Source organism: Cupriavidus sp. GW823-FHT06D04, assembly GCF_058795055.1.
Map to the genome: position 1 here is coordinate 1 of NZ_JBXAHL010000013.1, position 55,312 is coordinate 55,312.

General features: G+C 67.4%; 49 protein-coding genes (1 of these 49 cut by a window edge). 20 read left to right on the forward strand and 29 right to left on the reverse strand.

What is annotated here, in order from left to right; genetic code table 11:
* A partial coding sequence (locus tag AC1Q7H_RS17550; protein ID WP_492381506.1) for a hypothetical protein occupies positions 1-448 on the reverse strand: 448 nt, incomplete at its 3' end.
* Between the two features lie 134 nt (positions 449-582).
* Positions 583-1,044: a type II 3-dehydroquinate dehydratase gene (aroQ, locus tag AC1Q7H_RS17555; protein WP_153953383.1), complete on the reverse strand. Its 462-nt coding sequence runs from the start codon at positions 1,042-1,044 to the stop codon at positions 583-585.
* A gap of 84 nt (positions 1,045-1,128) precedes the next feature.
* Here aroQ and AC1Q7H_RS17560 point away from each other — a divergent pair, with 84 nt between their 5' ends.
* Entirely contained in the window at positions 1,129-2,076 is a 948-nt protein-coding gene (locus AC1Q7H_RS17560) for a LysR family transcriptional regulator (RefSeq protein ID WP_153953384.1), read from the forward strand.
* On the opposite strand, the gene AC1Q7H_RS17565 is transcribed toward AC1Q7H_RS17560, so the two are convergent.
* Positions 2,073-2,840, reverse strand: a complete 768-nt coding sequence (locus AC1Q7H_RS17565) for an IclR family transcriptional regulator domain-containing protein (RefSeq protein ID WP_153953385.1) — start codon at positions 2,838-2,840, stop codon at positions 2,073-2,075. The genes AC1Q7H_RS17560 and AC1Q7H_RS17565 overlap by 4 nt on opposite strands.
* 133 nt (positions 2,841-2,973) lie before the next feature.
* On the opposite strand from AC1Q7H_RS17565, the gene AC1Q7H_RS17570 reads away from it, so the two are divergent.
* Both AC1Q7H_RS17570 and AC1Q7H_RS17575 read left to right on the forward strand, forming a co-directional pair.
* Positions 2,974-4,842, forward strand: coding sequence for a bifunctional sugar phosphate isomerase/epimerase/4-hydroxyphenylpyruvate dioxygenase family protein (locus AC1Q7H_RS17570; protein WP_013953459.1), 1,869 nt, complete (start codon positions 2,974-2,976; stop codon positions 4,840-4,842).
* 45 nt (positions 4,843-4,887) lie between these two features.
* Entirely contained in the window at positions 4,888-5,712 is an 825-nt protein-coding gene (locus tag AC1Q7H_RS17575) for a 3-oxoadipate:acetyl-CoA acetyltransferase (RefSeq protein ID WP_013953458.1), read from the forward strand.
* A gap of 17 nt (positions 5,713-5,729) precedes the next feature.
* Here the strand turns inward: AC1Q7H_RS17575 and AC1Q7H_RS17580 are convergent, their stop codons facing one another.
* From AC1Q7H_RS17580 to AC1Q7H_RS17605, 6 genes are all read right to left on the reverse strand, one after another.
* Positions 5,730-6,620: a DMT family transporter gene (locus tag AC1Q7H_RS17580; RefSeq protein WP_492381507.1), complete on the reverse strand. Its 891-nt coding sequence runs from the start codon at positions 6,618-6,620 to the stop codon at positions 5,730-5,732.
* A gap of 200 nt (positions 6,621-6,820) precedes the next feature.
* Positions 6,821-8,002, reverse strand: coding sequence for a c-type cytochrome (locus AC1Q7H_RS17585; RefSeq protein ID WP_153953387.1), 1,182 nt, complete (start codon positions 8,000-8,002; stop codon positions 6,821-6,823).
* Positions 8,003-8,033: 31 nt separating this feature from the next.
* Positions 8,034-8,858: an ABC transporter ATP-binding protein gene (locus AC1Q7H_RS17590; protein WP_153953388.1), complete on the reverse strand. Its 825-nt coding sequence runs from the start codon at positions 8,856-8,858 to the stop codon at positions 8,034-8,036.
* Positions 8,852-9,910 (reverse strand): ABC transporter permease, encoded by a 1,059-nt coding sequence (locus AC1Q7H_RS17595; protein ID WP_492381508.1) that lies wholly within the window; start codon positions 9,908-9,910, stop codon positions 8,852-8,854. Before AC1Q7H_RS17595 ends, AC1Q7H_RS17590 begins: the two co-directional genes overlap by 7 nt.
* 4 nt (positions 9,911-9,914) lie before the next feature.
* Positions 9,915-10,931 carry an ABC transporter substrate-binding protein gene (locus tag AC1Q7H_RS17600; RefSeq protein ID WP_013953453.1) on the reverse strand — a complete coding sequence of 339 codons (1,017 nt, stop codon included), beginning with the start codon at positions 10,929-10,931 and terminating at the stop codon, positions 9,915-9,917.
* A 41-nt stretch (positions 10,932-10,972) separates the two neighbouring features.
* Positions 10,973-12,070, reverse strand: coding sequence for an LLM class flavin-dependent oxidoreductase (locus tag AC1Q7H_RS17605; RefSeq protein ID WP_013953452.1), 1,098 nt, complete (start codon positions 12,068-12,070; stop codon positions 10,973-10,975).
* Between the two features lie 217 nt (positions 12,071-12,287).
* Between AC1Q7H_RS17605 and AC1Q7H_RS17610 the strand changes: the two genes are divergently transcribed.
* The 3 genes from AC1Q7H_RS17610 (at position 12,288) to AC1Q7H_RS17620 (ending at position 15,849) form a co-directional block, all read left to right on the forward strand.
* A complete protein-coding gene (locus tag AC1Q7H_RS17610; RefSeq protein ID WP_492381509.1) occupies positions 12,288-13,499 on the forward strand; it encodes an acyl-CoA dehydrogenase family protein in 1,212 nt (403 codons plus the stop codon).
* Between the two features lie 113 nt (positions 13,500-13,612).
* Entirely contained in the window at positions 13,613-14,230 is a 618-nt protein-coding gene (locus AC1Q7H_RS17615; RefSeq protein ID WP_013953450.1) for a cysteine dioxygenase family protein, read from the forward strand.
* Positions 14,227-15,849, forward strand: a complete 1,623-nt coding sequence (locus tag AC1Q7H_RS17620; protein ID WP_013953449.1) for a rhodanese-related sulfurtransferase — start codon at positions 14,227-14,229, stop codon at positions 15,847-15,849. The genes AC1Q7H_RS17615 and AC1Q7H_RS17620 overlap by 4 nt, the downstream gene beginning before the upstream one ends.
* Before the next feature lie 70 nt (positions 15,850-15,919).
* Here AC1Q7H_RS17620 and AC1Q7H_RS17625 read toward each other — a convergent pair whose 3' ends face one another.
* Together AC1Q7H_RS17625 and AC1Q7H_RS17630 are read right to left on the reverse strand one after the other, a co-directional pair.
* Positions 15,920-16,279, reverse strand: a complete 360-nt coding sequence (locus AC1Q7H_RS17625) for a type II toxin-antitoxin system PemK/MazF family toxin (RefSeq protein WP_013953448.1) — start codon at positions 16,277-16,279, stop codon at positions 15,920-15,922.
* Positions 16,272-16,502 carry a hypothetical protein gene (locus tag AC1Q7H_RS17630; RefSeq protein ID WP_013953447.1) on the reverse strand — a complete coding sequence of 77 codons (231 nt, stop codon included), beginning with the start codon at positions 16,500-16,502 and terminating at the stop codon, positions 16,272-16,274. Before AC1Q7H_RS17630 ends, AC1Q7H_RS17625 begins: the two co-directional genes overlap by 8 nt.
* A 323-nt stretch (positions 16,503-16,825) precedes the next feature.
* Between AC1Q7H_RS17630 and AC1Q7H_RS17635 the strand changes: the two genes are divergently transcribed.
* The 4 genes from AC1Q7H_RS17635 (at position 16,826) to AC1Q7H_RS17650 (ending at position 23,187) form a co-directional block, all read left to right on the forward strand.
* Entirely contained in the window at positions 16,826-17,230 is a 405-nt protein-coding gene (locus AC1Q7H_RS17635) for a hypothetical protein (RefSeq protein WP_041228682.1), read from the forward strand.
* A gap of 216 nt (positions 17,231-17,446) precedes the next feature.
* Positions 17,447-18,901 carry a TolC family protein gene (locus AC1Q7H_RS17640; protein ID WP_013953445.1) on the forward strand — a complete coding sequence of 485 codons (1,455 nt, stop codon included), beginning with the start codon at positions 17,447-17,449 and terminating at the stop codon, positions 18,899-18,901.
* 2 nt (positions 18,902-18,903) lie between these two features.
* Positions 18,904-20,064, forward strand: coding sequence for an efflux RND transporter periplasmic adaptor subunit (locus tag AC1Q7H_RS17645; RefSeq protein WP_013953444.1), 1,161 nt, complete (start codon positions 18,904-18,906; stop codon positions 20,062-20,064).
* A gap of 6 nt (positions 20,065-20,070) precedes the next feature.
* Positions 20,071-23,187 carry an efflux RND transporter permease subunit gene (locus AC1Q7H_RS17650; protein ID WP_013953443.1) on the forward strand — a complete coding sequence of 1,039 codons (3,117 nt, stop codon included), beginning with the start codon at positions 20,071-20,073 and terminating at the stop codon, positions 23,185-23,187.
* A gap of 175 nt (positions 23,188-23,362) precedes the next feature.
* On the opposite strand, the gene AC1Q7H_RS17655 is transcribed toward AC1Q7H_RS17650, so the two are convergent.
* Together AC1Q7H_RS17655 and AC1Q7H_RS17660 are read right to left on the reverse strand one after the other, a co-directional pair.
* Complete coding sequence (locus AC1Q7H_RS17655) at positions 23,363-23,728, reverse strand: hypothetical protein (protein WP_013953442.1); 366 nt, start codon at positions 23,726-23,728, stop codon at positions 23,363-23,365.
* 121 nt (positions 23,729-23,849) lie between these two features.
* The gene (locus tag AC1Q7H_RS17660; protein WP_211981863.1) at positions 23,850-26,315 is read right to left on the reverse strand and encodes a DUF3772 domain-containing protein; all 2,466 of its coding nucleotides are present in this window, start codon (positions 26,313-26,315) and stop codon (positions 23,850-23,852) included.
* 478 nt (positions 26,316-26,793) lie between these two features.
* On the opposite strand from AC1Q7H_RS17660, the gene AC1Q7H_RS17665 reads away from it, so the two are divergent.
* Positions 26,794-27,462: an alpha/beta hydrolase gene (locus tag AC1Q7H_RS17665; RefSeq protein WP_013953440.1), complete on the forward strand. Its 669-nt coding sequence runs from the start codon at positions 26,794-26,796 to the stop codon at positions 27,460-27,462.
* Between the two features lie 18 nt (positions 27,463-27,480).
* Here AC1Q7H_RS17665 and AC1Q7H_RS17670 read toward each other — a convergent pair whose 3' ends face one another.
* The 3 genes from AC1Q7H_RS17670 to AC1Q7H_RS17680 all read right to left on the reverse strand — a co-directional run bounded on the left by AC1Q7H_RS17670 (position 27,481) and on the right by AC1Q7H_RS17680 (position 31,388).
* Positions 27,481-28,206 carry a GntR family transcriptional regulator gene (locus AC1Q7H_RS17670; protein WP_211981861.1) on the reverse strand — a complete coding sequence of 242 codons (726 nt, stop codon included), beginning with the start codon at positions 28,204-28,206 and terminating at the stop codon, positions 27,481-27,483.
* A 68-nt stretch (positions 28,207-28,274) separates the two neighbouring features.
* The gene (locus AC1Q7H_RS17675; protein WP_211981858.1) at positions 28,275-29,603 is read right to left on the reverse strand and encodes an MFS transporter; all 1,329 of its coding nucleotides are present in this window, start codon (positions 29,601-29,603) and stop codon (positions 28,275-28,277) included.
* Between the two features lie 129 nt (positions 29,604-29,732).
* Positions 29,733-31,388 (reverse strand): GMC family oxidoreductase, encoded by a 1,656-nt coding sequence (locus AC1Q7H_RS17680; protein WP_013953437.1) that lies wholly within the window; start codon positions 31,386-31,388, stop codon positions 29,733-29,735.
* 130 nt (positions 31,389-31,518) lie between these two features.
* Here AC1Q7H_RS17680 and AC1Q7H_RS17685 point away from each other — a divergent pair, with 130 nt between their 5' ends.
* Positions 31,519-32,343, forward strand: a complete 825-nt coding sequence (locus AC1Q7H_RS17685; RefSeq protein ID WP_013953436.1) for an IclR family transcriptional regulator — start codon at positions 31,519-31,521, stop codon at positions 32,341-32,343.
* An 18-nt stretch (positions 32,344-32,361) separates the two neighbouring features.
* On the opposite strand, the gene AC1Q7H_RS17690 is transcribed toward AC1Q7H_RS17685, so the two are convergent.
* Entirely contained in the window at positions 32,362-33,405 is a 1,044-nt protein-coding gene (locus tag AC1Q7H_RS17690) for a LysR family transcriptional regulator (protein ID WP_228772328.1), read from the reverse strand.
* Positions 33,406-33,540: 135 nt separating this feature from the next.
* Here AC1Q7H_RS17690 and AC1Q7H_RS17695 point away from each other — a divergent pair, with 135 nt between their 5' ends.
* The 3 genes from AC1Q7H_RS17695 to AC1Q7H_RS17705 are packed head-to-tail and all read left to right on the forward strand — an operon-like array spanning position 33,541 to position 37,081.
* Entirely contained in the window at positions 33,541-34,530 is a 990-nt protein-coding gene (locus tag AC1Q7H_RS17695) for a Bug family tripartite tricarboxylate transporter substrate binding protein (protein WP_153953402.1), read from the forward strand.
* A 26-nt stretch (positions 34,531-34,556) separates the two neighbouring features.
* Entirely contained in the window at positions 34,557-36,056 is a 1,500-nt protein-coding gene (locus AC1Q7H_RS17700; RefSeq protein WP_013953433.1) for a M81 family metallopeptidase, read from the forward strand.
* Positions 36,057-36,088: 32 nt separating this feature from the next.
* Positions 36,089-37,081 carry a tripartite tricarboxylate transporter substrate-binding protein gene (locus tag AC1Q7H_RS17705; RefSeq protein WP_153953403.1) on the forward strand — a complete coding sequence of 331 codons (993 nt, stop codon included), beginning with the start codon at positions 36,089-36,091 and terminating at the stop codon, positions 37,079-37,081.
* Positions 37,082-37,122: 41 nt separating this feature from the next.
* On the opposite strand, the gene AC1Q7H_RS17710 is transcribed toward AC1Q7H_RS17705, so the two are convergent.
* Genes AC1Q7H_RS17710 through AC1Q7H_RS17745 form a run of 8 tightly spaced genes read right to left on the reverse strand, consistent with a single transcriptional unit; the run spans position 37,123 to position 46,158 of the window.
* Entirely contained in the window at positions 37,123-37,761 is a 639-nt protein-coding gene (locus AC1Q7H_RS17710) for a uracil-DNA glycosylase family protein (protein WP_492381510.1), read from the reverse strand.
* 3 nt (positions 37,762-37,764) lie between these two features.
* Positions 37,765-38,589, reverse strand: coding sequence for an IclR family transcriptional regulator (locus AC1Q7H_RS17715; protein ID WP_010810310.1), 825 nt, complete (start codon positions 38,587-38,589; stop codon positions 37,765-37,767).
* Positions 38,590-38,626: 37 nt separating this feature from the next.
* Positions 38,627-39,784 (reverse strand): alpha-hydroxy acid oxidase, encoded by a 1,158-nt coding sequence (locus AC1Q7H_RS17720; RefSeq protein ID WP_492381511.1) that lies wholly within the window; start codon positions 39,782-39,784, stop codon positions 38,627-38,629.
* Between the two features lie 13 nt (positions 39,785-39,797).
* Positions 39,798-40,712, reverse strand: coding sequence for a 4-hydroxy-tetrahydrodipicolinate synthase (gene dapA, locus AC1Q7H_RS17725; RefSeq protein WP_013953429.1), 915 nt, complete (start codon positions 40,710-40,712; stop codon positions 39,798-39,800).
* 11 nt (positions 40,713-40,723) lie between these two features.
* A complete protein-coding gene (locus tag AC1Q7H_RS17730) occupies positions 40,724-42,493 on the reverse strand; it encodes an ABC transporter permease subunit (protein WP_013953428.1) in 1,770 nt (589 codons plus the stop codon).
* Positions 42,490-43,581 (reverse strand): ABC transporter ATP-binding protein, encoded by a 1,092-nt coding sequence (locus AC1Q7H_RS17735; protein WP_058696498.1) that lies wholly within the window; start codon positions 43,579-43,581, stop codon positions 42,490-42,492. Before AC1Q7H_RS17735 ends, AC1Q7H_RS17730 begins: the two co-directional genes overlap by 4 nt.
* Before the next feature lie 38 nt (positions 43,582-43,619).
* Positions 43,620-44,705 carry an ABC transporter substrate-binding protein gene (locus tag AC1Q7H_RS17740; RefSeq protein WP_492381512.1) on the reverse strand — a complete coding sequence of 362 codons (1,086 nt, stop codon included), beginning with the start codon at positions 44,703-44,705 and terminating at the stop codon, positions 43,620-43,622.
* A 19-nt stretch (positions 44,706-44,724) separates the two neighbouring features.
* Complete coding sequence (locus AC1Q7H_RS17745) at positions 44,725-46,158, reverse strand: FAD-binding oxidoreductase (RefSeq protein ID WP_013953425.1); 1,434 nt, start codon at positions 46,156-46,158, stop codon at positions 44,725-44,727.
* 225 nt (positions 46,159-46,383) lie between these two features.
* On the opposite strand from AC1Q7H_RS17745, the gene AC1Q7H_RS17750 reads away from it, so the two are divergent.
* A complete protein-coding gene (locus AC1Q7H_RS17750) occupies positions 46,384-47,577 on the forward strand; it encodes an acyl-CoA dehydrogenase family protein (RefSeq protein WP_492381513.1) in 1,194 nt (397 codons plus the stop codon).
* Positions 47,578-47,618: 41 nt separating this feature from the next.
* Positions 47,619-48,437 (forward strand): IclR family transcriptional regulator, encoded by an 819-nt coding sequence (locus AC1Q7H_RS17755; protein WP_013953423.1) that lies wholly within the window; start codon positions 47,619-47,621, stop codon positions 48,435-48,437.
* A 17-nt stretch (positions 48,438-48,454) separates the two neighbouring features.
* Here the strand turns inward: AC1Q7H_RS17755 and AC1Q7H_RS17760 are convergent, their stop codons facing one another.
* From AC1Q7H_RS17760 to AC1Q7H_RS17770, 3 genes are read right to left on the reverse strand one after another with little or no spacing between them, the layout of a single operon-like run.
* Positions 48,455-48,805 carry an AtuA-related protein gene (locus tag AC1Q7H_RS17760; protein WP_013953422.1) on the reverse strand — a complete coding sequence of 117 codons (351 nt, stop codon included), beginning with the start codon at positions 48,803-48,805 and terminating at the stop codon, positions 48,455-48,457.
* Positions 48,806-48,814: 9 nt separating this feature from the next.
* A complete protein-coding gene (locus AC1Q7H_RS17765; RefSeq protein WP_211981851.1) occupies positions 48,815-50,170 on the reverse strand; it encodes an acyclic terpene utilization AtuA family protein in 1,356 nt (451 codons plus the stop codon).
* A gap of 38 nt (positions 50,171-50,208) precedes the next feature.
* Complete coding sequence (locus tag AC1Q7H_RS17770; RefSeq protein ID WP_211981850.1) at positions 50,209-51,204, reverse strand: Bug family tripartite tricarboxylate transporter substrate binding protein; 996 nt, start codon at positions 51,202-51,204, stop codon at positions 50,209-50,211.
* Positions 51,205-51,687: 483 nt separating this feature from the next.
* On the opposite strand from AC1Q7H_RS17770, the gene AC1Q7H_RS17775 reads away from it, so the two are divergent.
* Together AC1Q7H_RS17775 and AC1Q7H_RS17780 are read left to right on the forward strand one after the other, a co-directional pair.
* Positions 51,688-52,692, forward strand: a complete 1,005-nt coding sequence (locus tag AC1Q7H_RS17775) for a tripartite tricarboxylate transporter substrate-binding protein (RefSeq protein WP_013953419.1) — start codon at positions 51,688-51,690, stop codon at positions 52,690-52,692.
* Positions 52,693-52,965: 273 nt separating this feature from the next.
* Positions 52,966-53,931, forward strand: a complete 966-nt coding sequence (locus AC1Q7H_RS17780) for a Bug family tripartite tricarboxylate transporter substrate binding protein (protein ID WP_013953418.1) — start codon at positions 52,966-52,968, stop codon at positions 53,929-53,931.
* A gap of 18 nt (positions 53,932-53,949) precedes the next feature.
* On the opposite strand, the gene AC1Q7H_RS17785 is transcribed toward AC1Q7H_RS17780, so the two are convergent.
* A complete protein-coding gene (locus AC1Q7H_RS17785) occupies positions 53,950-54,879 on the reverse strand; it encodes a LysR family transcriptional regulator (RefSeq protein ID WP_013953417.1) in 930 nt (309 codons plus the stop codon).
* Positions 54,880-55,014: 135 nt separating this feature from the next.
* On the opposite strand from AC1Q7H_RS17785, the gene AC1Q7H_RS17790 reads away from it, so the two are divergent.
* On the forward strand, positions 55,015-55,312 hold the 5' portion of the coding sequence (locus AC1Q7H_RS17790) for a thiamine pyrophosphate-binding protein (protein WP_211981849.1). 236 nt of this gene lie beyond the right edge of the window; 298 of the gene's 534 nt are visible here — the first part of the coding sequence; its start codon is at positions 55,015-55,017; its stop codon lies beyond the right edge, outside the window.

A 55,312-nucleotide genomic window follows, 5' to 3' on the forward strand; every position in this document is an offset into this window, starting at 1 on the left:
GTTTGGTCGCAACGCAGCGGCCAACCGCCAGCGTCGAGGTCTTGGCCGACCGGAGACCTTCGCCTTCCTGGGTTTCATCTTTATCTGCGGACGATCGCGTCGGGGTGCCTTCCAGTTGCAGAGGAAGACCCGAGGTGATCACATGCGGGCGAAGCTCAGGCAGATCAAGGAGGACCTGCGGCGGCGCATGCACGAACCGATTCCTGCGCAAGGAAAATGGCTCAGGCAGGTGGTGCGCGGATACTTCGCGTACCACGCAGTACCAACGAACTCGCGAGCACTCGGCGCCTTCCGTTACCACATTGTTGACCTCTGGCGGCGGGCGCTCCGGCGCCGCAGCCAAAAGGATCACATGACGTGGACGCGGGTCGAGCGGATCGCGGATGCCTGGCTCCCACAGCCTCGAATCCTTCATCCATGGCCCGACCGGCGCTTTGACGTCAAACACCCGAGGTAGGAGCCGTATGCCCGAATCGGGCTCGTACGGATCTGTGCGGGGGGGCTCAGTAATGGGCATTCCTACCGCGATTGGGGAATGCCGCCGCGCAACGCCCAATGCGCGGTGGCATCTGCTTAATCCGTTTATTCAGCCGCGGCCGCTGTCACCAGCACCAGCGCCTCAACCGCCAACGCATATCCCTTCACCCCCAGCCCCGCCATCACCGCCCGCGCCACCGGCGAGATCCATGAGTGATGCCGGAACGCCTCGCGCGCGTGCACGTTAGAGATGTGGTACTCGATCAGCGGCACCGCCGCGCCCTTGATCGCATCATGCAGCGCAATCGACGTATGCGTCAGCGCCCCCGCATTCAGCACCACGCCGACCATTTCCCCTTGCGCGCATAGCCGCCCGGCTTCATGGATCCAGTCGATCAGCTGGCCTTCATGGTTGGTCTGCCGGCATTGCGCCTCCAGCCCTAGCCGCTCCGCGGCTTCCTGGCAGATGCGCTCCACATCCGCCAGCGTTTCACTGCCATAGACTGCCGGCTCGCGGGTGCCGAGCAGGTTGAGGTTGGGCCCGTTGAGCACCAGTACTGTCTTCATCGTGTCTCCTGGAATCGGCCGCGGCGCTGGCGCGGCCATCGCCGATAGCCTATCGTTACTCCCTTCATCCCATCATCGACCGCCATGGAAACTCAGAATGCGCTGACGGCGAACAATGACCCGTTCCTGCGGGACCTGCGGCTGTTCTGCACGGTGGCGCGGCGCGCCAGCTTTATCGCCGCCGCCAACGAGACCGGCATTTCGCCGGCCCACGTCAGCAAGCGCATCGCCATGCTCGAAGCCATGCTGGGCGCGAAGCTGTTCCACCGCACCACGCGCCGTGTCAGCGTGACCGCCGAGGGCGAGAGCGCCTTTGCGTGGGCGCAGAAGATCCTGGAAGACGTCGACGGCATGCTGGAAGCGGTGGGTGCCACCGGGGGCGAGCCACGCGGGCTGCTGCGCATCGCCACCAGCGTGCGGCTCGGGCGCAGGCATGTGGCACCGGCGCTGTCGCGGCTGCGGCAGCAGCATCCGGGGCTGGAGGTCTGGCTGGAGCTGCTCGACCGGCGCGTCGACCTGATCGGCGAAAGCTTCGACCTCGACATCCGCGTGGGCGAGGTCGAGGAGCCGCACCTGATCGCCAGCAAGATCGCCAGCGGCAGCCGCGTGCTGTGCGCCGCTCCCGCCTACCTCGCGCGGCGCGGCATGCCGGAGCACCCGGGCGAGCTGCCCCGGCACGACTGCCTGCTGCTGCGCGAACGCGACCAGGCCTTTGGCGTATGGCGGCTGCAAGGGCCTGACGGCTGGGAGACCGTGAAAGTGACCGGGCCGATGGCATCGAACCACAGCGACGTGACCCACCAGTGGGCACTGGAAGGCTTCGGCATCATCATGGCTTCGGTCTGGGACGTGGCCGCCAGCGTGCGCGCCGGCGAACTGGTGCGCGTGCTGCCGGACTGGCAGCAGCCGGCCGATGTCTGGGCCGTGACCAGCGCGCGGGCGTCGGCCTCGGCGCGGATGCGCGTGTGCCTTGAGTTCCTTAAGGCGCAGTTGTCGCAGGGACCGCAGGCGCTGGCGACGACGCTGGACTAAAGCACTCGCATGATCAGCAGCGCGGTGTCTTGCAACACCTGCAATACCCGGTCCAGCGCCTGCTGTGCGGTCTCGTCGCCGATCGGCATATTGACCGACAGCGCGGCGATCACCTTGCCGTGGCGGTCGCGCAGCGGCACGGCGATGCCGCGCACACCGGTCTGCAGCTGTTGCTCCAGCATCGCATAGCCCTGCGCGCCAGCCTTGCGGATCTCTTCGAGCAGGCGCTCATGCTGCAGGATGGTGTAAGGGGTGTAGGGCGCGAGCACGACAGATTCCAGCCATTCGCGCACCTGCTGCTCGGGGCGCGAGGCCAGCATCATCACCCCGGCCGAGCCCAGCGGCGCCGGCACCCGTGCCCCCAGCACGAAGCCGGTGCTCATCACGCGGCTGGTGCTGGTGCGGGCGATAAACACCAGCTCCCAGCCATCGAGCACGCTCAGGTAGGCCGCCTCGCCGAGCTGCGCGGTGATTTGCTGCAGGAACGGCTGCACCGTGCGCGGCAGCCGCGCCGAGTCGAAATACGACCAGCCCACCTTGAGCACGCGCGGTGTCAGGCTGAACAGCGTGCCGTCGCTGGTGGTGTAGCCGAGGTGCTCCAGCGTCAGCAGGTAGCGACGCGCAGCCGTGCGCGTCAGGCCGGTCAGCTGCGCCGCCTGCGTGGGCGTGAGGCGCGGATGGTCGTTGTCGAAGGCCTCCAGGATGGCCAGGCCTTTTTCGAGCCCGGCGATCCAGTCGCGCCGGCTCAGCGGTTCTTTTTCCATGGTTAACCCGAATTTCGCGCGAGGGATGATCGCAATGGAGCGATTGTCGCACGCCTACGCGCGAATTGTGGTTGTTGACGGGCCGGCTCGCTCCTAACCTTTGGGGCAATACCGTCGCCACCTCGCAATCGCCATGACCGCAGCCCGCAGGCCTCTCCCGAAATCGATCGCCACCGTCTCGCTGTCCGGCACGCTGCCGGAAAAACTGGAAGCCGCCGCGGCCGCGGGCTTCGACGGCGTAGAGATCTTCGAGAACGACCTGCTGCATTTCGACGGCTCACCGGCCGAGGTGCGCCGCATGGCGGCCGACCTCGGCCTGCAGATCCTGCTCTACCAGCCGCTGCGCGACTTCGAGGCCATGCCGGATGACCTGTTTGTCCGCAATATGGCGCGCGCCGAACGCAAGTTCGACGTGATGGAGCAGCTTGGCGCGGAGATGGTGCTGGTGTGCAGCAATGTGCAGGAGGTGGCCATCGACGACCCCACCCGCGCTGCCGCCGACCTGCGCCGGATGGCAGAGGCCGCCGCGCAGCGCGGGCTGCGCGTCGGTTATGAGGCGCTTGCCTGGGGCCGCCATACGCGCCTCTGGCGGCAAGCGTGGGACATCGTGCAGCGCGCCGACCACCCCGCGCTGGGGCTGGTGCTGGACAGCTTCCATACGCTGTCACTGGGCGATTCGCTGCAGGGCCTGGACGTTGTGCCGGCGGACAAGATCTTCTTTGTGCAACTGGCCGATGCGCCACGCCTGTCGATGGACGTGCTGTCGTGGAGCCGCCACTACCGCAATTTTCCCGGGCAGGGCGACCTGCCGGTGACCGATTTCGCCCGCGCCGTGCTGCAGGCAGGCTACAACGGGCCGTTGTCGCTGGAGGTCTTCAACGACGACTTCCGCGCGGCGCCGGCACGGCTGACCGCGCAAGACGGGCTGCGCTCGCTGATCTGGCTGGAGTCCGAGGCGGGCGGCACGCCGCTGCCTGCGCCGCCGGTGCTGGACGGCGTGGACTTCGTCGAGTTTGCCGTCGATTACGTGGCTGGCCGCGAACTCGCGCAACGGCTGGAATCGCTTGGCTTTGCCCATGCCGGCCGCCATCGCTCCAAGGCGGTCGACCTGTACCGCCAGGGCGGCGTCAACCTGATCCTGAATGCCGAGCAGGACAGCGCCGCCGCCGAGCACTTCCAACTGCACGGCCCGTCGGTGTGCGCCATCGGCCTGAAAGTGGACGACGCACGCCGCGCCGTGGCGCGCGCCCGCACGCTGCTGTGCAAGGAGTGGCGTGAGCCGGTGGGGCCCGACGAGCGCGTGATCCCGGCGCTGCGCTCGCCCGACGGCATGCTGTTCCACCTGATCGACGACCGCGACGCCGACCGCAGCATCTATGAGAGCGACTTCGTGCTCGATACGCCCGTGGGAACCGTCCACCACGGCGCAGGGTTGTCCGCCATCGACCATATCGCGCAGGCGCTGCCGGCGAACCGGCTCGACAGCTTCGTGCTGTTCTACCGCTCGGTGTTCGCCATGCAGCCGGAGGCCGTGCATGAGATCGCCGATCCGTATGGCCTGGTGAAGAGCCGCGCCATGGTCAGCCCCGGCCAGCATGTTCGCATCCCGCTCAACGTGTCCGAGAGCGGCCGCACCGCCACCGGGCGCTTTGTCGCCGCTTACGCGGGCTCGGGCGTGCACCACATCGCCTTCCGGTCGGAACGCATCGGGCAGACGCTGGAAGCCATCGACCGCACCCGCGCCGCGATGCTCCACGTGCCGGACAACTACTACGACGACGTGGCCGCGCGGCTCGCGCTCGACGACGCGCTGCTGGAACGCCTGCAAGGTCTCGGCCTGCTCTACGACCGCGACGCCCACGGTGAATTCCTGCATGCCTACACCGAGCCGTTCCACGAACGGTTTTTCTTCGAACTCGTGCAACGCAGCGGCTACACCGGCTACGGCGCGGTCAACGCTTCGGTGCGCATGGCCGCACAGGCGCAGCTGCGGCACAGCTGAACATCATCGTCACCCGCTCACAACATTCCCTACAGGAGACATTCCATGCAAGAGCCGTGCATCATTTCCGTGGCCATCACCGGTTCCGTGCCGCGCAAGAAAGACAACCCGGCCGTGCCCATCTCGGTGGCTGAACAGATCGAAAGCACGCACGCCAGCTATGAGGCCGGCGCCACGCTGGTTCACCTGCACGTGCGCGACGAACTGGAAAATTCGAGCTCCGATCCGACACGATTCGCCGCGCTGCAGGAAGGCATCCGCAAACACTGCCCGGGCATGATCGTGCAGTTCTCCACCGGCGGACGCGGCCGCGAGGCCAGCCAGCGCGGCGCGATGCTCCATCTGCGGCCAGACATGGCTTCGCTTGCCACCGGCTCGGTCAACTTTCCCACCAGCGTCTACGAAAACCCGCCGGACTTCGTGCGCACGCTGGCCACCACGATGCGGGAATTCCACGTCAAGCCGGAAATCGAGATCTTCGACCTGGCGATGCTCTACAACACGGCGGAACTGGTGAAAGAAGGGCTGATCGCGGCACCGCCGCACGTGCAGTTCGTGTTCGGCATCCGCAATGCGCTGCCGGCGCGGCGCGAGATCCTGGCGTTCCAGGTCGAGCAACTGCAAACGCTGTTGCCGGGCGCGACATGGACGGCCGCCGGCATCGGCCGCCACCAGCTGGAAGTCAATCACTGGACGCTGGAGCTCGGCGGGCACTGCCGTACCGGTCTGGAAGACAACATCCGCTGGGACAAGGACACACTGGCGGCCAGCAACGCGCAACTGGTTGGCCGCGTGGCGCAGCTTTGCTGGCAGTACGGCCGGGCGGTAGCAACGCCGGCACAGGCGCGGTCGCTGCTCGGGCTGGACTGACGGCGGCAGCGGGGCGGCTATGTCGCCCCGACGGGCCGCCCCGGCAGTTCCCGGTCGCGGGCCGCCGCCACAGTGCCACCCACGCCGCTGGCGGCGATCAACGCAACGCCGAGCACGGACCACGCATCGGGCAGATAGGCGAATGCCAGCCAGCCGCCAAGCATCGCAAAGGCGATCTGCAGGTAGAGATAAGGGGTAAGCAGGCTGACCGGCGCGCGCGCATAGGCAAGGACCAGGAACAGATGGCCGGCGGTGCCGGCGAGCGCCATGCCAGCGAGCAGGCACCAGTGCAATGCCGTGAGTTGCGAGGTCCATGCTCTCGGCAGCGCTGCCGAGAGCAGCACCGTGGCAACGCAGCCTGTATAGAAGTGCGTGGTTCCGACGCCATCGGCACGGGTCAGCACGCTGGTCAGCAACTGGTATGCGGCATTGGACAGCACTGCCCCCAGCGGCAACAGCATCGCGGGCTGCAGGCCGGCGCCCGGCCGGATCACCACCAGGGCCCCGACAAATCCCGTCAACAGGAAGAGCCATCGCACGGCCGACACGCGTTCGCCAAGCATGGCCGCCGCGGCCAGCGCCATCGCCAGCGGCGTCAGGCTCACAACGGCGGTGAACTCGCCTACCGGCAGGACTTGCAGGCTGAAGAACGCGCATCCGCTGGACAGCAGCATCGCCACCGCACGCGCGCACTGCAGCAGCGGCCGGCGCGTGCGCAGCAGGGCGCGGCCGCGAGCCGGCAGCAACACCGCGCCGGTCAGCGCCGCCTGCGCCAGGTAGCGCAGCCATAGCGCCATCACGACTGGCACGGCCGCGCCGGCGATCTTTGTCAGCGTGTCGAGCGCAGCGAAGCAGGCTACCGCCGCCACTATCAGCAGGATGCCTTGCAGTTCCCGGGCCCCTCTCATGGGGCTCACGCCGCAGGCCGGCAAGCTGCGCTTGCCACGGCCATCCCTGTCTGCATCATGTCACCGATCCACGTTGGCTTTGTCTTCGTGCGCAGGTTACTGGCAGGAGCGAGGGCAATCAGCGCAATGGATGGAAAGTCAGAATTCGCTGGCAGCGAATAATCCGGGAGGACGACGGCCAAGGCGCGCGGTGGACGCGATCAATGGATAAAGCCGCCCTTGACGAAGCGCACCGGCTCGGCGTCCATGCGCAAGAGCAGGGCGGTCAGGCCATCTGCTGGTTCCGCAGCATTGCGCGGGGTGTTGGCGCTGGGCCCTGATACGCACACAAGGTCTGCATCGGACCATTGCCGGCCGGGCGCACCACGCGCGCGCAGCCACCCGGTGCGGTCAGCCAGCAACTGGGTGCCTGCCAGCCGTGCGGGCGATTCACCGGCGATTGCCGCCACCGCCTGCCACGCATGCGGCGACGTGGCCGTGCAGCCGGCGCGAAAGCGCGGCACCTGCGCCGGCGGGCGCCCGTCGGGCGTGACCAGCACGGTCAGGAAGCGGGGATCCTCATACGGCAGCGGAGCCGCCCCGTCGACAGCCACCAGCCGCACGCGCTGGTCCGCGCGCCACTGCGACAGTGCCAGAGGCGCGGCATCGACGCAGCGGACGGCCATTTCCGGCAGCCGCAGCGGTACCGGCCAGTTGCCGTCGGCACCGGCGCCGCTGCCAGCCGACAGCGCCTTCATGTAGTCGACCACGGCCCAGGCCTCACCGTCGCCCAGAATGTCGCGGAAGGCCGGCATGGTGGGCTGGCCATGACGGTCGCGCATACCGGCCAGCACATGCCAGAACAGCTCGCCATCGGCGCGGCGCGCCAGCAGCGGACTGACCAGCGTGGGCGGCCACTGCGCCAGGCTGGCGGCCAGCGGGCCTTCCCCGCGCCCGTCCGCGCCGTGGCAGTTGGCGCAATGCTGCGCATAGACCCGGGCGCCGAGCGCGATGGCGTCGACGGAGAAGCGGGTAGGGCTGGCGTGAAAGCTGGTCGGCGCGGCTGGCACCAACAGCAGCGCTGCGCTGGGCCAGGGAGCCGCCACCAGAGCGAGCGCGCCGGCGGCAAGCAGTACGCCGCGCTGGCGTCTCCAAGCCAGCGCGGCGGTAATGGCCAGCACGGCAAAGACAAGGGCGCACAGGCTCAGGCCGACCTGGCGCGCGAGGCCCAGGTCGATCAGCAGGGTTTCGCCCGCCACACGCCGCGCCCACGGCCACGCGGGCTGGCCGTGGCTGTCGCCGCTCAGGCCAAGGGCATGCCAGAGCGACAGCAAGCCAAGCTGGAGTTTCTCGATCAGGACCATTAGTCCATTGAGCCATGCCTGCGGAGGCGGGCCGCTCATCTGGCGGCCCACGAGGTGAAGCGCAACGCCATTACCAGCTCGCGTCCAGCCCCAGGTGGCGCAGCGCTTCGTGCCGCAGCCCGGTCAGCCGCGGATCGCCGCGATGGCGCGGGTAGGGCAGGTCGACCCGGATCTCCGCCGTGATGCGTGCCGGACGCTGGCTGAAGATGATCACGCGCTGCGCCAGGAACAGCGCTTCCTCCACGTCGTGCGTGACCAGCAGCGCCGAGAAGCGCGAGCGTTGCCACAGTTCAACCAGGTCGCTCTGCATTGCCAGCCGCGTCAATGAGTCCAGCTTGCCCAGCGGCTCGTCCAGCACCAGCAGGCGCGGATCGTTGACCAGCGCGCGCGCCAGCGCAACGCGCTGCGCCATGCCGCCGGAGAGCTGGTGCGGGAAGGCGCGGGCGAAGGTTTCCAGCCCTACGCGCCGCAGCGCGTCATCCACGCGCGGGCGCTGGCTTGCCAGCACGCCGCGCGCCTGCAGGCCCAGCGCGACGTTGTCCCATACGCGCCGCCACGGGTACAGCGTGGGGTCCTGGAACACCACGATGCGCGACGGGTTGGGCTCGGTGATCGGGGTGCCGTCCTGCAGGATCTCGCCGGAGGCGGGCTGGTCCAGCCCTGCCACCAGCCGCAGCAGCGTGGACTTGCCGCAACCGCTGGGCCCCAGCAGCGCGACGAATTCGCCCGGTGCGACGCTCAGGTCGACGTCGTCCAGCACCTGCAGCCGGTCGCTGCCGCTGCCGAACCAGTGGCTGACCTGATGGATGTCGATGCGGGCACCGGTCAGGGCTTCCGCGGCCTCGCTCCCCACGGCGTTGACTTCCCTCTCCCGCCGTTCTGCAACACTCACCATTTCACCGTCCCCTTCTGCCACGACAGCACGCGATCACGCGCCACGAACAGCAACGTGATCACGCCCGAAAACAGCAGCGCCATCACGATCAGCGCCGCATACATATTGACGTACGAAGCCCAGCCCTGCGCCCACGTCAGGTACCAGCCCAGGCCCGACTTCACGCCCATCATCTCCGCCGTGACCAGCACCGAGAACGAAGCGCCCAGCCCCATGAACAGGCCGACGAATACCTGCGGCAGCGCCGCCGGGATCGCCACGCGCAGCACCAGGAACCAGCCCGAGGCGCCCATGGTGCGCGCCACGTCGTAGTAGCTCTTGTTGACGCCGGCCACGCCTGACCACGTCAGCACCGCCACCGGGAAGGCCGTGGCCAGCGCGATCAGGAACACCGCGGCGGAATAGCTCGACGGGAAGAAGTAGAAAGTCAGCGGCAGCAGCGCGGTTGACGGCAGCGGGCCCAGCACGCGCAGCACCGGATGCACCCAGTAGCCGATGCGGCGCGACCAGCCGATCGACACCCCCACCAGAAAGCCGGCCAGTCCGCCATAGGCTACGCCCAGCCCGAGCAGCCTGAGCGTGTTCAGCACGCTGTCGCCCAGCCGCCTCCAGTCGTCGGCATAGACCTCGATCAGCGCCTGTGGCGGCGCGAAGAAGGGCGTGGGCAGGATGGCGGTTTTGGCGGTCAGGATTTCCCACGCGGCCAGGGCCACGGGCAGCGCCACCAGCCACGGGCCCGCGGCGCGCAGCGCGGCCAGCGCGCGTTGCGCCGCCCGGACCCGCTGGCCGGCCAGCGCAACCAGCGCCGGCAACGCGGCGCCTGCCAGCGCGGCGATGCCCAGTTCCGCCGTATAGGCCCAGTCGCTGAAGCCGACCGCCTGGTTGGGCCACAGCCACGTCAGGGCGCCGAACGCGGCCCACGCCAGCGCGGCGAGGATGCCGGTGGCCCAGACCGGGCCGGACGCGCGCGCGCTCGCGGCGGCATGCGGCACGGGGGCCGCGGCTGGCTTGCGCGCCAGCCCGGCGTCGAATGCAGGTTGGCTTGTCGTCATGGCATCACCCCAGGACATTGGCGTAGACGTGCTGCGCCAGGCGTTTGGCATCGGTGGTCTTCTTCAGCACGCCGATGCGGCGGAAATCATCGGCGTAGAAGGCGATCTCGTCGCGCAGGTCGACGCCGGTCGGGTGGTGGGTATAGGTGAGCGTGGCGTAGAGCTTGCGCAGGTCTTCCGGGTTGATCTTGGGCGAGTACTTGGCGAAGACCCTGGCGGCCTCGTTGGGGTTCTCGTTGACGTAGTCGGTGGCCTGCACGATGGCGCGCGCCAGCGACGTGGCGGCAGGGCGGTCGTTGCGCACCAGCTCGCCGCGGGCGCCGACCACGCAGCAGACCTTGCGCGCGTACTCGCCGGTGAGGTTGGTGGCCAGTTCCACGTAGGCGCCGTTGGTGCGCTTTTCCAGCAGGTAGAGGTTGGGGTCGCCGTCGGCAATCGCCTGGATCTCGCCCTTGTCCACCGCCACGCCCAGCAGGTCGGCCGGGTACTGGCGCCAGGTGATGTCCTTGTCCGGGTCGATGCCGTTCTTGGCCAGCAGGATGGTGAAGAAGTGCTTGCCCGGTGCCGCCAGGTCGCTGACGCCGACGGTCTTTCCCTTCAGCTGCTGCAGGCTGGTGACCCCCGCCGCTTTCGATCCCACCAGCCGCACGCAGCCGCCGTGCGAGCTGCCGATGATCTTGACGTCGAAGCCGGCTTCCAGCGGCTTGAGCCAGCGGTGGATCATGCCGACCGCGGCATCGGCCTTGCCGGTGGCGATCGATTCCAGCAACTGGTCGGTCGAGCCGCTGTAGTTGATCAGGTCGACCTGCAGGCCGTTCTTCTCGAAGAAGCCCTTCTCCTGCGCCACCACGATCGGCGTCAGGCAGAAGGAGTTCTGGTTCCACGCGAAGGTCAGCTTGCGCGGCGCCGACCAGGCCTGTCGGCCCAGGATCAGCGACGGCGCGGCGATGGCCGCGGCGCCGGCCAGCCGCAGCACGCTGCGCCGGCGCGGGTCGGCGTGATTGTTGTTGTCCTGGCTCATGGTGAAATTCCCCGTCTTCGTCGTGTTCTGTGGTGAGGCCGTCACGCGGCCTTGCGCTCCGCCTGCTGCGCGGCGTCGTGCTGCGCCACCAGCTCGCGCACGCGCGGGATCAGCTCGCGGCCATAGTCGATGGCGTCTTCCAGCGGATCGAAGCCGCGGATCAGGAAGGTGGTGACGCCCAGTTCGTAGTACGCCAGCAGGGCCTGCGCCACCTGCTCCGGCGTGCCGACCAGGCCGGTGGAGTTGGAGCGCCCGCCGGTCTCGCGCGCGATCGCGGTCCACAGGCGCTGGTCAACCCGGTCGCCTTTGTCGGCCGCCGCGAGCAGGCGCCGTGCGCCTTCGCTCTGCTGCGGGCCGCCGCGGCTGTAGCCGGCCTGCACGCGCAGGGCGCGGGTGCGCTCCAGGATGCTGTCGGCGCGGGCCCAGGCTTTTTCTTCGGTTTCGGCCAGCACCGGGCGGAACGACACCGAGAAGCGCACCGTGCGGCCGTGCTGCGCGGCTTCGGCACGCACGCGGCCGGTCAGCTCGCGCACCTGGTCGAGCGACTCGCCCCACAGTGCGTAGACGTCGGCATGCTTGCCGGCGACGGCCAGCGCGGCTTCGGAGGCGCCGCCGAAATAGATCGGCACATGCGGCTGCTGCGCGGGCTTGACCTCCGAGAAGCCCTGCGTAAAGCGATAGAACTGGCCTTCGTGGTCGAACGGCGCGGGCTCGGTCCAGATGCGGCGCAGGATATGCAGGTACTCGTCGGTGCGCGCATAGCGCTGATCATGGTCGAGGAAGTCGCCGTCGCGCTGCTGCTCGCTGTCCGACCCGCCCGAGATGAAGTGCACCCCGAGGCGGCCGCCGCTGAACTGGTCGAGCGTGGCGATCTGGCGCGCGGCCAACGTCGGTGCGGTAAAGCCGGGGCGGTGCGCCAGCATGAAGTGGATGCGCTCGGTCACGCTGGCCGCGTAGGCGATGGTCAGCGTGGCCGACGGCCCGGTGGAATGGTGCGGCACCAGGATGCGGTCGAAGCCGGCCTGCTCGTGGGCCTGGGCAAAGGCGCGCACATAGTCGCGATCGATCACCGGACCTGACGGCGGATGGATCTCGGACTGCTTCTGGCTCTGGATCATGCCGATGAAATCGACGCTCATGCGCGCTCTCCTGTGTTCGGTGAGGGCGGCAGCGTGACCGCCCGGATGGTGTTGGACTGAGGCAGAAAGTACGACAGGCGCGCGCGCTCGCTAACGAATAAAAACGACGGTCCATATTCAATAAGCGTCGTTTTCGTAATGCGGTGCCGGCGCTACGCTAGGCGGCATTCGGTGCGGGCAGCGCGCCTCGTCATCATCCTTCCCGGAGTCTTTTTCCATGTCATTAACGTCTACCCTGCGCAGGCTGCCCAGCAGCGAAGCGCACCTTGGCGAGGTGCTGGCCGGACTGTCCGCGCGCTTTGCCGCCAGTGCCGGCGCGCACGATGCCGCTGCCAGCTTTCCGCACGACAACTTTGCGCAGCTGCATGCCAATGGCCTGGTTGCGCAGGTGGTGCCGCACGCGCAGGGCGGCGGCGGGGCGGGCCTGGCGCAGGCGCGCCGCATCGTGGCCGCGGTGGCGGGCGGCGACGCCGCAACCGCGCTGGTGCTGACCATGACCTACCTGCAGCACCGCGCGATCGCCCGCGCCGATTCGCACTGGCCGCAGACCGTGCGCGACCAGGTCTTTGCCAGCACGGTGCAGGACGGTGCGCTGATCAACGCGTTGCGGGTGGAACCGGAACTGGGATCGCCGGCACGCGGCGGCCAGCCGGCCACGGTGGCCACGCGCGTGGCCGACGGTTGGCGCATCAGCGGGCGCAAGCTGTACAGCACCGGCATCCCGGCGCTGCGCTGGCTGGCGGTCTGGGCGCGTACCGACGAGCCGCAGCCGCGCGTGGGCGTGTTCCTGGTGCCCGGACCGGCGGCCGGCATCGCGGGCGTGCGCATCGTCGAAAACTGGAACCACCTTGGCCTGCGCGCTTCAGGCAGCCATGAGACCGTGCTCGACAACGTCTGGATCCCGCCTGACCACGCGGTCGATATCCGCCCGCCGTCAGCATGGACGCCGGCCGGTGCCAGCCAGGCCGACATCGACGCCAACGCCGACCAGCAGGCCTGGATGATCGTGCTGCTGGGCAGCCTCTATGACGCGGTGGCACGCACTGCCGCCGCATGGATCGGCGAATTCGTTCGCGAGCGCGCGCCCGGCAGCCTGGGCGCGCCGCTGGCCACGCTGCCGCGCGTGCAGGAAGCCATCGGCGAGATCGCCGCGTTGCTGCGGGCCAATCAGGTGTTGCTGGACGATGCCGCGACGCGCACCGACGCGGGCGAGGCGCCCACGCCGGCCGACAGCGGGCTGCTCAAGTACACCGTGACCGGCAATGCGATCCGCGCGGTGGAGCTGGCGCTTCAGCTCTCGGGCAACCACGGCCTGAGCCGCAACAACCCGCTCGAGCGCCACTACCGCGACGTGCTATGCAGCCGCATCCATACGCCGCAGAACGATTCCATCCTGGTCGCCGCCGGGCGTGCGCAGCTTGGCCTGTAAGCGCGGGCCTGCCTGGCCGTGCTATGTTTGCAGCAGCACCGCCCCAAAGAGGGCCGCGCCGCAGGCGCCCGGCGCGCCGGCAAACCAGAACGAGACACTTCGGAGTCATTCCCATGGGCAGCACCCCCACCCCCGACAGGCTCGCGCCGCTGCGCGACTTCATCACCGGCCTGGCCGAGCTGCTGGACCAGCACCCGGACGAGCCCCGCATCCTGCGCGAAGGCGGGGCGCTGCTGGCAAAGCTGGTCGCGCGCGACGACTGGCTGCCCGAAGCCTGGGCCCAGTCGCATCCCGAGTACTACCAGCAGCACCTGCTGCATTGCGATTCCGCCGAACGCTTCTCGGTCGTCAGCTTTGTCTGGGGGCCGGGCCAGCGCACGCCCATCCACGACCACACCGTTTGGGGCCTGATCGGCATGCTGCGCGGCGCGGAAGACTCGCAGCCGTTCGCGCTCGACGCCGGCGGCCGGCCTGTACCGCATGGCGACGCCGTGCGCTTGCTGCCCGGGCAGGTCGAGGCCGTGTCGCCCACGGTCGGCGATATCCACCTTGTCAACAACGTGCATGACGACCGCGTCTCGGTCAGCATCCATGTGTACGGCGCCAATATCGGTGCGGTGCGCCGTTCGGTCTATGCCGAGGACGGCACGCGCAAGCCCTTTGTCTCCGGCTATTCCAACCGGACCCTGCCCAACCTGTGGGACCGTTCCCGCGAAGTCGCCCAGTCATGACCACGATTACTGCTACGCAAGCCGCACCGGCCTTTCCGACGTACTCGCGCGACGCGGTGCGCAAGGCGCTGCTTAGCCGCGACGAGATCGCCTTGATCGACGTGCGCGAGGAAGATCCCTTCGCGCAGGAACACCCGCTGTGGGCGGCCAATTTCCCGCTGTCCAGGCTTGAGATCGAGGCGTGGGCGCGCATCCCGCGCCGCGACACGCTGATCGTCGTCTACGGCGAACATGCCGGCACTGACCTGGCGCCGCGCGCCGCGGCCGTATTGCGCGAGCTGGGCTATACGCGCGTGCACCTGCTGGAAGGCGGACTGCGCGCCTGGATCGACGACGGCGGCGAGGTGTTCCGCGACGTCAACGTGCCGAGCAAGTCGTTCGGCGAAGTCGTGGAAGCCAGGCGCCACACGCCGTCGCTGGCCGCCGAGGAAGTGCAGGCATTGATCGACACCAAGGCCGATGTGGTGATCGTCGATGCGCGCCGCTTCGACGAGTACCAGACCATGAGCATTCCCACCGCGACCAGCGTGCCGGGCGCGGAACTGGTGCTGCGCGTGCGCGAGCTGGCGCCTGACCCGCACACGCGCGTGATCGTCAACTGCGCCGGGCGCACCCGCAGCATTATCGGCACGCAGTCGCTGGTCAACGCGGGCATTCCCAACCAGGTGGCGGCGCTGCGCAACGGCACCATCGGCTGGACCCTGGCCGGCCAGCAACTGGACCACGGTGCCAGCCGCCGCGCCCCCGCCGCGGTCAGCGACGCCAACCGCGACAGCGCCCGCCGCGGCGCGCGCGAGATCGCCGACCGGGCCGGCGTGCGCCGCATTGCGCTGGCCCAGATCGAAACGCTGCAGCAGCCCGGCCGCACCGTGTACCGCTTCGATGTGCGCACGCCGGAGGAATTTGGCGACGGCCACCTGCCGGGCTTTGTCAACGCGCCGGGCGGCCAGTTGGTGCAGGAGACCGACCATTCCGCTCCGGTGCGCGGTGCGCGCATTGTGCTGGCGGATGATGACGACGTGCGCGCCAGCATGACCGGCTCATGGCTGGCGCAGATGGGTTGGGACATCTGGGTGGTGGAACCGGTGGCGGCGGCAGAGCGCAGCGAAACCGGCGCGGTCAGCGCACCGGTGCCGGCGTCAGCGCCGGTATCGACCGTCACTGCAGCCGAACTGGCGACGTGGCTTGACGCAGGCGATGGCAGCACCGCTGTTCTCGACTTCACCACCAGCGCCAACTACGTCAAGCGCCATATTCCCGGCGCGTACTTCGTCATTCGCGCGCAACTGGCCGACGCGCTGCCACGCATCCCGCAGCCCAGGCGCTACGTGTTCACCTGCGGTTCGAGCCTGCTGGCGCGCTTTGCCGCTGCCGACCTGCGGCGCCAGACCCATGCGGAAGTGTTCGTGCTGGAAGGCGGCACCCAGGCATGGATCGCCGCGGGACTGCCGCTGGAAAGCGGGGAAACGCGCCTGGCTTCGGAACGCACCGACCGCTACCGCCGGCCGTATGAGGGCACCGACAACCCGCGCGAGGCGATGCAGGGCTACCTGGACTGGGAGTTCGGCCTGATCGCGCAACTGGAGCGCGACGGGACGCATGGGTTCAGGGTGGTGTAGGGCCGCTGCATGATATGCACTGACGCTGCATATCATGCAGCGAGGCTGGCGACGGGCGAGACCGGAAGGCCTAAAGGCGGAGCAGCAGACGCATGGCCTCTTCCACCTTGCGCAGGTGATTGGGCGCCAGCGTGGCTACCGGCCGGCCGCCCATGAACCGGCGATTGGACACCGCGCGGACCTGGTCGATCAACAGGTCCGTCTCATGGGCCAGGCCAGGCAGCTTGCCCAGCGCGACCCGCAACGGAAAGCAATCCTCGCGCTCGATTTGCGATGTGCCCGGCACGATGATCGTGGTCAGGTGGCCGGCGTCGTTGAGCAAATCCGTCTGGATGACCAGCGCCGGCCGGTTGCGCTTGGCCGGCTCTTCCCGATGGGTCTGTGGATTGAGGTCGACCTCCCAGATCTGCCCGCGCTTCAGCTCAGTCAAGCCCGTCTCCGCCCGATCCGTCCATGTCTTCACTGGCGGCAAGGTGCTTTGCCGAGAGCTTGCGGGAAAGCATGGCGATACGGGAGGCCATTTCCCGCTCGTTTTTCTCGCGCACGGCATCGCGGATGTAGTCGGAAGTTTTTTTTCCCGATGCCTTGGCCAGCGCGCGAGTCTGGTCGGCCAGTTCTTCGCCGGCGCGGAAGGACAATGTCGTTCCTTGCATGAATGGCTCCGTACTTGGGTAATACGGAAGTATAGCGCTCATTTGTCTCTCATTTTTGTATTACAAAACCACTAACAGATGGATGCTCAGATCGGCTTACAGGGTTTGGAAGCAGTGACCAGAGCGTAGTTGGGGGAGCGAATTGGGCAGAAATTAGAGGAGTCTGAAAGCCCTTGCAGGCGCCGATCTCTCTGCAGCAAGGGAACGAACGTAACGATTCCCTGTCAATCGTAATCGTTACGTTACAATGCTGTCCTGCAGCATCCCACCGGCCAGCCCCGACAGCGGGCCCCGGCAGCGATGCCGTCAATGCCCCCGATCCAATGCGACTGTTGTTCCTCCTGCTGACTGCCATGTGCTTGTCGCTGCTCTCCTTCGGAGCAGTGGCGGACGCGCGCGCGGCGTTGCAGGCGCAGGCCAGCGTTGACCTGGTGGACCTGGCGGCGGTGCAGCCTGTCGACGACCTGGGCCGGATCATCGTGCCCGGCGACGACGGCTTGCATGACGACGATATCTGCGACGACCCACCCCCCGGGTATTGCAATATCTGGTCGGCGGACCTGCTCGATCCCCTCGACCTGCTCGACGAGATCGAGGAATCCAGTGCCCTGATTGCCTTGCCGCCAGTGAAGCTGCTGCTGCCTTCTGGCGACGTCGCCCAGCATCCGCCTGGCCGCGCCGAGCCGCCGCCTTCGGCCTTCTTCCGGCCACCCATTTCCCGCGCCTGAGCGTTTCCTGCGCCCGCACCGCACGCGCTGCCGCATGCAGCCGCCGTGCCGTGGGCCGCGCCCCCTTGTCTGATATCGCCAGCCTGCCTGCTGCCTGACCGCGCGGGCAAGCCGCTGCCGTTGTGCGTCCTGCCGTGATTGCGTCCAAGTGACCGCTCGCCCCGGGGCGAGCGGCAGCATGGCGACAGGCAGCCGTATTGCTTGCTTTCCCGACTCATGACAACAACCAAGCTGACCCTGATCGCGTCGCTTTCGCTGATCGCGCTCGCCGCTGCCCCGGCCCATGCCGGCGCGCAAGGCGGGGTGTCCCCGAAGCCAACGGACGCGGCCGGTGCCGCGCCTGCCGCCCCCGCACTCCTGACCAAACCTGCTGCCGCACCCATGCCGGGCTCCGCCATCCTGGCGGCCACGGCGGTGCCCAAGCCCGCATCCGCCGTATCGGCCGGCGCCCAGGCGGGGCCCGCCTACTCGCTGCCCCAACTGCTCGACCTGGCCCAGTCCACCAACAAGGGCGTGGCCGCCGCCGAGGCCGGTGTCGATGCCGCCAGCGCCGCCATCAGCAGCGCGCGTGCCTATCCCAACCCGCAGGTGGAGGTGATGTACGGCCGCTTGTCCGGCAAGCAGCCGGGCGTGACCAGCGGCAATGCGCCCAGCTACGCCGTGGTGCAGAAGCTGGACTACCCGCACCAGCGCAGCCTGCGCGAGGCCATGGCCACCCGCGGGCTGGAGTCGTCGCAGGCCATGCGGCAAGGCTTCCGGGCCGACCTGGCCGCCCGCGTGAAGACCTCCTACTACGACGTGCTGCGCCGCGAGAGCGAGCTGCATGCCGCCGAGGAAGACCTGGCGATGATGCGCCAGATCCATTCGCGGGCGCGGCTGCGCGTGGAGGTGGGCGAGGCGCCGCGCTATGAACTGATCAAGGCCGAGACCGAACTGCTGGCTTCGCAGAAGAACCAGCAGACCGCCGAGTTGCGCGTCAACCAGGCCAAGGCCGCGCTGCGCCAGCAGGTGGGCGGTGCCATGCCGGGCCAGTATTCGCTGGCCGGCTCCCTGGGCCAGTCGCCCGACGTGCCGCCGCTGCCGGTGCTGCGCGACACCATGACCGCCAGCAATGCCGAACTGGTCCAGCGCCGCATGGAGCTGGAGCGCGCACAGCTGGGCGTGAACTACCAGAAGTCGCTGCGCTGGCCCGAGGTGGCGGTGCGCGCCAGCACCGACCGCCAGCCTGACAACAACGTCTCGCAGATCGGCCTGGTCCTGACCATCCCGCTGTGGGACCGCCGCAGCGGCCCGGTGGGCGAAGCCACGGCGCAGGCCACGCAGGCGCGCAGCGCCCTGGAAGCGCGTGAGTTCGAGCTGACGCAGGAGCTGGAGGCCGCCTACCGCCAGTACGAGATCAACCAGGCCCAGGTGACGGCGCTTGAGTCTGGCATCGTGCGCGAGGCCGAGTCGGCGCTGGGCGTGGCCGAATCCGCCTACCGCTTCGGCGAGCGCGGCATCCTGGACTACCTCGATGCCCAGCGCGTGCTGCGCGGCGCGCGCAATGAGCTGATTGCCGCCCAGTACGACGTGCAGGTGGCCGCCATCCAGATCGAAAAGCTTATGTCGACCGCCCCGGGCGCTACCGCAGCGCCGGGCCTGCAGCCGACCTCCACCATCGAACAGAAATAACCATGCGTCTCAATTTCCTGCTTTCGCTGACGGCCGCTGCCGTCCTGACGTTCAGCCTGGCGGCCTGCTCCGACAAACCTGAACCCGTTGCCGAAGCGCCCAAGTTGCCGCCGGGCGTGATCCAGCCCGAGGGCAACCTGCAGAAGGGGCTGAAGGTGGCGCCGGTGGCCACCTCCCCGTTCAGCGAGATGCTGCGCGTGGCCGGCCGTGTCGACTTCGACGAGCAGCGCGTGGCGCGCATCGGCGCCAGCGTGACCGGCCGCGTGACCGACCTCTATGCCACCCTGGGCCAGGAAGTGAAGGCCGGCCAGGTGCTGGCGCGCCTGCACAGCAGCGAGCTGGGCGCGGCGCAGATGGCCTTCCTGAAGAGCGAGGCCCAGACCGAGCTGCAGGGCCGCAACGCCGAGCGTGCGCGCCAGCTGTTTGCCGCCGACGTGATCGGCCGCGGCGAGCTGCAGCGCCGCGAGAGCGAACTGGCGATTGCCTCGGCCGAGATGCGCGCCTATCGCGACCAGCTACGCGTGCTGGGCATGTCGCAGGCATCGATCGCCGATCTGGCCAGGAGCGGCAGCATCAATTCGCATTCGCCGGTGTTTTCCAGCATCAGCGGCACCGTGGTCGAGCGCAACGTGGCGCAAGGACAGGTGGTGCAGCCGGCCGATGCGCTCTATACCGTGGCAGACCTGTCGCGCGTATGGGTGGTGGCCGAAGTGCCAGAGCAGCAGGCCGCCCAGGTGGCCGAAGGGCAGAGCGTTGACATCGAGGTGCCTTCGCTTGGCAACGGTGCGGGCAGCAAGAACATTACCGGCAAGCTGATCTACGTCGGCCGCACGGTCAACCCGCAGTCGCGCACGGTGCTGGTCCGTACCGAGCTGGAGAACCGCGAAGGCCGCCTCAAGCCTGCCATGCTGGCCAGCATGCTGATCGCCGGCAAGCCGGTCGACCAGCTGGTGATCCCGGCCGCCTCGGTGGTGCGCGATGGCAATGACGAGCTGGTCTATGTCGAGATGCCGGGCAACAAGTACCGTCTCACCAAGGTCAAGCTGGGCGCCGAGAGCGACGGCATGCGCGTGGTGCAGAACGGTGTGAAGGCCGGCGACCGCATCGTGGTCGATGGCGCCTTCCATCTCGACAACGAGCGCAAGCGCCTCGAGCAAGGGTAATCGACCATGATGAAATCCCTAGTCGAAGCCGCCATCAAGCAGCGGCTGGTGGTGTGCGTGATTGCCGTGGTGCTGTTCTTCTTCGGCCTGCGCGCTGCCACCAAGCTGTCGGTGGATGCTTTCCCCGATGTCACCAACGTGCAGGTGCAGATCGCCACCGAAGCCGCGGGCCGCTCACCCGAGGAAGTCGAGCGTTTTGTCACCGTGCCGGTGGAAATGGCCATGACCGGCCTGCCCGGACTGGAAGAGATGCGCTCGCTGAACAAGGCGGGCCTGTCGCTGATCACGCTGGTGTTTACCGATGCCACCGACGTGTACTTTGCCCGCCAGCTGGTGATGGAGCGCCTGATCGAAGTGGGCGGGCGCATGCCGGAAGGCGTGTCGCCGGTCCTGGGCCCGGTTTCCACCGGCCTGGGCGAGGTCTACCAGTACACGCTGGACCGTGCCGACGACGGCAACCGCGAACTGACGCAGGAAGAGCTGGCCGAGCGCCGCATCGCCCAGGACTGGGTGGTGCGCCCGCTGCTGCGCTCGATTCCGGGCGTGGCCGAGATCAACTCGCAGGGCGGCTACGTGCGCCAATATCAGGCGCTGGTCAACCCGGAACGCATGCGCCACTACCAGATCTCGACCCAGCAGGTCTATGAGGCGCTGGCGCGCAACAATGCCAACTCCGGCGGCGGCGTGCTGCCGCACTATGCCGAGCAGTACCTGATCCGCGGCGTGGGCCTGGCCCGCGGCGTGGATGACCTGGGCAGCATCGTGCTCAAGGAGATCAACGGCACGCCGGTGTACCTGCGCGACGTGGCCAACGTCACCATCGGGCATGAGGTGCGGCAGGGCGCGCTGGTCAAGAACGGGCAGACCGAGGCGGTCGGCGGCATCGTCATGATGATGCGCGGCGGCAATGCCAAGGAGGTGGTCAGCCGCGTGAAGGCACGCGTGGCCGAGATCAACGAGCGCGGCATGCTGCCGGGAAAGCTGCAGATCGTGCCGTACTACGATCGCAGCGAACTGGTCGACTCCGCACTGTGGACCGTGACCAAGGTGCTGCTGGAAGGCGTGGTGCTGGTGGTGATCGTGCTGTTCCTGTTCCTGGGCGACGTGCGTTCGTCGCTGATCGTGCTGGCCACGCTGGTATTGACGCCCTTGCTGACCTTCATGGTGATGAACGAGGTGGGCCTGTCGGCCAACCTGATGTCGCTGGGGGGGCTGGCCATTGCCATCGGCCTGATGGTCGACGGCTCGGTGGTGGTGGTCGAGAACGCGTTCGAGCGGCTCGGCCACAAGGAGCCGGGCCTCACCAAGACCGAGATCCTGGTCAAGGCCGTGCAGGAAGTGGCCACGCCGGTGATCGTGGGCGTGGGCATCATCATCCTGGTGTTCCTGCCGCTGATGACGCTGTCGGGGATGGAAGGCAAGATGTTTGCGCCGCTGGCGTTCACCATCTCGATCGCATTGGCGATCTCGCTGTTCCTGTCGCTGACGCTGTCGCCGGTGCTGTCGTCGTACCTGCTCAAGGGCGGCGCGGAGCACGACACGCATGTGATCGCCTTCATGAAGCGCCACTACCTGCGCCTGCTGCACTGGGCGCTGGGCAACAGCCGCAAGACGGTGCTCTGCGCGGTGGCGGCTTTCGTCGCCACGCTGGCGATCGTGCCGCTGCTGGGCACCTCGTTCATTCCGGAAATGAAGGAAGGCTCGATCGTGCCGGCGATCGACCGCGTGCCCAATATCTCGCTGGAAGAGTCGATCAAGCTGGAGAAGGAAGCCAACAAGCTGGTGCTGAGCGTGCCGGGCGTGAAGTCGGTAGTGTCCGGCGTGGGCCGCGGCGAAAGCCCGGCCGACCCGCAGGGCCAGAACGAGTCGACCCCGATCGCCAGCCTGAAGGACCGCGACGAGTGGCCCGACGGCTGGACCCAGGACGATATCGCCAACGCCATCCGCGACAAGCTCAAGGCCATTCCCGGCGTGCAGATCGTGATGGCGCAGCCGATCTCGGACCGCGTCGACGAAATGGTCAGCGGCGTGCGTTCGGACGTGGCGGTGAAGGTGTTCGGCGACGACCTGGACAAGCTGCGCGAGCTGGCGGGCGAGATCGCCCGCGTGGCCGGCGGCATCCAGGGCTCGCAGGACATTCGCATCGAGCGCGTGTCGGGGCAGCAGTACCTGTCGATCGAGATCGACCGCCAGGCGATTGCGCGATACGGGCTGAACGTGTCCGACATCCATGACGTGATCGAGATCGCCATCGGCGGCAAGCGCGCCACGGACATCTTCGAAGGCGAGCGCCGCTTTGCCGCGGCGGTGCGCCTGCCGGAGGAGTTCCGCAACAACGAGCAGGCCATCCGCCAGCTGCTGGTGTCCACGCCCAACGGCACCCAGGTGCCGCTGCAGAGCGTGGCCAGGATCGAGGTCAACGACGGCCCGGCCCAGATCAGCCGCGAAATGGCCAAGCGCCGCGTGGTGGTGATGATCAACGTGAAGGACCGTGACCTCGGCGGCTTCGTGGCCGAGCTGCAGCAGGCCACCGGCGCCAAGGTGAAGCTGCCCGAAGGCTACTACCTGGAGTGGGGCGGTCAGTTCCAGAACATGGAACGCGCCATGGGCCACCTGAAGATCATCGTGCCGGTGACCATTGCCGCGATCTTCTTCCTGCTGTTCCTGCTGTTCAACTCGCTGCGCTTTGCCACGCTGATCATCACGGTGCTGCCGTTTGCCTCCATCGGCGGCATCATCGGGTTGTTCGTTACTGGCGAATACCTGTCGGTGCCGGCCTCGGTAGGCTTTATCGCGCTGTGGGGCATGGCGGTGCTGAACGGGGTGGTGCTGGTGTCGTATATCCGCACGCTGCGCGACTCGGGTTTGTCGGTCGATGAGGCGGTGGTGCAGGGCGCGACTCAGCGTTTCCGCCCGGTGATGATGACCGCGACCATTGCGATGCTGGGCCTGGTGCCGTTCCTGTTCTCGACGGGGCCGGGCTCGGAGGTGCAGCGTCCGCTGGCGGTGGTGGTGATCGGCGGGTTGATTACGTCGACGCTGCTGACGCTGGTGATGGTGCCTACGCTGTATCGCTGGTTTGATGATCGCAGGCCGGATCCGACCAGGGATGTGCCGGTGTAAGGCGACATCGTCTCGCGTCGCGCTGGTCTCGCGTCCCGCTGGTTTGCTCCCCTCTCCCGCAAGCGGGAGAGGGAGCACCCAATCGGTAGTCTGTGCGGCGCATGCTTGCCGGTATCTTCAAGACAAACGCCCCATGCTTGGCATGGGGCGTTTCTTTTTTGCACAGCCGCCTTATTCAATAACCGTAATACGGCTGCTGCTGTTCGTAATACCCCGGCGGCTGCGGACCGCAAGGCACGTAGGCACGGTCGTAGTCGCGGTAGCAATAGCCTGGCGGCGCTGCCGGCGGTGCGTATGAGACGGGAGCCGGCGCGTAGGTCACCGGCGCCGGGGCGTAGGTGACAGGGGGCGGTGCCGCCATGACTGGCGCCGAAGCCAGGGCCGCGCCAAAGGCCAGGCCGACCAGGGCGCCGACAGCCAGCATCGCTCCGGCATTCGAGCCGCCGCCGTGGTGGTAGCGGTCGCGCGCCGACGCCGGGCCGGCTGCCACCAGCGCCACGCTCAGGGCAACCGCTGAAACGATTCGGGTGGAGGGGCGCATATCGGACTCCTTCTGATGCAGCTTGTGTGCATTCATGATGGACGCAAAGTGCCCCTCAATGTGTTTCGGCGCGGCCGGCGACTTGTTAGGGTTGTAACGGCTGCTTTAATGCCGGTGCTGGTCAGCCGGCGGCCAGCGCGCGCTCTGGCTCCTGCCCGAATGGCGGCATGTTTTCCAGCCGCAGCGATTGCGGCACCGACAGCGAGATGTCGGCGGCGCGCAGGCGCTTGAGGATCTCGAACAACAGGTCGCTGCGCGTGTTGGCGGCGATGCGGGGGCTGCCGACATAGCCCGTCACCGACAGCGTGATGCCGTTGGGCGCCAGCTGGCTGAACATGACTGAGGGAGCCGGCACGTCGAGGATGGTCTCGTTCTCGCGGTAGACATCCAGCAGCAGGTCGCGCAGCTGTTCGGGGTCGGTATTCAGGGGGAAGGTGAGTTGCAGCGACGCCACCCCCTGGGTGCTGTTGCTCATGGTCACGTTGCGCAGGTTTTGCGAGATCAGCTGCGAGTTGGGCACGATCACGGTGGAGCGGTCGCCCAGCTGGATCTCGGTGGCGCGCACGTTGATGCGGCGGATATCGCCCTCCACGCCGGCAATGCTGACCATGTCGCCCACCTTGACCGGCCGCTCGGTCAGCAGGATCAGGCCGGAGACGAAGTTCTTCACGATCTCCTGCAGGCCGAAGCCGATGCCCACCGACAGCGCGCTGACGATCCACGCCAGGTTGTCCCAGCGCACGCCCAGCAGCGACAGCACCAGCAGCACCAGCAACACATAGCCGACATTGCTGTACAGCGTGATCAGCGAGGCGCGCAGGCCCGGCTCCTTGCAGACCTTGGGCAGCAGTTCCCCATCGAGCCAGCGCCGCACCGAGCGCAGCAGCCAGATGCCGACTCCGAGAGCGATCAGCGCATTCAGGATGCGGTCGGGCATGATGTTGAGGCTGTGCAGCTTCTCGCCGCCCAGCACCATTACCAGGCTGTTGAGCAGGTCCGCGGGTGTGGTGCCGAAGCCGCCTGTCAGCAGCGCCAGCACCGCCACCAGCAGCAGCACGCTGGCGCCGATGCCTGACAGGATGGTGGACGCCTGCTCCAGGTGCGAATCGTCCACGCCGAACAGCTGCTTGATGACGCGCCCGCTGGCGTAGTTGGTCGAGAGCAGGCTTTCGCAGACGTCGCGCGTAACCTGGGTCAGCAAGTACAGGCTGCACAGCACGATGTCGAACCAGACCAGCTCGTAGGTCAGGAAGCGCGCAAAGCTGATATAGCCGGCCAGCAGCGCCACCACCGACACCAGCACGATGACCGACACGCCGGCGTGGATCATGCCCGCCAGGGTGGCGCGCGCCTCGGGCCGCTCGCCCGCGGCGGCCAGCACGTTGCGCACGCGGTTGGCGCGCAGCAGCGCGGCGCCGATGGTCAGCACCACCACCAGCGACACCAGCCCGCGCCACAGCAGCGTGACCTGGACGCTGGTATCGGCAATGCGGTTCAGTTGCTCGAGCGTGCCGGCCAGCAGCAGCAGGCCGGCCAGCACGGCGGGGAACGGCTTCATCGCCAGCGCGACCGGATCGGCCAGCGCCGGCAGGCGCCAGGAGGGATGGCGCGTGCACAGCAGCGCGCGCCCCAGGCCCGCGATCAGCGCGCTGGTCAGCGTCAGCTTGAGCAGCTGGCCGTACAGCTCTGTCAGGTCCGGCGGCAGTTCATAGCTGCGCGTAAAGGCGTTGTAGACGAGTTGCACCGCCAGCCCGGTGGTGCACAAGGTGGCCAGGGTGGTGGCCAGCGCCAGGGCGCTGCGGCGCAAACGCGTCGCCGGCAGCTTGTTCAGGCAGAACCACGCCAGTGCCCGTTCGGCCAGGCGCCGGCCCAGGGTCCATACGGCCAGGGCCAGCAGCAGCAAGGCGATGGTGGCGGCGCGCTGTGACGGCTGCCAGGCCAGTTGCGCCATTGGCACCACCTGGTCGGTAAAGGTGGCCAGGCGCGCCTGGTCTTCCTGCGTCGGGCTGGCCAGCGGCTTCCAGAACTGCGGATTCAGGATGCTCTCGGAGCGCAGCGCGAGCTGGTCCTTGATTTGGCTGCGCTGCAGCCGCGCCAGCTGGTCGCTCAGGTTTGCGATGTTCGCCTTGCTCTCGCCCGCCTGCTTGAGTTGTGCGTCAAGCTGGGCACGGCGCGCATTCAGTTCGGCGCGCTGCCTGACGACCGCAGGCGCTTCCTTGGTGGTGCCGTCCGCCGGTGGCGGACCCAGCACGTCCAGCTGCGCCTGCAGCTGCGCACGCTGCGGCGTCAGGGCCGAAGACAGCTTGGCGACGTCGGCACTGAGCTTTTGCAGCGCTTCTTCGAGTTCATGCAGCCTGGTGTTGCCATCCGGGTCGGAGGCCTGCTGCTTGATGCGGTCCTGCTCGGTCTGCAAGCGCTTGAGTTCGGCGGTGGCCTCGCCGTGGGTGATGGCGGGCGCCTGCTGGGCGCCGGCCTCTGAAGCCGCTTCGGATGCCGGGGCGGCCAGGGCGGCGGGCAGCGTGGCCGGCATCAGGTGGCATAGCGCAGCGAACGCAAGGCCCAGTGCGAGCCGTGAAACTTTGCTCATGGCGGAATCTCGTCGGATGGTGACGGCTTGCGGCGGCTCCGGCATCGGCAAGGCATCGCGCTGGCATGCGTCGGATGCGGCGGCGATGGGATGCGGGAACGGCCGGAACACCGGCAATGAACACGGGAAGGGATGACCGCTCGCAGGCGCTCCCTTCGGCGAAGTCTGGTCAGGGCACGAAGCGCGGCGGGCTGCCTGGCAGGCCGGTGCGCGTGACACGGGCCGTGCTGACCGATGGCGGCGGGGCCCAGGGGAAAACGGTAAACGGCCTTGCCGCGGTTCGCAGAATTATACGAAAGCGGATGCGCCACCCAGCTCCGAGGGGTGCCGGATGGTGCACTGGCTGACATTTTGATACGGATACGCGCGCGCGGCGCGCGGTGCAGGGCCGGGCGCCAGCCGGCGCGGCCTGCGGGAATGGCATTACCATCACGGTTTTCGGGCCGCAGGCGGCCCATTGTCATCACCAGGAGAAGGCATGACTGTTCCGTCAGGCACGGAAAAGGCGCAGCTCGGCGGCGAGGCCGGGCAGATTGAAATGTTGGTCGACCGTCCCGCCGGCGCGCCGCGAGGCATCGCCGTGGTGGCGCATCCGCATCCGCTGCTGGGCGGCTCGGCCACGCACAAGGTGCCGCACCAGCTGGCCAAGGCGCTGGTGGCACGCGGCTTCCTGACGGTGCGGCCGAATTTCCGCGGGGTCGAGGGGTCCGCGGGCGAGCATGACCAGGGCAGCGGCGAGGCGCAGGACATGCTCGCCGTCATCGCCCATCTGCGCGAGGCCCATCCCGGCCTGCCGCTGGCACTGGCAGGCTTTTCCTTTGGTGCGTTCGTGATGGCCCATGTCGCCGCCACGCTGGCGGCGCAGTCCGTGCCGATCCGGCACCTGGTGCTTGCCGGCACGCCTTACGGCACCGTCAAGGCGCATCGCAGCTATGACACGCCGGCCGTGCCCGCCGATTGCCTGGTGGTCCATGGCGAGCGTGACGAGCGCGCGGAACTCGGCGCGCTGTTCGACTGGGCGCGCCCGCAGGGGCTGCCCGTGGTGGTGGTGCCGGGGGCGGACCACTTCTTTACCGGCAAGCTGCCGCTGCTGGTCCGTATCGTCGGCGGGTACCTGGATCGCCCCGATGCGGGGGCGGCCGCCTGACAGCTCAGGGTCGAGGCCTCAGGCGTTCGGCAGCGCCGGCGCGCCGGCGATCGGGTCGGGATGGATCTGCATCAGCGCGGCGCGCTTCTCCAGCAAGTGCTGGCGCAGGATGGCCGACAGCCGCTTGCCGTCGCGGGCTTCCAGCGCGCGGATCATCTCCTCGTGGTCGTGCACGGCGCGGTCCCATTTGCCGGGCTGGTGGTTGGAGCGGAAACGCATCGCCTTGAGCCGCCGGTTGAGCGTCAGGTAGGTCTGCTGTAGCGTCTGGTTGCGCGCGGCCTCGGCAATGCGGTCATGGATTTCCTGGTTGCGGGCGTAATAGCCGGGCAGGTCGTTCTGCGCGCGGCAGGCAAGCATGGCGTAGTGCAGCGCCTTGATCTCGGCCAGCTCCGGCGGCGTGATGCGCTCGCACGCCAGCTCCCCGGCAAAGGCCTCCAGGCCGCTCATCAGCTCGAAGGCTTCCCAGGCCTCGGCCTCGCTCATCCGTGACACGCTCGCGCCGCGGTTGGGCGAGATCTCGATCAGCCCCTCGGCGGCCAGCACCTTCAGCGCCTCGCGCAGCGGCGTGCGCGAGATGCCCAGCGTTTCACACAGCTCGCGCTCATTGAGCTTCATGCCCGGCGGCAGCACCCCCTCGACGATAAAGTTGCGCAGGTGGTCGACCACGGTGTCGTGCAGCCGCTGGCGCACGACCCTGGGCAGGAGCGGGGCGGCGGCCGCACCGGTGCCGTCCGGAGTTTGCATGCAATGTCCCTGTCATTGGCGTTGCGCCATTCTAAGACATTGCCGGCGGGCGGCGGCCCGCTCCACGCCTAGCGTGCCGGACCGCGCAGCGGCATGCCGTTTTCGCGCGGCGCCTGGGAGCCTTCGCCCCGCCCGATCAGCGCCACCGACAACGCCGACACCACCCCCGCGAAGGCCACGTAGGCGCAGATCTGCCAGGGCTTGCCGCCGCCCGACCTGAGCAGTGCCGTGGCGATGATGGGCGTGATGCCGGACGCGAAGATCCCCGAGAACTGGTAGACGAACGAAATGCCGGTATATCGCACCCTGGCATCGAACAGCTCGCAGAACAGCGCCGCTTCCGGGCCGTAGACCGCGGCGTAGAGGATGCCGAACGGCACCACGATGGACAGCCACAGCAGCATGGTGTTGCCGCCGCTGTTCAGCATCAGCCAGAACGCCGGGAACGCGGACAAGGCCGTGATCAGCGAGCCCCAGAAATACACGCGGGTGCGGCCGATGCGGTCGGACAGGTGGCCGAAGAACGGAATGAAGAAGCACATCGCAATGGCCGCCGCCATCACGCCGACCAGCGCTTCAGTCCGGCTGATATGGATGGTCTGAGTCAGGTAGGTGATCGAGAACACGCCGAAGATGTTGAAGAAGACTCCGTCGATATAGCGCGCGCCCATGCCCTTGAGGATATTGCCGGGGTAGCGCCGCATCATGTCGACAAAGGGAATCTGGGTCTCGGCATTGCGCTGCTTGATCACGGCGAATTCAGGCGTCTCCTTGACGTTGAGGCGGATATACATGCCCACGAACACCATCCCCGCTGAGATCACGAAGGCCACGCGCCAGCCCCAGGCCAGGAACTGCGCATCGGTCAGGGTCAGCGACAGCAGCGCCACCACGCCGGATGCCAGGCACAGTCCGATCGCCAGCCCGATCTGCGGCAGCGACGCATAGAAGCCCCGTTTGCCCGGCGGCGCGTACTCATAGGCCATCAGCACCGCGCCGCCCCATTCGCCGCCCAGGCCGATGCCCTGCAGCACGCGCAGCAGCAGCAACAGGATCGGCGCCAGGATGCCGATGCTGTCGTAGGTCGGCACCAGTCCGATCAGGAAGGTGGACACGCCCATGATCATCAGCGTGATCACCAGCATGCTCTTGCGGCCGACCTTGTCGCCAAAGTGCCCGAAGATCACGCCGCCCAGCGGCCGCGTGACAAAGCCCACCGCAAAGGTGGTGTAGGCCAGGATGGTGGCCACCAGCGGGTCATTGCCGGGGAAGTACAGCTTGTTGAAGACCAGGCCGGCGACCACGCCGTACAGGAAGAAGTCATACCACTCGATGGTGGCGCCGATCACGGACGCCAGCGCGACCTTGCGGATCGCCTGTTCGTTGGGGCTTGTCATGCTTGTCTCCTCTGGTGATGGGCGGCGTCCTCTGGAAGGATGGTTATGGACGCCGGATGCACTGCAGGGTTTGGCCTTGTTATGGATGCCTGGCCTTGGTTGTTCGCAATCAGGATTGGCGCAACCCGCTCAGGCGGCTGCTGCCATCGGGGTCGCAACGTCGACGGGATGCATTTCCCGCCTAGCGTCTTCGCGGATGAAGTCGGCCGCGCGCTCGGCCATCATCACCACTGGTACGTTGGTGTTGCCCGAGACCAGCGTGGGCATCACCGAGCAGTCCACCACGCGCAGCCCGCCCACGCCATGCACGCGCAGGCGTGCATCGACCACGGCCAGCGGATCGGCGGCGGGACCCATTTTCGCGGTGCCGGACGGATGAAAGATGGTGGCGCCGTACTCGCGGCAGAAATGCAGGATCTCTTCGTCGCTGCGCACCTCGTCGCCCGGCCGGAACTCGCGTTTCATCAGGCCGCGCATCGGTTCGGTCTGCGCCACGCGCCGGGCGTAGCGCACCGCTGCCACGGTACAGCGCCGGTCCAGCTCGGCCGACAGGTAGTTGGGCTGCATCGACGGCGGCTCATAAGGGTCGGTCGAGCGGATCCGCACCGTGCCGCGCGACTCGGGCCGCAGCTGGCATACCGAATAGGTGCAGCCGGAGAAGGGATGCACCATGCCGCCCGCCATGTCGGCGGACAGGGTCGAGAAATGGAACTGCGTGTCCGGCGTGGCGCTTTCCTGCGGCAATGCGCGGCAGAACATCGCGCCCTGGTTGATGCCGATCGCCAGCGGCCCCTTGCGCATCAGCAGCCATTCCAGGCCCATGCGCGCCTTGCCCGTCAGCGAGCGCAGCTGGTCGTTGGTGGTGATCGGCTTTGCCACCTCGTAGATCAGCCGCACCTGCAGATGGTCCTGCAGGTTCTCGCCCACGCCCGGCAGGGCATGCACCACCGGTACGCCCAGGTCCTGCATCAACGGCGCCGGGCCGATGCCTGACAGCTGCAGCAACTGCGGCGATTGCAGCGCGCCGGCGCACAGGATTACCTCGCGCCGCGCCCGCAGGATGTAGCGCTGGCCATGCTGGGTGTAGCGCACGCCCACTGCACGCTTGCCTTCGAACAGGATCCCGGTGGTGTGGGCATCGGTCTCGACGCGCAGGTTCGTGCGCCCGCGCACTGGACGCAGGTAGGCCACCGCGGTGGAGCAACGCCAGCCGTTGCGGGTGGTGAGCTGGTAATAGCCCACGCCCTCCTGGTCGCCACCGTTGAAGTCGGTCTGGCGCGGCAGGCCAAGGGCCTGGCCGGCGCCGATGAAGGCATCGACCAGCGGATGCTGCCGGTCGATCGAGGTCGCGTTCAGCGGGCCGTCGGTGCCGCGCGTGGGGCCGGCGCCAAGGTCGTTGTTCTCGAGCTTGCGGAAGTAGGGCAGGCAGTTGTCCCAGCCCCAGCCCGGATTGCCCAGCGTCTCCCAGTGGTCATAGTCCTCGCGCTGGCCGCGTACGTAGATCAGGCCGTTGATGGCGCTGCTGCCGCCCAGCGTGCGGCCGCGCGGCCAGTAGATGCGGCGATTGAGCATGTTGGGATCGGGATCCGTATAGAAGCCCCAGTTCACTTGCTTGTGGAACATGGTCTTGCCATAGCCGATCGGGATATGGATCCACGGGTAGCGGTCGGGCGGGCCGGCCTCCAGCAGGCAGACGGAATACCGGCCGTCTTCGCTGAGCCGGTTGGCCAGCACACACCCGGCCGAGCCGGCGCCTACCACGATGTAGTCAACGGTTTGCGACATCGTCGCTGTCTCCTTTTCTGGCCGGCAGGCACGTAGCCACCCGGCTTCGATCTATAATCTGAAACGTTCTGTTCCGGATTTTATTTTTCCAGGCCGGAATGGAAAGCTCAATCGCGAGGAGACGTCGGTTGTGAAACAGAACGTGCAATTCCCGTTTCAGAATCGCACTGCAGCAGAAGACGGCGCGGTGGAGGACGATGCACGCAGCCTGCGCGTGCTGATGGTGCTGTCCAGCCTGGCCAGGGCGCAGCATCCGCAGACGCTTTCCCAGCTTTCGCAGCGGCTGCATGTGCCCAAGGCGACACTGATGCGCCTGCTGGCCGCCATGGAGCGCACCGGCTTCGTGGTCCGCATGCCCGCCGAGCGCGGCTACGTGCCCGGCCCGGGCGCCGCAGCCCTGTCACTGCAGACCCTCAGGAGCCCGCCGATGCTGCGCGAGTGCCGCGCCATCCTGGCCAGGCTGGTGGCGAGCCTGGGCGAGACCTGCAACCTCACCGCGCTAGACGGCGACCGGGTCCTCTACGTAGAGCGCGTCGAGACCCACGAGCCACTGCGCCTGCAGCTGTCGCCCGGCATCCACGTGCCGCTGCACTGTACCGCCAGCGGCAAGCTGTTCCTGTCGGCGATGAACCGGCTGGAACGCCAGCAGATGCTCAGGCGCCTGGACCTGGCCCCGCACACGCCGCGCACGCTGTCCGATGTGCCTGTCCTCAATGCCGAACTGGACCGGCTGGGCGCGCGCGGCATCGGTGTGGACCATGAGGAATTCGTGCGCGGCATGTGCGCGGTGGCCGTGCCGGTGCGGGAGCCGGATGGGGAGGGTTCAGGCCGGGTGGTGGCTGCGATTGCCTGTCATGCGCCGACGGCACGGGCTTCGCTTGAGGCGCTGCTGCAGGCGGTGCCGACGTTGCAGGGGGCGGCGAGGGAGATGGCGGCGGTACTGTGCGCGCACTGAGCCGGGCCGGCTTCCCGCTCAGCGCTTGCGAATGCCAGCCGCCGCCACCGCGCGCGCGGCCAGCAACGGCACTGGCTCGGCCATGAGGGTCTCGCCGGCCCGGCGCATGACGAGCTCGCGAAACAGGCGCGCCGGCGTGCGTGGCGTGAGTTCGTCGTTCCAGACCGCCACTACCGGCTCCACGCGGCTGCCGAGTTCGAAGCGAAGCGCTCTTGCCACCTTGGCCAGGGTGAGCTGCGCGGCAATGCGCTCGGGGAACACCGCGAGGAAATGACCCGCCTGCAACAGACTGGCCGTGGCGGCCACATCGCTGGTGCGGATGCCAAGCGAGGGCGCCGGCGCCCCAAGGGTATGAAACGCCGTGTGCAGCAGGTGAAGCATGCGCGAGCCTGCCACCGGAATGCACCATTGCTGCCCGGACAGTTCCCGCGCCGCCAGCTTGCGGCGCGTGAGCAGCGGATGGTACAGGCTGGCGACGATCACCACCTTCTGCGCGGGGACCACCGGCGCCGTGCGCAGCGCGGGTAACGACAGGCGCGGATCGTCATAGGCGAATAGCAGGTCCAGCGAGCCATCCACCAGTTGATCCGCCAGTTCGCCGATGCCGCCTTCGATCACGCTGATCTCCACGCGCGGATTGTCACGGTAGAAGTCGCTCATTGCCCGCGCCAGGAAGGGCTGCACCGACATCGTCCGGAACGCGATGCGCAACGCACCCTGGCTGCCGGCACGCACCGCCTGAAGCGATTCGGCGAGCCGTTCGAGCTGCGCCAGCAAGACCGCCGCATGGGCCGCCATCTCCCGTCCGGGCTCGGTCAGGTGCAGGCCGCGGCGGTTGCGCTCGAACAGCGGCATGCCCACGATGTCTTCGATCTCGGCCAGTGTCTTGGACACCGCGGCGGGGCTGACGTGAAAGCGCGCGGCGACGGCGGCGGCGGTTGGCATCTCGCTCAGCGCCAGCATGATGCGCAGGTGGCGCAGCTTGAGGCGGCCAAGCAGGGTATGGGCGAAGGTTTCGGCAGGCATGGGGCAGGCGATGATCGGCGGGGCTGGGTGGCTCATTCTACAAGTTAACCATTTGCTCAACAAACAGCGATTTTTATTCGCTTTTGGTATCGGAACGGATCCCATATAGTCGGCGCATCACCTGATTCATTCCAAGCCATCACGAGGCAATCAGACCTCAGGAGGAGACCCATGGAAGCAGTGAGCCATTTGCGCTCGATCATGCGCGGCATGCTTGCCGGCGCAGCCTTGCTCGCGGCCACCTGCGCAAGTGCCGCACCCGCGTGGCCCGACCGGCCGCTGCGCCTGGTCGTGCCGTTCCCGGCCGGCGGTTCCTACGACATCATTGGCCGCACGCTCGCGCGCAAGCTGGAACAGCGGCTGGGGCAGCCGGTGGTGGTGGAGAACATCGCCGGCGGCGCGACCGTGCCGGGCGTGTCGTCGGTGCTCAAGGAGAAGGCCGACGGCAATACGCTGCTGCTGGCCAGCGACGGCACGCTCAATATCAATCCGTTCACGATCAAGGGCCTGCGCTATCGCCCCGATACCGACCTGACGCCGGTGACCATCGTCAGCACCGTGCCGCACTGGATCATCACGCGCGCCGACCGCAAGGAGATGACGCTGGGTGAGCTGAAGACGCATATCCAGCGCAATCCCGGCAAGGTGTCGATCAGCATCAATGTCGTCGCGGGGGCCGCGCACCTTGGCCTGGCCGACTGGAAGCGCCGCAATGGCCTGGATTTCACCATCGTTCCGTATCGCGGCTCGCCGCCGGCCATGGCGGACCTGATCGGCGGCCAGACCTACGCGCATGTCGATGTGATCGGCTCTTCGGTCAACTACGTCCAGGATGGCAAGGCCAAGCCCCTGGCCACGCTGCAGGCGGAGCCCATCACGCAGTTTCCCGCCCTCGAAACGCAGAAGGCGGGCGGCACGGATGCGCTGCAGGTACGCGGCAACCTGGCGCTGGTGGTCAAGGCGGGCACGCCGGCTCCGGTCATCGACAGGCTCTACAGGGAAGTGAAGGCCAGCGTGCAGGAAGCGGACTTTGCCGCGCGCCTGCAGACGCTTGCCTATGAGCCGGTCCTTTCCACCCCCGAGCAGGCCCGCCGCTTCCTGCAAGCGGAAACGATCCGCTACGGTGCCATTGCGCGCGCGGTCGATCTCGAATCTAACTGAACCCTTCACGCTGTCGGAGCCAGTCCATGCGATTTGTCATTGCCCTGATGCGGCATGAAACCAATACCTTTTCGCCGATTGCCACGCCATTGAGCGCGTTCAACCGCGGCAGCACCGCTGGCCCGCTTTACGGCGACGACGCGGTGCGTGCCTGCCAGGGCACCAACAGCGCCGCGGCCGCGTTCATTGATCTGGTACGCCGCCAGGGCGACGAGTTCGTGATGCCCTTGATGGCGAACGCGGTGCCCAGTGGCATGGTGACGGCGCAAGCATTCGAGTCGATGGCGGCCAGCATTGTCGAGGCAGTACGTGCAGGCTGCGATGCCGTGATGCTGGACCTGCATGGCGCCATGGTGGCCGAGGGCTATCCGGATGCCGAAGGCGAACTGCTGGCACGCATCCGTGCCGCCGCACCCGAGGTGCCGATTGCGGTATCGCTGGATTTCCACGCCAACTTCAGCGCTGCGCTGGTTGACAATGCGACCGTGATCGCCGGCTACTGCACCTATCCCCACGTGGACGTGTACGAGACCGGCGCACGCGCCGCCCGTACCCTGATGGCGGCGCTGCGAGGCGAGGCCCGCCCGGTCCTGCTGTGGCGCACGCTGCCGATGCTTACCCACATGCTGCGCCAGACCCCGCGCGCGCAACCCATGAAGGACATCATGGAGCGTGCGATGGCGGCCGAGCGCGATGGCGAGGTGCTCAACGCCTCGGTGTTCGGTGGCTTCCCGCTTGCCGACATCCCGCACACAGGCCTGGCCGTGGTGATCGTGGCTGATGGCGCCAGGATCGAAGCAGGGCGGCGCCTGCTCGACGATCTCTGCGGCATGGCGTGGGAACGCCGGGCTGATTTCGTTTTCCCGATCGAGCCGATGGCGGAATCCATCGCGCGCGCCAAGACGCTCACGCAGGGCCCGGTCGTGCTGGTCGACCATGGCGATAACTGCGGCGCGGGCGGGCCGACGGATGAAATGACGGTGCTGGGCGAAGTCCTGCGCCAGGGGCTCGAAGGCGTGGTCGCCGGGCCGTTCTGGGACCCGAGCGCCGTGGCGGAACTGATTGCCGCCGGCGTCGGGCAGTCTGTCACGCTGGATGTGGGCGGCAAGACCGACATGCCGGCGCTGGACCTGAAGGGCCGCCCGCTGCGGCTGAGCGGCAGGGTGCAGTGCATTACCGACGGCAACTACCAGGTCACCGGCCCGATGTTCACGGGCATGAAGCTGAGCCTGGGCCGTACCGTGGTGCTGGATGTCGCCGGCACGCTGGTCGTGATCTGCGAGAAGCCGCAGGAGCCGTTCGATACCGGCGTATTCACCCACGCGGGCATCGACCTGTCGCGCCGCAAGTACATCCTGGTCAAGTCGCGCCAGCACTTCCGCGCCGGTTTCGAGCCGATCGCCAGCGAGATCGTGCTGGTGGCCGGCCCCGGAGTCTGCAGCTCTGACTACAGCCAGTTTCCGTTCCGCAACCTGCGCCGCCCGATCTATCCGCTGGAAGCGCATACCGTGCTCGAGGCCGCCTGAGCGCATCCGCCGCCGTCAACCGGAGTGACCGCATGACATATTCGACCCCCTTGCGACGGCTGGCCGCCGCGCTGGCATTGGCCCTGGGTGCCAGTGCCGTTCCTGCCATGGCTGCCCCCGCCAGCGGCGACGCGCCCGTGCGCATTGTCGTCGGCTTCGCGGCTGGTGGCGCGCTGGACATCTTCGCGCGCACGCTTGCTGAAAAGCTGCGTGTTTCGCTCGACACGGCTGTCCTGGTCGAGAACCGCCCCGGCGCATCGGCGCGGCTGGCGCTGGAGAACGTCAAGCGCGCGCCGCCGGACGGCAAGACGGTGCTGATCTCACCCGCGCCGCCGTTCACCATCTTTCCGCTGACCTACAAGCGCCTGGCCTATGACCCCGACAAGGACCTGGTTCCGGTCGCCTACCTGGCCGACGTGCCGCTGGTGGCGTCCGCCAGCATCAACCAGCCCTATCGGACCATGCCGGAATACCTGGCATGGGTGAAGCGCAACCAGGACAAGGGCGGCGTCGGGTTGGTCACGCTCGGCGGCAGCATTCATTTCGGCGTGCTGTCGCTCAGCAAGTCGATTGGCGTGCCCTTGCTGCCCACTGCCTACCGCGGCGCCGTCATGATGCTGACCGATGAGATCGGCGGCACGCTGCCGCTGGGTATCGATGCGGTGGGGGGCCAGATGGAGTTGTATCGCGCGGGCAAGATCCGTTTCCTCGGCGTCACCGGGACCCGCCGGTCGGGGCTGCTGCCTGATGTGCCAACGCTGGCGGAGGCGGGCGCGCCGGGTTTCGAGGCGGCGTCCGGCTGGTACTCGGCCTTTGTGCCGGCGGGGACGCCGCCGGCGACGGTGGCGAGGATCGAGAAGGCGCTGCTCGACGCCATCAAGGATCCCGTGGTGCGCGACAAGATGTCTGCGCTGGGCATGGAAATGAACGGCAAGCCGGGGGATGCCCTGCGCAAGCTCATCCAGGCGCAGCGCACGCAGTGGGGCCCGGTGGTCGCGGCCTCGGGCTTTACGGCCAGCGAATGAGTCCAGCCGGCCAGGCGGGGTGGGGGAGTATCGCTTGTTACCTACCCCGGCTGCACAGGGCCGTGCCGCAAAAGCCGGCCAACCCGCTCGCGCAACATCGGCAGCACCTCGCCCTCAAACCAGGGATGCTGCTTGAACCACGGCTGGTTGCGCGGTGACGGATGCGGCAACGGCACCAAGTCGGGCGCGTAGTCCTTCCATGCCCTGACGGTCTCGGTCAGCGTCGGCTTGCGGCGCGCCCCGAGGAAATGGCGCTGTGCGTACTGGCCGACCAGCAAGGTCAGCTCGATCGACGGCAGTTCCGCCAGCAGCCGGTCGAGCCACAGTGGCGCGCACTCGCGGCGCGGCGGGTTATCGCCGCTCTTGCCGCGTCCGGGATAGCAGAACCCCATGGGGATGATCGCGAACTGCGATTCGTCGAGGAAGGTGGCGGCATCGACCCCGAGCCACTGCCGCAGCCGGTCGCCGCTTGCATCGTTCCAGGGAATGCCGGTTTCGTGCACGCGGATCCCCGGCGCCTGGCCGACGATCAGGATGTGCGCGTCGGCCCCGACGCGCACGATCGGGCGCGGGCCGAGCGGCAGGTGTGGCACACAGGCGCGGCAAACCCGTACTTCGGTCAGCAGGGCATCGAGCGAGGAACGTTGGCTTCCCTCAGGCGCCGGCTTGGCTTCAGGCATCGCTCATGCTGTCTGAAAACTCATCCGCTTCGCCTGCGAGATCGACATGGCCGCCACTTGCACATGCGGGGCCAGCTTGGCCTGGGCGGTTTCCAGCGTCCAGCGCGTGGACGGGACTGAGATGTTGATGGCCCCAACCGGCAGGCCGCGGTGGTCGGTGATTGCTGCTGCGACGGAGATGTCGCCGACCACGGTCTGGTTCATGGCCACGGCATAGCCGCGTTCACCGGCCTCGCGGATCGCCGTCATCAGCTTGTCGGGGTCGGTTTCCGTGAACGGCGTGATGGGGTTCAGTGCGGTCGCCCGCACCACCTCCAGGCGCTGTGCCTCGGGCAGCTTCGACAGGATCGCAATCCCGGACGCGGTGTACACGGCCGGGAGCCGGTACCCGACCCCGAAATCGACGTTGATCAGGTGCTGCCCCGGGAAGCGGGCCAGGAACACGATCTCGTGCCCGTCGAGTTCCTGCAGGTTGGCGGTTTCCCCCAGCGTGCGGCTGATATCGAGCAGGTAGGGCGATGCGCGCTCGACCAGGTCGTTGGAGCGCAGGTAGTTGTACGACAGGCCCAGTGCCTTCGGCGCAAGCCCATACATCGCCGAATCGGGCAGGCGCCGGATGTAGCCCAGCTGTTCCAGGGTGTGCACCAGCCGCTGCGTTGCGCTGCGGTCGAGATCGGCCGCCCGGGCGATCTCCGCCATCGACATCAGGCGGCGGTCCGGGCCGTGGAAGGCTTCCAGCACCTGGAAGGCCTTTTCCACCGAACCGACGAACAGGGACGAACGCTCGCGCCTTGTGCGCAGCCCGTTGCCTTCATTACCTGAATCCACACAACCTCCTGTTCGTCCTTGTCATCGTTTTCACGGCTTACAGTGCGGCCAGCCGCGCGGCATGGTCGTCCGAGAGCGCGGCAGTGTCCAGCCTCGCTGCCTGCGGAATGCCGAGCAGCCGCAGCGTGGTCTCGAATTCTCCACGCAGGATGGCCAGGACTTCCGCTACGCCGCGGGGACCGCGCGCCGCCAGCCCGTACAGCGGTGCGCGCCCCACCAGCACGCCGCGGGCGCCCATTGCCAGCGCCTTGGCGATGTCGGCGCCGCGGCGCACGCCGCCATCGACGAATACATGCATCCTGCCCGCCGCCGCGACGATGGCGGGCAGCATCTCGACTGCGCTGGGCGCGCCTTCCAGCTGGCGGCCGCCGTGGTTGCTGACCACGATGCCATCCAGGCCCTGGCGGGCGGCGATTTCCGCGTCAGCCGGCGTAAGGATACCCTTGATGATGACGGGCCCGTGCCAGTGCTGGCGCAGCCAGGCGATGTCGTCCCAGCACAGCGACATGTCCATCTGCCGGCTCAACCCCGCCGCCTGCGTCTTCAGGTCGTTGGCCATCCCGCTGCTGCGGGCCAGGTTGACGAGCTGCGGCGAGCCGCCCTGGCGCAGCATGCGCAGGCACCAGCGCGGATGGGCCGCCAGGTCAGCCAGCAGCCGCGGCGTCCACGGCACCGGCATGCGAAAGCCGTTGCGGATGTCATGGTCGCGCTTGCCGTGGACCATGGTGTCGACGGTCAGCATCAGGGTGCTGAAGCCGGCGGCGCGTGCGCGCGCCATCATGTTCTCGGCGATGGAGCGGTCGCGCTGCACGTAGAGCTGCAGCCACAGGTCGCCGTCGGTGGCGGCGCGCACGTCTTCCATCGGCGAGGTCGATGCCGTCGACATCACGAAGGGCAGGCCCTCAGCGCGCGCGGCCCGTGCCAGCGCCTCTTCGGCCTTCGGCCAGTACAGTCCGTTCAGCCCCGTGGGGCCCACCAGCAATGGCAGGCTGTACTTGCGGCCGAAGATCTCCATGCCGGGATCGATCTCCGTGACATCGCGCAGCACGCGCGGCCGGAACAGCAGTGCCTGGTATGCGGCCAGGTTGCGTGCCAGCGTGCGCCCGTCCTCAGCGCCTCCCTCCAGATAGTCGAAGGCGAAGCGCGACAGCCTGCGCCGCGCCAGGTCCCGATAGTCCTTGATGGCCGGCAGCATGATCGTCGGCGCCTCAGGCGAGGGCAGCCTCGGCTTGCAGCCGCTGCGTCAGTTCGGCACGCAGCTGTGCCTGCAGCCCGGGTGCCGGCGCTACCAGCGGTGCCAGCACCTTCGGCGCGGTCACGCCCACCAGGTCGAGCACGGATTTCAGCGGCCCCGGATTGGTTTCGGAGAAGGCCAAGTCCAGCAACGGAATCAGCTCGCGGTGCAGGCGTACCGCTTGCGCGGTGTTGCCGGCCACGCCGAGCTCATAGATGGCACGCCAGGTGCGCGGCAGCACGGAGGCGGTCACGACCACGCCACCCCTGGCCCCCCCCGCCATGTGCAGCGGGAACAGGCTGTCCTCGCCGCTGAACACGCTGAAGCTGTCGTCGACACCCGCCACCACCTTGAGGAAGTGGTACATGTCGGTGTTGCAGGCTTTCATGCCGATGATGTTTTCGTGGCGCGACAGCTCGTGCAGCACCTCGGGCGCGATCGCGATCCGCGTGCGGTAGGGGATCTCGTAGATCATGACCGGCACCGGCGAGGCGTCGGCATAGCGCAGGAAATAGTCGCGGATGCCTTGCTGGGTCGGCGAGGTGTAATACGGCGTCAGCACCATCAGGGCAGAGGCGCCGACGCCGGCAAAGGCCTTGCCCGCATCCAGCGCATCGTGGAACCCCGGGTCGAGCACGCCGGGAATGACGGGAACCTGGCCCGCCGCGGCTTCGACGCAAAGGGCCGCCATGCGTACGCGCTCCTCGCGCGCCAGGGCACCGTATTCGCCGGTGCCGCCCAGCGGCACCACGCCGGAAACGCCGTTGGCGAGCAGATAAGCCATCAGCTTGCGCGTGGCGTCCTGGTCGATCCTGTCGTCGGCCGTCACGGGCGTCGGGATGGCGGGGAAGATGCCGCGCAGGTCGGCGGCGGTAAGCTTGTTGTTCATGGATAAGGTTCTCAGCGCCCGGCGCTCTTGCGGCGCAAGCGCTCGGCGCAGGTGATCAGGAGGGTAATGAAGACGAACAGGCAGGTAGACACCGCGGCAATCACCGGTGAAAGCTGCAGTGTCACCTCGTCCCAGAACTGCTTGGGCAGGGTGGCGCTCAGTCCGCCAGAGGCAAACAGGGCGATCGTCAGCTCATCGAACGAGGTGGCGAAGGCGAACAGGAAGGACGAGAACAGCCCGGCGGCGAGGATCGGCAGCGTCACGTAGCGCAGCGTCTGCCAGGGCCGGGCGCCCAGGCTTTGCGCCGCCAGGTCGAGCCGCGTGTCGTAGTTGCGCAGCACCGCCATCATCGTCATGACGACGTAGGGTACGGCAATGACGGTGTGGCCGATCATCAGGCCCAGCGAGGTGCCGACCAGCCCGACCTTGGCGAAGAAGTAGAACATCCCCACCGCGATGATCATGCGCGGGATGATGATCGGCGACAGCACGAACGCCAGCAGCAGCGACTTGCCCCGCATCTGCGAGCGCGCCAGCAGGAACGCCACCGGCGTGCCGACCAGCAGCGCCAGCACCGCGGCGCCAAGGCCGACCAGCAACGACCGCAGCCCGGCCTGCATCCACAGCGGCGACGCGAGCATGTCCTGGTAGTGCTGCAGCGTGAAGCCGCGCGGCGGCCAGTTCAGGCCCGACTTGTCGGCGAACGACAGCGGGATCATCAGCAGCGCAGGCACGCTCAGGAACAGCAGCACCAGCAGCACGGTCGTGCGCAGCGGCAGCGAGTCGCCCGGCTGCGGCTCGCGCCGGCCGCGCGGCACCAATGCCAGCAGCCTGTCGCTGACCGTTCCCAGCGCGCCCAGCACGCTGTCGCCTAGCCGATGCAGCACGCCATCGTGCGCGGCGGCGGAGCGGGTGCGTTGCTCCGCTGCGCCAGCCATCGACGAGAGGCCGAGCACCTTGTCATACAGGGCGAACACCGCCAGCACCACCAGCAGCAGCAACACCGAGATCGAGCCGGCGAAGCCCCAGTTCATGGTCTGCTGCACCTGGTCGATGATCAGCTGGGCGACCATGATTTCTTTGCGTCCGCCCAGCAGCGCGGGCACGATAAAGAAGCCGACGGCGGTGACGAACACCATGATGGCGCCAGCCGCCACGCCCGGCATCGAGAGCGGGAAGTAGACGCGCCAGAACGCCGTGCCAGGCCGTGCCCCAAGCGTCAGTGCCGCGCGCGGGAGGTTGCGGTCGATGTTCTCCATCACCGACAGCATGGTCAGCACCGCCAGCGGCATCAGCGCATGCACCATCGCCACCAGCACGGCCCCGAGGCTGTACAGCAGGTTGGAAGGCGCGTCCTGAAGGCCCGCGGCGCTCAGCAACTGGTTGACCACGCCGTTGCGGCCCAGCATCACGATCCAGGCAAAGGCGCGTACCAGGAAGCTAGTCCAGAACGACAGCAGCACCCAGAACAGCCACTTTGCCTTCCTGTCCTTTGACAGCGAGGAGACCAGGTAGGCCACCGGGTAACCGGCGACCACGGAGAGCAGCGTGGTCCAGAGCGAGATCTTCAGCGTGATCAGCATCACGTCGACGTAGACCGACGACGCAAACAGCTGGCGGTACTTGGCCAGCGTGAAGGCACCGTCGCTGTAGACGCTCAGCAGCAGGAGCTGGCCGACCGGGTAGACCAGCAGCACCACGAACAGGAGCACCAGCGGCGCGGCCAGCAAGGCGGGCCGCAGCCAGGGTAGGGGTCGGCGTTGCAGGGCGACGGCGGTCATAGGGAATCCGGGACGGCGACAGCGTCGCTGCGCTGCCAGGTGAGCGTGACTTGCTGCCCGACCGCATGCCGGGAAGCGCCCATCGAGGTGGGGTAAGACAGCACCACCGGGGCCTGGCCGGCGGCGTCGGATTCCACGTACAGCTTGGTCAGGCTGCCGGTGATCATGCTGTCCAGCACTTTGCCGCTGACCGCATTGGCGGCGGTGACGCCGTTGGCCATGGCGATGTTCTGCGGCCGCACCATGACCCGCACCTTGCCCCCGGCAGCCACCGGCGCATTGGTGACCGCGTGGGCGACGGCGCCGCCCTGTGCCAGCGCCACCTCCACGTGGTCGCCGCGCACTTCCGTGACCGTGCCCTCGAACAGGTTCGATTCGCCCAGGAAGTCGGCCACGAACAGCGTGCGCGGGCGGAAGTACAGGTCCGACGGTGTGCCAAGCTGCTCGATCTTGCCGCCGTTCATCAGGCAGATGCGGTCAGACATCGTCATCGCCTCTTCCTGGTCGTGCGTGACATAGACGATGGTCGTGCCCAGTTCGCGGTGGATGCGCTTGATTTCCAGCTGCATGTGGTCGCGCAGCTTCTTGTCCAAGGCGCCCAGCGGTTCATCCATCAGGATGATCGACGGCTTGTAGACCAGGCAACGGGCCAGCGCGATGCGCTGCTGCTGGCCGCCCGAGAGTTCCTTCGGGAAGCGCGCCGCGACGTGGGGCAGGCGGACCATTTCCAGGGCTTCCAGTGCCTGGCGCCTGGCCGTGGCCGCGTCGACCCGGCGCATCTTCAGCGGGAAGGCGATGTTCTCCGCGATCGTCATGTGCGGGAACAGCGCGTAGTTCTGGAACACCATGCCGATATCGCGCTCGTAGGGGGCGCCATAGGTCACGTCCTTGCCATTGATCAGCAGCTGGCCGCCGTCCGGCACGGCCAGCCCGGCGATCAGGCTGAGCAGCGTGGTTTTGCCCGAGCCCGAAGGGCCCAGGAGGGTAAGGAATTCCCCCTCGGCCACTTCAAGGTCGGTCGGGGCCAGCGCGACGAAGTCGCCATAGCGCTTGGTCAGCCCGGAAATCTTGAGTTTGAAGTTCGGCATCGTGTCGTTGCTTGTGGTGTCTGGTGAAGAGGTTCAGATCACTTGAGGATCCAGCCGTTGAACTTCTCCATCACCGCGGCCTGGTTGTCGAGCCAGTACTTGGCGTTGATCTGCACGCCCGACTTGATGTTGTCGGGGTGGGTCGGACAGTTCTTCGCGACCTCGGGCTTGAGGTACTTGAAGGCATCCGGCTGGGTCACGCCCGCCGGGAAGTACTCCACCAGCGAGGCCATGCGCTTCGGGTCGGAGGCGAACTTGATGAACTCGCGGCAGGCTTGCGCATTCGGCGTGCCGGCCAGGATGGACCAGTTGTCCACGCCCCACAGGTTCTGGTTCCAGACGATGCCAACCTCCGCACCGGAGGCGGCCGCGCTCTGTGCGCGCGACACCCAGGTGGCCACCATGTCGACCTCGCCGGACTTGAGCATCTGCTCAACCTGGGCGCCGGAGTTCCACCACACGTCCACGTTCGCCTTGATCTTCTCCAGGTTGGCGATGGCCCGGTCGACATTGAGCGGATAGAGCGCGGAGGTCGCCGTGCCGGCGGCCATCAGGGACTCTTCCAGCGTGTCGAACGGGTGCTTGCGCAGGGCGCGGCGGCCGGGGAAATCCTTGACGTTCCAGAAGTCGGCCCACGACGACGGTGCCTTGCGGCCCTTGAAGGCGTCGGTGCGATAGGCCAGGACCGTGCTGTAGACGTTGGTGCCCACGCCATAGGGCGACATGAAATGCGCCGGAATGGTCTTGACGGTGGCGTCGCCCTCCAGGCCGTGCTTCTCCAGGTAGACCTTGCCTCCCTGCGTCAGCAGCAGGATGGCCGGCTGGCTGATCTTGGCCATGTCCCAAGTGTAGTTTTTGGTCTCGACCATGCTGCGGATCTGCGCCACCGGTTCGGCGTTGGCCTGCACGCCCACCACCTCGATGCCGGTCTTCTCGGTGAACGGCTTGTAGTACACCGCGCTGTAGGCCTTGGTGTAGATGCCGCCGTCGTCGCGCACCACGATGCGCTTGGACTGCGCGCGCGCGTACTGGAGCACGGCGGGCGCGGCAAGCGTGCCGAGGCCGGCAGCGGCGACCTTGAGGGCACGCCGGCGAGAAGAGTTGATGGGGCTGTGATCGTTCATGCGGGCTCCTTGATTGCCGTTATTGCTGGGAAGGTGGGGACGGCAGCAGCCGGCCGGGGTTGAACAGGTCGCGAGGGTCGAGCATGCGCTTGATGCCGTGCATCATGGCGATCTCGACCGCCGGCTTGAACTGCGCCATTTCTTCGGTCAGGACCTGGCCAATGCCATGTTCCGCGCTGAAGGTGCCGCCCAGCTCGTAAGCCACCTGGTCGATGGCATGCTTGATGCGGGCGGCCACGGCATCGCGCCCTGGCAGCGCTTCCCACTGCGGGAAAGGCACCAGCGGGATGAAGTGGACGTTGCCATCGCCCAGGTGGGCCACCACGATGATCGGCAAATCCGGCAGGACCGCATGCGCCGCCGCGGTGGCGCGCTCAATGAACTGCGGCACCGCCGAGACCGGCACGGCGCAATCGGTGTTCAGGCCCAGGCCCGCCTTTTTGTTGCCTTCGGAGACGCTATGCCGCACCTGCCACATGGCTTCGCGCTGCGCGCCGCTGGCGGCCACCACGGCATCGTCGACCAGGCCTTCGGCCACGCCTTGCTCCAGCACTTCCTGCAGCACCTCGTCGAGCAGTTCGCGCCGGCCGGTGTCGGCAAGTTCCACCAGCACGTGCCAGGGATGGCTGGCAGGCAAGGGCGCACGGCGGCCGGGCACGTGATCGAGCACGATCTGCAATTGCACGTCGTTGAGCATTTCAAACGCGGACAGCGTGGCGCCACAGCGCTGCTGGAAGCGTCCCAGCATCTCCAGCGCCGCCTGCGGCGTGCGCACCGCCAGCCACGCCATGGCGTGCGCGGTGGGCAGCGGGTGCAGCTTGAGCGTGGCGGCGGTGATCACGCCCAGCGTGCCTTCAGAGCCGATAAACAGGTGCTTGAGATCTAGGCCGGTGTTGTTCTTGCGCAAGCGGTACAGGCCGTTCCAGACCTGGCCGTCAGGGAGGACCACTTCAAGGCCGAGCACGTTGTCGCGGGTGTTGCCGTAGCGCAGCACGCCGGTGCCGCCCGCATTGGTGGCGATGTTGCCGCCGATCTGGCAGGAGCCTTCGGCGCCCAGGCTCACGGGGTAGAGACGCCCCTGTTCCGCCGCCGCCTGCTGGATCGCGGCCAGCACGCAGCCTGCCTCGACTTCCATCGAGTTGTTGGCCGCATCGATGGCGCGGATGCGCCGCATGCGCGCCAGGCTGATGACGATGGGGGGCGTGCCGTCCGGGGCTGGCACCGCGCCGCCGCACAGGCTGGTATTGCCGCCTTGCGGCAACACGGGCACGTTGGCCTGGGCCGCGGCCTCCACCACCGCGGCGACTTGCGCGGTGGAAGCCGGCAGCACCACGCACAGCGCCGGACCCGTGTAGCGGCCGCGCCAGTCCTCGATGTAGGCGGCAACGTCCGCGGCTTCGGTGAGAACCGCATCGGGTCCCAACAGGTCTTTCAGCTTCAATACAAGTGACATCGCTTTGTGCCCTCGTGCTCGATTGAAGCCATATTAGTCGATTGTTATGAGCATAGGTATAGGTGAAATCCACATACTAGTAATCGCAATGCGATTACTCTGTTGGGCGGCAGGCAAGGGCTGCAGACCAGATGTCGGGGTTCCTTGTTCGAACAGCCTTCCGTGACAGCGGCCCGGCGGCGTGCCGTCCTACAATCTGATCCTGTCCTGACAACGAGGCTCACCATGTTCACCGCCTGTCCCACAGAAAGAAGCCGTGTCATTGCCGATCGCGTCGAGCGCTTTGTCCGCGACGTCGCGGTGCCCTATGAGCGCGATGCGCGCTGCGAAGCCCATGGTCCGACGGCCGGGCTGGTCGCCGAGCTTCGCGACCAGGCGCGCGCCGCCGGCGTGATGACGCCACATATCCTGGCCGACGGCTCTCACCTGACCCAGCTCGAAACTGCGGCCGTGCTCAAGCGCTCGGGCTTGTCGCCCCTCGGGCCGGTCGCGGTCAACACCATGGCGCTGGACGAGGGGAATATGTTCCTGCTGGGCAAGGTCGCCACGGACGCACAGCAGCAACGCTTCCTTGCACCGCTGGTCAGCGGCGAGGCCCGCTCCGCGTTCTTCATGACCGAGCCAGCGGAAGAAGGCGGGGCCGGTTCCGACCCGTCGATGCTCCAGACCACCGCGGTCAGGGACGGCGACGAATGGGTGATCCGCGGACGCAAGAAGTTCATCACCGGTGCGGAAGGGGCCAGGGTCGGCATCCTGATGGCGCGCACCGGCGACGGTGAGCGCGCGCAGGCCACCATGTTCCTGGTCGACCTGCCGCATCCGGCGATCCGCATCGAGCGCCTGCTCGATACCATCGACAGTTCCATGCCGGGCGGGCATGCACAGGTTCTGATCGACGACCTGCGCGTGCCGCAGGACCAGGTGCTGGGCGAGGTGGACGAGGGCTTCCGTTATGCGCAGGTTCGCTTGTCGCCGGCGCGGTTGTCGCATTGCATGCGCTGGTTCGGCGGTGTGGCACGTGCCGACGAGACCGCGCGTGCCTACGCCACCACGCGCAAGGCTTTCGGCAAGCTGCTGATCGACCACGAGGGCGTGGGCTTCATGCTGGCCGAGAACCTGATCGACCTGCAGCAGGCCGCACTGATGATCGATTGGTGCGCCGGGGTGCTCGACGGCGGTTCCCTGGGCACCGCGGAGAGTTCGATGGCAAAGGTGGCCGTGTCCGATGCGTTATTCCGCGTGGCTGACCGCTGCGTGCAGATCCTCGGCGGCATGGGCGTGTCGCGCGACACCATCGTCGAACAGGTCTTCCGTGAAGTGCGTGCGTTTCGCATCTACGACGGCCCGACCGAAGTCCACAAGTGGTCGCTGGCAAAGAAGATCAAGCGCGATACCCTGGCAACATCGCATCATGGCTGAGCGCTGCCCTGGCGCCGGGCCTGCCTGAGCGGGCCCGCCAGGTGCCATCGCGCCCATCTCCGATCCAGCGTGCACTGGCCGTGCTGCGCGCGCTGTCCGATCCGGAAGTGCGCCGCATGAGCGACGTGGCGCGCGCAACCGGGCTCGATCCGGCCACGGCCTCGCGCATGCTTGACCTGCTGGTGCAGGAGGGCTTCGCCACGCGCGACCAGGCGCGCCGCTACGGCATCGGGCCCGAAATCTTCCAGCTGGCAGACGTGGCGCAGCGGCGCGTGGACTTGCGCAAGCTGGCGCGTCCGGCACTGGAACGGCTGGTGGAGGCGTTCGAGGATACCGCCGTGCTGACCGAGGCCAGCCGTGGCGAGGCGGTGTGCACCGACCTGGAACCCGGCACGTATGCGATACGGGCGAACTACGTGACGGTCGGCACGCGTCGGCCGCTTGGCGTGGGCGCCGGCAGCCTGGCGGTGCTGGCATGGCTGCCCGCGCCCGAGCGCGCGCGCCGGCTGCAGCAGACCACGCGCAAGCTTGGCAAGTACCCGCGGCTCGATGCGGCGTGCATCGCCGCGGAAATCGAGGCCGCCCGCGCGCGCGGGCATGTGCTGTTTCTTGATTGGGTGGTTGACGGGATGGGCGGCATCGCGGTGCCGATTCTCGACTATGAGGGCCGGCCGATCGGTGCCTTGAGCGTGGCGGCGCTGAGTGCGCGCATCCGCTCGCGCGAGGCCGCGCTGGCGCGCAAGCTCAAGCAAGAGGCGCGGCGCATCACCAGCGCCTGGACGCGCACCGTGATACCGCCGCGGGCCGGCGCGTGCACCGACGGCCGACGTGCCAGGGGGCGCCAGTCCGGCGGCGGCTGACGCCTACTCCGGCGAGCCTATGGCGCCGGCCCGCGCAGCAGGCCGGCCAACGCATCAGGTATTTCCACTTCAAAACGCAGTACGGCGCTGGCCAGCGCCTTGCCGTAGTTGTCGATCGCGAGGCTGCGCGACACACCGCCGCCGAGCGCGCCCTCCGCCACGAAGTTGAGCACCTGCAGCCCATCCACTTCATGGCGCGTGACCGCTCCCGTGATCAGCGTGCCGTACAGCGCCTTGAACATGGGTGCCGTCAGCTGTGCCTTGATATGCGGGTAGAACTCCGGCGCATAGGCGATGACTGCCGTGTTCGAAGTATTGCCCTTGTCGCCGGAGCGGCTGTGTGCGAGGCGGCGCAGTGGTACACGCATGGCGAATCCTCAGAGATAGTGGACCTGGGAGGTGATCAACGCGCGCGGCACCAGCGCCGACCAGACGCCGATGATCTCGCGCGTGCGGTCCTGGTGCGGCACGCGCTTGCCGGTGGAGGCCAGGCCGCAGACCGCCATGCTGTCGATCTCGCGGCCGACCTTGGCGGCTTCCGCGCGCGTGCGGGTGCGCGCGGCGACGCGGACCGCGATCTCGTTGGGCTCGCAGGCAGGCTCGGGCGAGGCCGCGCCGTGCACGGCGTTGACGCCGAGGAAGTCGATGCGCACCTCATCCGCCTGCAACCTTGCCATGGCAAAGCGCGCTTCGAGGATGCGTTTGGCCAGCCTGGCCTTTTCCAGGCAACCCGGCCCCGCGAAGAAGAACATGTCTTCGCCGATATGCCCTTCGGTGCAGCCCAGCGACACCTTGAGCGTATCGGTGCGCGGCTGCCCGCTCACGCCGCTGATGCGCACGCGGTCCGGCCCCACCTGTTCGAGCACCGCGGTCGAGAAGTCGACCACCACGTCCGGCGTGATGTAGCGGCGCGGGTCGTGGACTTCATAGAACATTTGCTCCTTGACCGTCTGCAGGTCGATGCGCCCGCCGCTGCCGTCCACCTTGCCGATCACGGCGCTGCCGTCGGCTTCCACCTCGGCGATCGGGAAGGCCAGGTTCCATGGTTCCGGCACATCCTTGTAGCCGGGATCGCCGAAATATCCCCCCGTCACCTGCGCGCCGCACTCGAGCAAATGGCCGATGGCGCTGCCGCGCGCAAGCCGTGTCACGTCGTCCGGAGACCAGCCGAAATGATGGATCATCGGCGCGAGGAACAGCGACGGGTCGGCCACGCGCCCGGTGATCACGATCTGCGCGCCCGCACGCAATGCGGCGACGATCGGCTCGGCGCCTTCGTATGGCTCGGCGCTGATCAGCGTTTCACGCAGCGAGGACACCGGTGCGCCGCTTTCCAGCAGGGTGAGATCCAGCTCGCAGATGCTCCCGGTCAGGTCCGTGGTGGTGACCGCGGCGATCCTGACACCGGGCAGGCCCAGTTCTTCGCAGAGTTCGGCCACGCGCCGGGCTGCGCCCAGCGGATGAATCCAGCCCTGGTTGCTGATGATGCGCGTGCCGTTGGCGATGCAGGGGGGCAGCACTGCGCGCATGCGCTCGTCGAGATAGGTGTCGTAGCCGGCGAAAGCGGCATCGCGCCGCTTGCGCACCTGCGCGGCGGATACCGTGGCCTCGGCCATGGTCTCGAAGCACAGGTAGTCGAGCTTGCCCAGGCGCGCCGAACGCTCGGCCGGCTCCACGCGGTCGCCCCACCAGCCCGATCCCGAGCCGATACGAAGGGTGTTGGTCTTGGTCATGGTTGTCCTGTGTCAGGGGGTGGCGCTGCCGAGCCGTGTCATTGCGCCTTGATGCCGGCGGTCTGGATCACGCGCGACCATTTTTCCGTATCACTACTGATCTGCGCCGCGAACGCGGCGGAGCCTTCGCCGCCCGGCTCGGCGCCAAGCTGTTCGATGCGCTTGCGCACGTCGGGCGTGGCCAGCACCTTATCCACCGCCTGCTGGAGCTGGCGAACACGCTCCGGCGGCGTGCCGGCCGGAGCGAGCAGCCCGAACCAGGAATTGACTTCATAGCCCGGCAGCCCCGACTCGCGCACGGTCGGCACGGAAGGCAGCACCGAGGCCCGCCTGGCACTGGTGACCGCCAGCGCCGTCACCTTGCCGGTCTGGATCTGTGCCAGCGCGGACGGCAGGTTGTCGAACATCAGGTTGACCTGGCCCGCGAGCAGGTCCGTCATGGCGGGAGCGGCCCCTTTGTACGGCACGTGCTGCATGCTGACGCCCGCCATCATGTTCAGCAACTCGCCTGACAGGTGGGGCGACCCGCCGGTGCTGGTGGAGGCATAGTTGATCTTGCCCGGCTGGCGCCTGGCCAGCGTCACCAGTTCGCCCACCGACCTGGCGTTCAGCGTGCTGTTGACAAGCAGCACGTTGGGCGAGTTGGCGACCAGCGTCACGGGCACGAAGTCCCGGGTGCTGTCGTACGGCATGCGCGGGTAGATGAACTGGTTGGTCACCTGCGTGCCCAACGTGCCCATCAGCAGCGTATAGCCGTCAGCCGCGCTGCGCGCCACCGCCTCCGCGCCGATGTTGCCGCCCGCGCCCGGGCGGTTGTCGACCACGATCTGCTGACCCAGCGCCTCGCCCGCCTTCTGCGCAACCAGGCGCGCCAGGATGTCAGTGGTGCCGCCGGGCGTGAAGGGCACCACCAGCCGGATCGGACGTGAAGGAAATGCCTCTGCCGCGCAGGCCGGTGCGGACCAGGCGCACAAGGCGGGCAGGGTGGCGAGCGCCGCAACTACGGCACGCCGCTGGGGGGAATGACGTTGCATCGGGTTGTCTCCTGGGCGCGAGGCGGTGCGCGCGCATCTGGTTTCGTTGAGGGAAACTCTGTGTGGGAGATCTTAGGGAGCGGAGCGAAAGAGCGTCAAACGAATGCCGTATATTTTCATTGGTTGAAAATTTCAGGCGATTTCAGGCGGACCAGCGCCATGGGCGCGTGGCTAGGGAGAGCAGAACATGAGGCTTCGACCTGCTGCCGGAAGATGCGCCATGGTGGCGGGCGGATGCCGCCATCTGCAAGAGTGACCATTGCAGCGAGCTTGTGTCGCCCATCGCCATGCTGGCCCGGGAGGCCTGCGACTTCGGGCAGATGTTCCAGACCGGGTGATCGGCCGGCGTGCGTTCGGCCTGGCCGTATGGCCCGTTCGATAAATCCGGATTGTCCTCCGGTGCCGCTATCCCGCACTCTAGCCCTGTTTGATAAACCGACCGGCGCGACAAAGTCAGCGCGCCGGCGACATGGAGACGGTGATATGTGCGTTCAAGCGGGCAAGGCCATGCTGGCCGGTATGAAGTGGATCACATGCGGAGCGCTCGGGCTGGCGTTTTCCGCTGGGGCGCTGGCAGCGGATGCATATCCGTCCAAGCCCATCACGCTGGTGGTGCCGTTCTCGGCGGGCGGCCCGACCGATGTGGTTTCGCGGGCGCTTGGGCAGGCCATGTCGAAGGATCTGGGGCAGAGCGTTGTCGTGGAAAACAAGCTCGGCGCCGGCGGCACAGTGGCGGCCGCATTCGTGGCGCGGGCGCAGCCCGACGGCTACACCATTCTGATCCACCACAATGGCATGGCGACGGCGCCGGCGCTGTACAAGAAGCTCTCCTACAGCCCGCTGAAGGATTTCGAGTACATCGGGCAGGTGGCGGATGTGCCGATGACGCTGCTGGGCCGCAAGGACCTGCCGCCGGCCAACGCGGCGGAACTGATCAAGTACGTGCAGCAGAACAAGGAAAAGGTCTCGCTGGCCAATGCCGGCCTTGGCGCGGTTTCGCAGCTATGCGGCCTGCTGTTCGAGGAGGCAGTCAAAGTCAAGATGACCTCCGTTCCCTACCAGGGCACCGGGCCCGCGCTGACGGCCTTGCTGGGCGGGCAGGTGGACCTGCTGTGCGACCAGACCACCTCGACGCTGTCGCATATCAACGCCAACCGCGTCAAGCTGTATGGCGTGACGACACCGAGCCGGATCAAGGCGCTGCCCAATGCGCCGACGCTGCAGGAAGGCGGCCTGAAGGGCTTCTCGATGAAGGTCTGGCATGGGATCTATGCGCCCAAGGGTACGCCGCCCGCGGTCACGGCCAGGCTGACCAAGGCCCTGCAGCAGGCATTGAAAGATCCTGCCGTCGCCAGGCGGCTTGACGACCTGGGTGCAGAGGTGGTGCCGCTCGACAAGCAGACGCCGGAGGGGCTCAGGTCTTGGCTCAAGGCGGAAAGCGACAAGTGGCAGCCGTTGCTGAAGACCATGAAGGTGGAGGCCGACTGACATCCTGCGGCCGGTAGCGCGCCAGCGCTTCCGTTCCGTTGGACCTTGAATGTACGCCGCGCGGCGATGGCTGCGCGGCGTACTTGCGTTTACGCGGGGCCTGCGGAGGCTGCTTCGGGTTAACACCGCAGTAGTAGCCCCAGGCATGCCGCCTCTTGATAGCAGCAGCGGAATTTTCTATTTCACCGTCGCCACGGTTGCTCGCTACCATCGCTTCAAAGGGTGTCGACGCGCAATGCGCCACCCAACCAAAACTATCTACCTGGAAGAGACATGAAACGCTTGCTTGCTCAAGTAGGGATCGGTGCGCTCATTTCGTTCAGCGCGCACGCCCAGGCTGCTTACCCTGACCATCCCGTCCGAATGGTCGTCGGCTTCGCCGCCGGCGGCAGCACCGACGTGGTGGCGCGTATCGTGGCGAACAAGCTCGGCGCCTTGCTCGGGCAGTCGGTCGTGGTGGAAAACAAGGCGGGTGCCGGCGGCACCATTGCGACCGACGTAGTCGCCAAGAGCCCGGCGGACGGCTACACGCTGTTGTTCGGCACCAGTTCCCACGCCATCAACGCCACGCTTTACAAGAAGCTGCCGTATGACCCCGTCAATGCGCTGGTGCCGGTATCTGTGGTCGCGGGGGTGCCGATGGTGCTGGCGGTCAATCCTTCGGTGAAGGCGAACACGGCCAGGGAACTGGTCGAGGACATCAAGAAGAATCCTGGCAAGTACAGCTACGGTTCCGCGGGGAAGGGTAGCGCCGTCCATATGGCGGTCGAGTTGCTGCAGTTCCAGGAGCACCTGAAGCTCACCCATGTTCCGTTCCGTGGCGCCAGCCAGGCGATCCAGTCCGTGATTTCCGGCGACGTCCAGTTCATTACCGATGCAGTGTCGACGGCTGCGCCCATGATCCAGTCCGGTCGCCTGAAGGCGCTCGCGGTCACGACTGCCACGCGTTCCAGCGTGCTGCCGGACGTGCCGACGATGAAGGAAGCGGGCTACGCGAACTATGAAACGTCGCTGTGGAACATGGTGATGGTGCCAAAGGGCACGCCGGCCCCGGTCATTGAAAAGCTGAGCGCTGCCTTGCAGACGGCGGTCAAGGACTCTGAGGTGCGTCAGCGCATGGAAAAGATCGGCGTGCAGCCCATCGTCGATTCCACCCCGGACAAGGCGGCCAGGTTTGTCCAGGCTGAGACGCGCCGGTGGGCCGAGGTCATCAAGGCCGCCAACATCGAACTGGACTGAACTGCCGCTGGCACCGTATCAAGCGCTGATCCAGGATGCACCGGGCCATGCGCCGTCGAGCACCAGCCGCTTCATCAATGCCACCAGTTCGGCGCGGACGAAGCTGGCTGCGGGTGTCAGCCTGCGGGTGGCCGCGTGCGCCAGCACGATGCGGCGCGACAGGTTGGGCGACACGATGGGCGCGCCCGCCAGCGCGCCAGTCTCCATCTCCTCGGAAATCGCGGAGCTCGGCAGGACGGTGTGGCCGAATCCCTTGCCGACCAGGTTTTTCTGAACCACCAGCGAGTTGGTCTCGACCGCTACCACCGGGGTGATGCCGGCGACCGCGCAGGCATGCTCGACCACGCTGCGTAACCCGTGCGGGGCGTTAGGCAGGATCAGCGGCAGGTCGCGGAAGCTCTCGACGGTTTGTTCCTCGCCTGGCGCAAGGGTGCCAGCGGGTCCCACCAGGTAGAGCTGTTCATCGAGCAGTGCTTCGACGTGCAGGCCGGGAGAACTCTTGGTGTCGTAGAGCAAGGCGACCTCCACGTCGCCGGCCTCGAGCCACTGCAGCAGGTTTCCCGCGTAGCCGACGTTGATGCGTACCACCAGTTGCGGATGCCTGGCCTTCACCGTGGCAACCAGCTCCGCTGCCAGCAGTTCGCAAGTGCTTGGGAGTAGCCCGATGACCGCAGTGCCTGAAATCGCGCCAGACGCCGGCGTGATCTCCGCCTTGGCCCGATCGAGTTCCTGCAGCGCCCTGCGGCCGTATTCGACCAGCGTGCGGCCGGCGTCAGTCAGGACCATGCCATGGCGCTCGCGCTCGAACAGTTCGACGCCCAGTTCCTCCTCGAGCAGGCGCACGTGCCGGGAAACCGCCGGCTGCACGATGCGCAGGAGCTCGGCCGCCTTGGTGGCGCTGCCGGTCTCGGCGATGGCTAACAGGGCTCGAAGCTGCTTGATGTCCATATCTGTAAAGGCCCTTGGCCGGCATTCAACTTCGTGATCGCAGACATCAATTAATTGTATTTCATACTTCCAGCTAGTCAACTCTATGATAGCAAACGTTGTCCCTCCGCTTTCCCCTTTCTTAACTTGCGCACTATGACGACAAACAACTCAGAGCCTCTTGCCTGGCAAGAGGACATCTTCCAGGTCCTTAAACAGAACGGCGTCCGCCAGGTGGCCTACGTGCCCGACGCCGGCCACTCGCATGTCATCCGACGCGCCAAGGCCGACCCCGAAATCCGCGACGTGGTGCTGACCACGGAAGAGGAAGGCGTGGGCGTCGTCAGCGGCGCCTGGCTGGGCGGGGATCGCGCGGTGCTGCTGATGCAGAGCAGCGGCGTCGGCAACTGCGTGAACATGTTCTCGCTGCTGGAGAGCTGCAAGTTCCCGTTCT

Excerpts from the sequence above, each read along its gene's own strand:
- aroQ (WP_153953383.1), bottom strand. The coding sequence starts at position 1,044 with ATGAAGACAGTACTGGTGCTCAACGGGCCCAACCTCAACCTGCTCGGC.
- AC1Q7H_RS17560 (WP_153953384.1), top strand. The coding sequence starts at position 1,129 with ATGGAAACTCAGAATGCGCTGACGGCGAACAATGACCCGTTCCTGCGG.
- AC1Q7H_RS17565 (WP_153953385.1), bottom strand. The coding sequence starts at position 2,840 with ATGGAAAAAGAACCGCTGAGCCGGCGCGACTGGATCGCCGGGCTCGAA.
- AC1Q7H_RS17570 (WP_013953459.1), top strand. The coding sequence starts at position 2,974 with ATGACCGCAGCCCGCAGGCCTCTCCCGAAATCGATCGCCACCGTCTCG.
- AC1Q7H_RS17575 (WP_013953458.1), top strand. The coding sequence starts at position 4,888 with ATGCAAGAGCCGTGCATCATTTCCGTGGCCATCACCGGTTCCGTGCCG.
- AC1Q7H_RS17580 (WP_492381507.1), bottom strand. The coding sequence starts at position 6,620 with ATGAGAGGGGCCCGGGAACTGCAAGGCATCCTGCTGATAGTGGCGGCG.
- AC1Q7H_RS17585 (WP_153953387.1), bottom strand. The coding sequence starts at position 8,002 with ATGAGCGGCCCGCCTCCGCAGGCATGGCTCAATGGACTAATGGTCCTG.
- AC1Q7H_RS17590 (WP_153953388.1), bottom strand. The coding sequence starts at position 8,858 with ATGGTGAGTGTTGCAGAACGGCGGGAGAGGGAAGTCAACGCCGTGGGG.
- AC1Q7H_RS17595 (WP_492381508.1), bottom strand. The coding sequence starts at position 9,910 with ATGACGACAAGCCAACCTGCATTCGACGCCGGGCTGGCGCGCAAGCCA.
- AC1Q7H_RS17600 (WP_013953453.1), bottom strand. The coding sequence starts at position 10,931 with ATGAGCCAGGACAACAACAATCACGCCGACCCGCGCCGGCGCAGCGTG.
- AC1Q7H_RS17605 (WP_013953452.1), bottom strand. The coding sequence starts at position 12,070 with ATGAGCGTCGATTTCATCGGCATGATCCAGAGCCAGAAGCAGTCCGAG.
- AC1Q7H_RS17610 (WP_492381509.1), top strand. The coding sequence starts at position 12,288 with ATGTCATTAACGTCTACCCTGCGCAGGCTGCCCAGCAGCGAAGCGCAC.
- AC1Q7H_RS17615 (WP_013953450.1), top strand. The coding sequence starts at position 13,613 with ATGGGCAGCACCCCCACCCCCGACAGGCTCGCGCCGCTGCGCGACTTC.
- AC1Q7H_RS17620 (WP_013953449.1), top strand. The coding sequence starts at position 14,227 with ATGACCACGATTACTGCTACGCAAGCCGCACCGGCCTTTCCGACGTAC.
- AC1Q7H_RS17630 (WP_013953447.1), bottom strand. The coding sequence starts at position 16,502 with ATGCAAGGAACGACATTGTCCTTCCGCGCCGGCGAAGAACTGGCCGAC.
- AC1Q7H_RS17635 (WP_041228682.1), top strand. The coding sequence starts at position 16,826 with ATGCGACTGTTGTTCCTCCTGCTGACTGCCATGTGCTTGTCGCTGCTC.
- AC1Q7H_RS17640 (WP_013953445.1), top strand. The coding sequence starts at position 17,447 with ATGACAACAACCAAGCTGACCCTGATCGCGTCGCTTTCGCTGATCGCG.
- AC1Q7H_RS17645 (WP_013953444.1), top strand. The coding sequence starts at position 18,904 with ATGCGTCTCAATTTCCTGCTTTCGCTGACGGCCGCTGCCGTCCTGACG.
- AC1Q7H_RS17650 (WP_013953443.1), top strand. The coding sequence starts at position 20,071 with ATGATGAAATCCCTAGTCGAAGCCGCCATCAAGCAGCGGCTGGTGGTG.
- AC1Q7H_RS17655 (WP_013953442.1), bottom strand. The coding sequence starts at position 23,728 with ATGCGCCCCTCCACCCGAATCGTTTCAGCGGTTGCCCTGAGCGTGGCG.
- AC1Q7H_RS17660 (WP_211981863.1), bottom strand. The coding sequence starts at position 26,315 with ATGAGCAAAGTTTCACGGCTCGCACTGGGCCTTGCGTTCGCTGCGCTA.
- AC1Q7H_RS17665 (WP_013953440.1), top strand. The coding sequence starts at position 26,794 with ATGACTGTTCCGTCAGGCACGGAAAAGGCGCAGCTCGGCGGCGAGGCC.
- AC1Q7H_RS17670 (WP_211981861.1), bottom strand. The coding sequence starts at position 28,206 with ATGCAAACTCCGGACGGCACCGGTGCGGCCGCCGCCCCGCTCCTGCCC.
- AC1Q7H_RS17675 (WP_211981858.1), bottom strand. The coding sequence starts at position 29,603 with ATGACAAGCCCCAACGAACAGGCGATCCGCAAGGTCGCGCTGGCGTCC.
- AC1Q7H_RS17680 (WP_013953437.1), bottom strand. The coding sequence starts at position 31,388 with ATGTCGCAAACCGTTGACTACATCGTGGTAGGCGCCGGCTCGGCCGGG.
- AC1Q7H_RS17690 (WP_228772328.1), bottom strand. The coding sequence starts at position 33,405 with ATGAGCCACCCAGCCCCGCCGATCATCGCCTGCCCCATGCCTGCCGAA.
- AC1Q7H_RS17695 (WP_153953402.1), top strand. The coding sequence starts at position 33,541 with ATGGAAGCAGTGAGCCATTTGCGCTCGATCATGCGCGGCATGCTTGCC.
- AC1Q7H_RS17700 (WP_013953433.1), top strand. The coding sequence starts at position 34,557 with ATGCGATTTGTCATTGCCCTGATGCGGCATGAAACCAATACCTTTTCG.
- AC1Q7H_RS17705 (WP_153953403.1), top strand. The coding sequence starts at position 36,089 with ATGACATATTCGACCCCCTTGCGACGGCTGGCCGCCGCGCTGGCATTG.
- AC1Q7H_RS17710 (WP_492381510.1), bottom strand. The coding sequence starts at position 37,761 with ATGCCTGAAGCCAAGCCGGCGCCTGAGGGAAGCCAACGTTCCTCGCTC.
- AC1Q7H_RS17720 (WP_492381511.1), bottom strand. The coding sequence starts at position 39,784 with ATGCTGCCGGCCATCAAGGACTATCGGGACCTGGCGCGGCGCAGGCTG.
- dapA (WP_013953429.1), bottom strand. The coding sequence starts at position 40,712 with ATGAACAACAAGCTTACCGCCGCCGACCTGCGCGGCATCTTCCCCGCC.
- AC1Q7H_RS17730 (WP_013953428.1), bottom strand. The coding sequence starts at position 42,493 with ATGACCGCCGTCGCCCTGCAACGCCGACCCCTACCCTGGCTGCGGCCC.
- AC1Q7H_RS17735 (WP_058696498.1), bottom strand. The coding sequence starts at position 43,581 with ATGCCGAACTTCAAACTCAAGATTTCCGGGCTGACCAAGCGCTATGGC.
- AC1Q7H_RS17740 (WP_492381512.1), bottom strand. The coding sequence starts at position 44,705 with ATGAACGATCACAGCCCCATCAACTCTTCTCGCCGGCGTGCCCTCAAG.
- AC1Q7H_RS17745 (WP_013953425.1), bottom strand. The coding sequence starts at position 46,158 with ATGTCACTTGTATTGAAGCTGAAAGACCTGTTGGGACCCGATGCGGTT.
- AC1Q7H_RS17750 (WP_492381513.1), top strand. The coding sequence starts at position 46,384 with ATGTTCACCGCCTGTCCCACAGAAAGAAGCCGTGTCATTGCCGATCGC.
- AC1Q7H_RS17760 (WP_013953422.1), bottom strand. The coding sequence starts at position 48,805 with ATGCGTGTACCACTGCGCCGCCTCGCACACAGCCGCTCCGGCGACAAG.
- AC1Q7H_RS17765 (WP_211981851.1), bottom strand. The coding sequence starts at position 50,170 with ATGACCAAGACCAACACCCTTCGTATCGGCTCGGGATCGGGCTGGTGG.
- AC1Q7H_RS17770 (WP_211981850.1), bottom strand. The coding sequence starts at position 51,204 with ATGCAACGTCATTCCCCCCAGCGGCGTGCCGTAGTTGCGGCGCTCGCC.
- AC1Q7H_RS17775 (WP_013953419.1), top strand. The coding sequence starts at position 51,688 with ATGTGCGTTCAAGCGGGCAAGGCCATGCTGGCCGGTATGAAGTGGATC.
- AC1Q7H_RS17780 (WP_013953418.1), top strand. The coding sequence starts at position 52,966 with ATGAAACGCTTGCTTGCTCAAGTAGGGATCGGTGCGCTCATTTCGTTC.
- AC1Q7H_RS17785 (WP_013953417.1), bottom strand. The coding sequence starts at position 54,879 with ATGGACATCAAGCAGCTTCGAGCCCTGTTAGCCATCGCCGAGACCGGC.